Annotated in this window: 51 protein-coding genes (2 of these 51 running past the window's edge); 25 read left to right on the forward strand and 26 right to left on the reverse strand. The window is 59.7% G+C overall.

Translation table 11 applies throughout. The features are described 5' to 3' along the window. The 4 genes from QOM08_RS16040 to QOM08_RS16055 all read left to right on the forward strand — a co-directional run. Positions 1 to 528, forward strand: the 3' end of a protein-coding gene (locus QOM08_RS16040; protein ID WP_316911794.1) for a hydroxymethylglutaryl-CoA reductase, degradative. Its footprint begins 771 nt before the window's first position; the window shows 528 of its 1,299 coding nt (coding positions 772-1,299); the start codon falls outside the window, past its left edge; the stop codon is at positions 526 to 528. A gap of 69 nt (positions 529 to 597) precedes the next feature. After that, a complete protein-coding gene (locus tag QOM08_RS16045) occupies positions 598 to 1,074 on the forward strand; it encodes a hypothetical protein (protein WP_107322835.1) in 477 nt (158 codons plus the stop codon). Continuing rightward, on the forward strand, positions 1,071 to 2,459 hold the full coding sequence (locus QOM08_RS16050; protein ID WP_080962847.1) for a tripartite tricarboxylate transporter permease: 1,389 nt from the start codon (positions 1,071 to 1,073) through the stop codon (positions 2,457 to 2,459). Before QOM08_RS16045 ends, QOM08_RS16050 begins: the two co-directional genes overlap by 4 nt. Positions 2,460 to 2,510: 51 nt before the next feature. Continuing rightward, positions 2,511 to 3,011 carry a lipocalin-like domain-containing protein gene (locus QOM08_RS16055; RefSeq protein WP_107322836.1) on the forward strand — a complete coding sequence of 167 codons (501 nt, stop codon included), beginning with the start codon at positions 2,511 to 2,513 and terminating at the stop codon, positions 3,009 to 3,011. A 103-nt stretch (positions 3,012 to 3,114) separates the two neighbouring features. On the opposite strand, the gene QOM08_RS16060 is transcribed toward QOM08_RS16055, so the two are convergent. After that, positions 3,115 to 4,425: an OprD family porin gene (locus QOM08_RS16060; protein WP_316911795.1), complete on the reverse strand. Its 1,311-nt coding sequence runs from the start codon at positions 4,423 to 4,425 to the stop codon at positions 3,115 to 3,117. Between the two features lie 336 nt (positions 4,426 to 4,761). Here QOM08_RS16060 and mhpT point away from each other — a divergent pair, with 336 nt between their 5' ends. Together mhpT and QOM08_RS16070 are read left to right on the forward strand one after the other, a co-directional pair. Next, positions 4,762 to 5,979 carry a 3-(3-hydroxy-phenyl)propionate transporter MhpT gene (gene mhpT, locus QOM08_RS16065; protein WP_047225560.1) on the forward strand — a complete coding sequence of 406 codons (1,218 nt, stop codon included), beginning with the start codon at positions 4,762 to 4,764 and terminating at the stop codon, positions 5,977 to 5,979. Between the two features lie 156 nt (positions 5,980 to 6,135). Beyond that, positions 6,136 to 6,327: a hypothetical protein gene (locus QOM08_RS16070; RefSeq protein ID WP_305466099.1), complete on the forward strand. Its 192-nt coding sequence runs from the start codon at positions 6,136 to 6,138 to the stop codon at positions 6,325 to 6,327. Here the strand turns inward: QOM08_RS16070 and QOM08_RS16075 are convergent. Next, positions 6,324 to 7,280 carry a threonine dehydratase gene (locus QOM08_RS16075; RefSeq protein WP_316911796.1) on the reverse strand — a complete coding sequence of 319 codons (957 nt, stop codon included), beginning with the start codon at positions 7,278 to 7,280 and terminating at the stop codon, positions 6,324 to 6,326. The genes QOM08_RS16070 and QOM08_RS16075 overlap by 4 nt on opposite strands. A 97-nt stretch (positions 7,281 to 7,377) precedes the next feature. Between QOM08_RS16075 and QOM08_RS16080 the strand changes: the two genes are divergently transcribed. Next, complete coding sequence (locus QOM08_RS16080; RefSeq protein WP_316911797.1) at positions 7,378 to 8,181, forward strand: AraC family transcriptional regulator; 804 nt, start codon at positions 7,378 to 7,380, stop codon at positions 8,179 to 8,181. On the opposite strand, the gene QOM08_RS16085 is transcribed toward QOM08_RS16080, so the two are convergent. From QOM08_RS16085 to QOM08_RS16115, 7 genes are all read right to left on the reverse strand, one after another. Beyond that, positions 8,178 to 9,062 (reverse strand): universal stress protein, encoded by an 885-nt coding sequence (locus QOM08_RS16085; RefSeq protein WP_160892096.1) that lies wholly within the window; start codon positions 9,060 to 9,062, stop codon positions 8,178 to 8,180. The two genes, QOM08_RS16080 and QOM08_RS16085, sit on opposite strands and share 4 nt — an antisense overlap. Before the next feature lie 198 nt (positions 9,063 to 9,260). Further along, on the reverse strand, positions 9,261 to 10,163 hold the full coding sequence (locus tag QOM08_RS16090; protein ID WP_274090181.1) for a universal stress protein: 903 nt from the start codon (positions 10,161 to 10,163) through the stop codon (positions 9,261 to 9,263). Positions 10,164 to 10,261: 98 nt separating this feature from the next. Further along, positions 10,262 to 10,720 (reverse strand): hypothetical protein, encoded by a 459-nt coding sequence (locus QOM08_RS16095; protein WP_047225554.1) that lies wholly within the window; start codon positions 10,718 to 10,720, stop codon positions 10,262 to 10,264. A 232-nt stretch (positions 10,721 to 10,952) separates the two neighbouring features. Continuing rightward, positions 10,953 to 12,206: an OprD family porin gene (locus QOM08_RS16100; protein WP_173406851.1), complete on the reverse strand. Its 1,254-nt coding sequence runs from the start codon at positions 12,204 to 12,206 to the stop codon at positions 10,953 to 10,955. Between the two features lie 88 nt (positions 12,207 to 12,294). Then, positions 12,295 to 13,599, reverse strand: coding sequence for a CitMHS family transporter (locus QOM08_RS16105; protein ID WP_047225552.1), 1,305 nt, complete (start codon positions 13,597 to 13,599; stop codon positions 12,295 to 12,297). Positions 13,600 to 13,739: 140 nt separating this feature from the next. After that, positions 13,740 to 15,065 (reverse strand): dicarboxylate/amino acid:cation symporter, encoded by a 1,326-nt coding sequence (locus tag QOM08_RS16110; RefSeq protein ID WP_047225551.1) that lies wholly within the window; start codon positions 15,063 to 15,065, stop codon positions 13,740 to 13,742. Positions 15,066 to 15,106: 41 nt separating this feature from the next. Then, the gene (locus QOM08_RS16115) at positions 15,107 to 16,189 is read right to left on the reverse strand and encodes a 4-oxalomesaconate tautomerase (protein ID WP_047225550.1); all 1,083 of its coding nucleotides are present in this window, start codon (positions 16,187 to 16,189) and stop codon (positions 15,107 to 15,109) included. A gap of 168 nt (positions 16,190 to 16,357) precedes the next feature. Here QOM08_RS16115 and QOM08_RS16120 point away from each other — a divergent pair, with 168 nt between their 5' ends. After that, complete coding sequence (locus tag QOM08_RS16120) at positions 16,358 to 17,248, forward strand: LysR family transcriptional regulator (protein ID WP_047225549.1); 891 nt, start codon at positions 16,358 to 16,360, stop codon at positions 17,246 to 17,248. A gap of 45 nt (positions 17,249 to 17,293) precedes the next feature. On the opposite strand, the gene QOM08_RS16125 is transcribed toward QOM08_RS16120, so the two are convergent. Continuing rightward, positions 17,294 to 18,121: an SDR family oxidoreductase gene (locus tag QOM08_RS16125; protein WP_047225548.1), complete on the reverse strand. Its 828-nt coding sequence runs from the start codon at positions 18,119 to 18,121 to the stop codon at positions 17,294 to 17,296. Positions 18,122 to 18,232: 111 nt separating this feature from the next. Here QOM08_RS16125 and QOM08_RS16130 point away from each other — a divergent pair, with 111 nt between their 5' ends. Further along, complete coding sequence (locus QOM08_RS16130) at positions 18,233 to 19,129, forward strand: LysR family transcriptional regulator (protein ID WP_047225547.1); 897 nt, start codon at positions 18,233 to 18,235, stop codon at positions 19,127 to 19,129. 90 nt (positions 19,130 to 19,219) lie between these two features. Here the strand turns inward: QOM08_RS16130 and QOM08_RS16135 are convergent, their stop codons facing one another. Then, on the reverse strand, positions 19,220 to 19,912 hold the full coding sequence (locus QOM08_RS16135) for a type 1 glutamine amidotransferase domain-containing protein (RefSeq protein WP_047225546.1): 693 nt from the start codon (positions 19,910 to 19,912) through the stop codon (positions 19,220 to 19,222). Positions 19,913 to 20,215: 303 nt separating this feature from the next. Here QOM08_RS16135 and QOM08_RS16140 point away from each other — a divergent pair, with 303 nt between their 5' ends. Next, positions 20,216 to 20,842 (forward strand): LysE family translocator, encoded by a 627-nt coding sequence (locus QOM08_RS16140; RefSeq protein ID WP_076384161.1) that lies wholly within the window; start codon positions 20,216 to 20,218, stop codon positions 20,840 to 20,842. A 17-nt stretch (positions 20,843 to 20,859) separates the two neighbouring features. Here QOM08_RS16140 and QOM08_RS16145 read toward each other — a convergent pair whose 3' ends face one another. From QOM08_RS16145 to QOM08_RS16170, 6 genes are all read right to left on the reverse strand, one after another. Continuing rightward, positions 20,860 to 23,754: an EAL domain-containing protein gene (locus QOM08_RS16145; RefSeq protein ID WP_316911798.1), complete on the reverse strand. Its 2,895-nt coding sequence runs from the start codon at positions 23,752 to 23,754 to the stop codon at positions 20,860 to 20,862. 239 nt (positions 23,755 to 23,993) lie between these two features. Next, positions 23,994 to 25,604, reverse strand: coding sequence for a gamma-glutamyltransferase family protein (locus QOM08_RS16150; protein WP_316911799.1), 1,611 nt, complete (start codon positions 25,602 to 25,604; stop codon positions 23,994 to 23,996). A gap of 61 nt (positions 25,605 to 25,665) precedes the next feature. Next, complete coding sequence (locus tag QOM08_RS16155; RefSeq protein WP_107322847.1) at positions 25,666 to 26,445, reverse strand: amino acid ABC transporter ATP-binding protein; 780 nt, start codon at positions 26,443 to 26,445, stop codon at positions 25,666 to 25,668. Between the two features lie 2 nt (positions 26,446 to 26,447). Continuing rightward, entirely contained in the window at positions 26,448 to 27,224 is a 777-nt protein-coding gene (locus QOM08_RS16160) for an amino acid ABC transporter permease (protein WP_047225541.1), read from the reverse strand. An 11-nt stretch (positions 27,225 to 27,235) separates the two neighbouring features. Beyond that, positions 27,236 to 28,042 (reverse strand): ABC transporter substrate-binding protein, encoded by an 807-nt coding sequence (locus QOM08_RS16165; protein ID WP_047225540.1) that lies wholly within the window; start codon positions 28,040 to 28,042, stop codon positions 27,236 to 27,238. Between the two features lie 76 nt (positions 28,043 to 28,118). Next, the gene (locus QOM08_RS16170) at positions 28,119 to 28,787 is read right to left on the reverse strand and encodes a GntR family transcriptional regulator (RefSeq protein WP_047225539.1); all 669 of its coding nucleotides are present in this window, start codon (positions 28,785 to 28,787) and stop codon (positions 28,119 to 28,121) included. Between the two features lie 373 nt (positions 28,788 to 29,160). Here QOM08_RS16170 and QOM08_RS16175 point away from each other — a divergent pair, with 373 nt between their 5' ends. Further along, complete coding sequence (locus QOM08_RS16175; protein WP_160894351.1) at positions 29,161 to 29,841, forward strand: peptidoglycan-binding domain-containing protein; 681 nt, start codon at positions 29,161 to 29,163, stop codon at positions 29,839 to 29,841. Positions 29,842 to 29,897: 56 nt separating this feature from the next. Continuing rightward, positions 29,898 to 31,751 (forward strand): protein Hnh, encoded by a 1,854-nt coding sequence (locus tag QOM08_RS16180; RefSeq protein ID WP_240539568.1) that lies wholly within the window; start codon positions 29,898 to 29,900, stop codon positions 31,749 to 31,751. On the opposite strand, the gene QOM08_RS16185 is transcribed toward QOM08_RS16180, so the two are convergent. The 4 genes from QOM08_RS16185 to QOM08_RS16200 form a co-directional block, all read right to left on the reverse strand. Then, positions 31,746 to 32,390 (reverse strand): hypothetical protein, encoded by a 645-nt coding sequence (locus QOM08_RS16185; RefSeq protein WP_316911800.1) that lies wholly within the window; start codon positions 32,388 to 32,390, stop codon positions 31,746 to 31,748. The genes QOM08_RS16180 and QOM08_RS16185 overlap by 6 nt on opposite strands. 198 nt (positions 32,391 to 32,588) lie before the next feature. Then, positions 32,589 to 32,996, reverse strand: a complete 408-nt coding sequence (locus QOM08_RS16190; protein WP_047225536.1) for a VOC family protein — start codon at positions 32,994 to 32,996, stop codon at positions 32,589 to 32,591. A gap of 23 nt (positions 32,997 to 33,019) precedes the next feature. Next, on the reverse strand, positions 33,020 to 33,445 hold the full coding sequence (locus tag QOM08_RS16195; protein WP_047225535.1) for a YciI family protein: 426 nt from the start codon (positions 33,443 to 33,445) through the stop codon (positions 33,020 to 33,022). Between the two features lie 209 nt (positions 33,446 to 33,654). Further along, positions 33,655 to 34,596, reverse strand: coding sequence for a helix-turn-helix domain-containing protein (locus QOM08_RS16200; RefSeq protein ID WP_047225534.1), 942 nt, complete (start codon positions 34,594 to 34,596; stop codon positions 33,655 to 33,657). Between the two features lie 243 nt (positions 34,597 to 34,839). On the opposite strand from QOM08_RS16200, the gene QOM08_RS16205 reads away from it, so the two are divergent. Both QOM08_RS16205 and QOM08_RS16210 read left to right on the forward strand, forming a co-directional pair. Continuing rightward, complete coding sequence (locus QOM08_RS16205; RefSeq protein WP_107322853.1) at positions 34,840 to 35,604, forward strand: SDR family NAD(P)-dependent oxidoreductase; 765 nt, start codon at positions 34,840 to 34,842, stop codon at positions 35,602 to 35,604. Positions 35,605 to 35,930: 326 nt separating this feature from the next. Then, entirely contained in the window at positions 35,931 to 36,188 is a 258-nt protein-coding gene (locus QOM08_RS16210) for an Atu4866 domain-containing protein (RefSeq protein WP_316911801.1), read from the forward strand. 118 nt (positions 36,189 to 36,306) lie between these two features. On the opposite strand, the gene QOM08_RS16215 is transcribed toward QOM08_RS16210, so the two are convergent. Further along, positions 36,307 to 38,298 carry a sigma-54 interaction domain-containing protein gene (locus tag QOM08_RS16215; RefSeq protein ID WP_316911802.1) on the reverse strand — a complete coding sequence of 664 codons (1,992 nt, stop codon included), beginning with the start codon at positions 38,296 to 38,298 and terminating at the stop codon, positions 36,307 to 36,309. 194 nt (positions 38,299 to 38,492) lie between these two features. Between QOM08_RS16215 and QOM08_RS16220 the strand changes: the two genes are divergently transcribed. The 3 genes from QOM08_RS16220 to QOM08_RS16230 all read left to right on the forward strand — a co-directional run bounded on the left by QOM08_RS16220 (position 38,493) and on the right by QOM08_RS16230 (position 41,309). Further along, positions 38,493 to 39,515, forward strand: coding sequence for a Gfo/Idh/MocA family oxidoreductase (locus QOM08_RS16220; protein WP_047225856.1), 1,023 nt, complete (start codon positions 38,493 to 38,495; stop codon positions 39,513 to 39,515). Then, positions 39,512 to 40,303 (forward strand): TIM barrel protein, encoded by a 792-nt coding sequence (locus QOM08_RS16225; RefSeq protein WP_316911803.1) that lies wholly within the window; start codon positions 39,512 to 39,514, stop codon positions 40,301 to 40,303. Before QOM08_RS16220 ends, QOM08_RS16225 begins: the two co-directional genes overlap by 4 nt. A 79-nt stretch (positions 40,304 to 40,382) precedes the next feature. Beyond that, positions 40,383 to 41,309 carry a sugar ABC transporter substrate-binding protein gene (locus QOM08_RS16230; RefSeq protein WP_316911804.1) on the forward strand — a complete coding sequence of 309 codons (927 nt, stop codon included), beginning with the start codon at positions 40,383 to 40,385 and terminating at the stop codon, positions 41,307 to 41,309. A gap of 103 nt (positions 41,310 to 41,412) precedes the next feature. Here QOM08_RS16230 and QOM08_RS16235 read toward each other — a convergent pair whose 3' ends face one another. Beyond that, on the reverse strand, positions 41,413 to 42,288 hold the full coding sequence (locus QOM08_RS16235) for a LysR family transcriptional regulator (protein WP_047225528.1): 876 nt from the start codon (positions 42,286 to 42,288) through the stop codon (positions 41,413 to 41,415). Between the two features lie 99 nt (positions 42,289 to 42,387). On the opposite strand from QOM08_RS16235, the gene QOM08_RS16240 reads away from it, so the two are divergent. Next, positions 42,388 to 43,557 (forward strand): mandelate racemase/muconate lactonizing enzyme family protein, encoded by a 1,170-nt coding sequence (locus tag QOM08_RS16240; protein ID WP_047225527.1) that lies wholly within the window; start codon positions 42,388 to 42,390, stop codon positions 43,555 to 43,557. A gap of 102 nt (positions 43,558 to 43,659) precedes the next feature. Next, positions 43,660 to 44,967, forward strand: a complete 1,308-nt coding sequence (dctA, locus tag QOM08_RS16245) for a C4-dicarboxylate transporter DctA (protein WP_173406839.1) — start codon at positions 43,660 to 43,662, stop codon at positions 44,965 to 44,967. A 70-nt stretch (positions 44,968 to 45,037) separates the two neighbouring features. Here the strand turns inward: dctA and QOM08_RS16250 are convergent, their stop codons facing one another. Next, on the reverse strand, positions 45,038 to 45,607 hold the full coding sequence (locus tag QOM08_RS16250; RefSeq protein ID WP_047225855.1) for a TetR/AcrR family transcriptional regulator: 570 nt from the start codon (positions 45,605 to 45,607) through the stop codon (positions 45,038 to 45,040). A gap of 122 nt (positions 45,608 to 45,729) precedes the next feature. Here QOM08_RS16250 and QOM08_RS16255 point away from each other — a divergent pair, with 122 nt between their 5' ends. Beyond that, the gene (locus tag QOM08_RS16255; RefSeq protein WP_316911805.1) at positions 45,730 to 46,488 is read left to right on the forward strand and encodes an SDR family oxidoreductase; all 759 of its coding nucleotides are present in this window, start codon (positions 45,730 to 45,732) and stop codon (positions 46,486 to 46,488) included. Positions 46,489 to 46,598: 110 nt separating this feature from the next. Then, positions 46,599 to 47,339 carry an NADPH-dependent F420 reductase gene (locus QOM08_RS16260; RefSeq protein ID WP_260990089.1) on the forward strand — a complete coding sequence of 247 codons (741 nt, stop codon included), beginning with the start codon at positions 46,599 to 46,601 and terminating at the stop codon, positions 47,337 to 47,339. A 115-nt stretch (positions 47,340 to 47,454) separates the two neighbouring features. Here QOM08_RS16260 and QOM08_RS16265 read toward each other — a convergent pair whose 3' ends face one another. Together QOM08_RS16265 and QOM08_RS16270 are read right to left on the reverse strand one after the other, a co-directional pair. Then, positions 47,455 to 48,876: a diaminobutyrate--2-oxoglutarate transaminase gene (locus QOM08_RS16265; protein ID WP_160894319.1), complete on the reverse strand. Its 1,422-nt coding sequence runs from the start codon at positions 48,874 to 48,876 to the stop codon at positions 47,455 to 47,457. Between the two features lie 109 nt (positions 48,877 to 48,985). Next, entirely contained in the window at positions 48,986 to 51,046 is a 2,061-nt protein-coding gene (locus QOM08_RS16270) for a TonB-dependent receptor (RefSeq protein ID WP_281460093.1), read from the reverse strand. A gap of 248 nt (positions 51,047 to 51,294) precedes the next feature. On the opposite strand from QOM08_RS16270, the gene QOM08_RS16275 reads away from it, so the two are divergent. From QOM08_RS16275 to QOM08_RS16290, 4 genes are all read left to right on the forward strand, one after another. Then, positions 51,295 to 52,272, forward strand: coding sequence for a TauD/TfdA family dioxygenase (locus QOM08_RS16275; protein WP_080962841.1), 978 nt, complete (start codon positions 51,295 to 51,297; stop codon positions 52,270 to 52,272). A 7-nt stretch (positions 52,273 to 52,279) separates the two neighbouring features. Next, the gene (locus QOM08_RS16280) at positions 52,280 to 55,708 is read left to right on the forward strand and encodes a condensation domain-containing protein (RefSeq protein WP_047225522.1); all 3,429 of its coding nucleotides are present in this window, start codon (positions 52,280 to 52,282) and stop codon (positions 55,706 to 55,708) included. Between the two features lie 17 nt (positions 55,709 to 55,725). Beyond that, complete coding sequence (locus QOM08_RS16285) at positions 55,726 to 56,772, forward strand: TauD/TfdA family dioxygenase (RefSeq protein WP_076384134.1); 1,047 nt, start codon at positions 55,726 to 55,728, stop codon at positions 56,770 to 56,772. Between the two features lie 111 nt (positions 56,773 to 56,883). Beyond that, positions 56,884 to 57,671, forward strand: partial view of an amino acid adenylation domain-containing protein gene (locus QOM08_RS16290; protein ID WP_316911806.1) — the start only. Its footprint extends 2,275 nt past the window's final position; 788 of the gene's 3,063 nt are visible here — the first part of the coding sequence; its start codon is at positions 56,884 to 56,886; its stop codon lies off the right edge, out of view.

A 57,671-nucleotide genomic window follows, 5' to 3' on the forward strand; every position in this document is an offset into this window, starting at 1 on the left:
GATCCCTATCGTGCAGCCACTCACAACAAGGGCATCATGAACGGCATCGACCCTTTGATCGTCGCCACCGGCAACGACTGGCGCGCGGTGGAAGCCGGGGCACACGCCTATGCCTGTCGCAACGGGCATTACGGTTCACTGACGACTTGGGAAAAAGATTGTAAGGGCCATCTGGTGGGAACGCTGGAAATGCCCATGCCCGTCGGCCTGGTCGGCGGCGCGACCAAGACTCACCCGCTGGCGCAACTGTCGTTACGCATCCTGAGAGTGAAGAGCGCCCAGGAACTTGCCGAGATAGCGGTAGCGGTCGGCCTCGCGCAAAACCTGGGCGCATTGCGGGCGCTGTCGACCGAGGGGATACAACGCGGGCACATGGCTTTGCATGCACGCAACATTGCGCTTTCAGCGGGGGCCAGGGGCGACGAGGTCAATTGGCTGGTCGCGCAGATGGTCGAAGCCCGGGACGTGCGCTCGGACAAAGCCGCTGAGCTGCTTGAGCAAAAGCGCGCGCAGGAGTCGGGCTCGTAGTCACGAACTCAACCACATCTCTTCACGTTCATAACAATAAAACCCCTCAGGGGAGGTGGGAGAATCCTTATGAAACCCGAACTGTTCGAAGTATGGGGCGACACGGTTGATGGTCGCCACCTGCTCTACTCCATAGGCATCGGTGCAGCCGTCAGCCTCGGCGCTTTTTTTATCGCCCAGCACTTGTTTGTCGGCTGGGTGGATTCCGTGCAAATGGCCCGCGCCTACGCGATGCTGGTAGGTATTGTCGGCTGCCTGGCAGGTGGCGCCATCAGTGCGCTGCTTTTCAAACCCAAGCGCAATGTCATCGAACATCTGGCTGATCCGGCCTGGCGCGCAAAAATCCTGATTGAGTTGCAGAACGAGTACGGCCCACTGGGCAGTCTGGCTGATCTGCCGCCGGCCACGATCGCGGAACTGCGGGAAATGGACCTTTATGAGCTGTTCGCCGATTACGAGAAAAGCCTTGTCGCTCCCGAGAAGAGCCCGGCTGCAACACCCACTGTTGGCGTCGGTGCAGTCAGTGGCAATGGAGGTCAATCATGATCGTTCCACTGATGGATCAGGTCCTGATGGCACTGGGCATGGGGATCCTGGGGGCGGTGATTTTTGCCGGGATCGGGCTGATCTCAGGGAGCGATGAAACCACTACCCTCGCCCCCTTGACCTTGCTGGTCGTCCTGCTGGGCGTACCTGCCCCCGGCGTGCTGACATTCTTTCTGGCCGGCGCCGTCGCCAAACATATGACCCACGCCGTACCGACGGCGCTACTGGGTATTCCTGGCGACACCATGGCGACGCCACTGATGCGCGAGGCCAACTTTCTGCGCAATCTGGGCGTACCCCACATTGCCCTGCGCAAGATGATTTCCGGGGCGGTCATTGCTGCGTTGATCGCGGTGCCAATGGCCGTATTGTTCGCGCTGATGCTCGCGCCGTTCGGTGACATGATCAAGCAGGCTGCGCCTTGGGTGTTCCTGCTTGCGGCGGTGGCGATCGCGTGGTTCTCCAAAGGCCGTCTGGCGGCCGTGCTGACGCTGATCCCGTTCGTCATGATCATTGTTGGCCTGCAAACCATGACCGCGCAGTTCGGCGTCAAGCTCAGTGTCAGTTACTTTCTGGGCATCGCAATTGGCCCGTTGATCGCCGCGCTGTTCTCGCTGCTCGCACCCGCCGAACGGGACACCATGCGACGCCAGCAAGTGCGCACGTTTTCCCTGTCGCCCGACGTAAAAAGCTGGGGTGGATTCTTTCCTAATCCGCTCAAGGTGCTGGACAGCAAGCAGAGCATGTGGACGGCCATTACGGCGGTGATCTCCAGCGCGACCTTTGTGTTCAGCCCAGTGGCCATGACCGTGATCATGGGCGAGCTCGTCGGTTCGAGGGTCAAGCATGTCTACCATCGCCTGACCACTGTCATCACCGCTCGAAACGGCGTTACGGAGTCAACCTACCTGGCCGAAGCATTGATCCCGCTGATCGCCTTCGGCCTGCCCCTGAGCCCTGTCGCAGCAGGCCCGGCAGCGCCATTGTTCAACGCCCCGCCGCGCTTTAGCGTCGACGCGACGACAGGCCAGGTGAACAACCTGCATTCATTGCTCAGCACCTGGGAATTTTTTGGCTACGGCGTGTTGGCGGTGGTCGTGGCCATCCTGATCGCTTACCCCTTCACCATGAATTACGCCCACAGAGCCGCATCCTACGTGTCGCGCAAGATCAGTCACGAAGCGGTGATCTCGACCTTTGTTGGCCTGATCCTGGTGATCGGCATCTGGGAAGGTGGCCTGCTGGGGTTGCTGGTGATCGTCACCATCGGCCTGCTGGGCGGTTTCCTCTCACGCTTTTTGGGTTTCAACATTGGTGTGCAGTTCATGGGCTATTACACAGCCGTGCTGTCTGTTCCTGCCCTGGTTGCCCTGATGAATGCGTGATGTTTTTAACCTTCTACAACAGTGTTCAGATAACCAACAACGGTGATTCCAATGACCCTGAAAATATCGGTACTGACGGTAGGTGCGATCATGGCCCTTTCGGTTTGCACGGCAGCGTTTTCCGCCATGAAAAGCCCGCTGGTCGGGACATGGAAAATGGTCAGCGCAACCATTGAACGTCAGGGCACCCGGTCGGATGCGTACGGCCCCAATCCACATGGATGGCTGGTGTTCACTGAAGAATTGACGTTCGTCGAGGTGCTCACCGATCCGCGAGTGCCCGCGTTTCGATCCAACGCTCGGGGCGAAGGAACCGATGAGGAAAACCGGGCAGCGATGGCTGGGAGCATCGGTTTTTTCGGACGATATACCGTCGACCAGAACGGCGAGTTCACCGGCAATACCGTCGAAGGATCTACGTTCCCGAATTGGGTGGGCGCGACACGTACTCAAGATGACCTGCAACTGAAAGTCGACGGCAACCGAATGGTGGAAAACTTCCAGCGCCCCGATGGCACGAAGGTTCACATCATCTGGGAGCGGGTAAAGTAACTCTACGTCGCGAGCAGCCCTGCGGGGCCGACTCAGTTCATGAGTGGGCTGAGCACTGCTCAGCCCACGCTTGCGCACTGCTGGTATCCACTCGCCCCACGGCTTACCAGATCGGCACCGTGTAGAGCACCAGGAAGCGGGTCTGGTTTTCATCACGAAATGCCGCGCCGCTCGGGAAGTCGTTGCGATAGATCGACTTGCGCGCCATCAACCCGACATTCTTCAGCGGACCGCTCTGGATCAAATACCCCAGCTCCATCTGGAACTCCCGCTCCTTGCGGTCGTCGGCATTGAGCGCCGCCAGCGCGATATTATCACCGCGCACGTAACGCAGCCGGCTCTTCAGGCCGGCCACCCCGGCGGCGGCGAAGTCATAGTCGTAGATTGCCTGCCAGGTCCGTTCCTTGGCATTGAGAAAGTCCGAGCTCATGGTCAATTCACTCATGCCCATCAACTCAGTGCCTGACACATAAGGCGTCGCTGTGTCGCCGCTGGCGTGCATGTAACCCAGGCTCAGGTGATGCCCGCCAAGGCGATAGCCGAACAGCGCCGACAGGTTGCGGTTGTCCACCTTGCCAGCCTTGGCAGTGCCATCTTCGTCGCTGAAGAAACTGCGCAGATCAGTGGTCAGCGTGCCCTCGCCTACCTGCATGTTATGCAGCAAGGCCAGGGTGTTCTGCTGGTACAGGTCGGCCACTTCGGCGTGGTAGGCGCGCAGGCTGAGGTCTTTGTTTACCTGATAATCGCCACCGACATAAGCCATGTGCGATGAGGTGGCCGCACCGTTGAAACGCCCGTTCGGCGAAGCGATGCTCATCGGCTGGTAGTTAGTGGAGTCACGCCTGTTGATGCGATCGATATAGCCGGTATTGAGCGTCAGTCCGTCGATGTCCTTGGAACTGAGCGTGGTGCCGCGAAAAGTCTGCGGCAGCAACCGCGACGGGCTGGCAAAGGCGAACGGCAGGAAAATCGACACATCGCCGGTCTTCACCGTGGTTTGGGCAAAGCGCATTTTGGCAGTCATGGCCAGGCGCGAATATTCATCCGCCGCGCGCTTGTCGCTGCTGGATACCGGCAGTAATTCGGTGCCGCTGCGGTCCGGTGACGAGTCCAGCTTGACCCCGATCAATGCACGGGCGTCCAGGCCGAAGCCGACAGCGCCCGGGGTAAAACCCGACTCCGCATTCATGATGAAACCTTGTGCCCATTCCCGAGCCGCGGTTTTCGCCCCCTCGTCCTTGTAATCCCGATCCAGGTAGAAATTGCGCAAGGTCAATGTGCCGCGGCTATCGTCGATGAAGCCTTCCGACAGCACTGGAGTGGCAATCGCACATAGGCCCAACAGGACGAAGCCGCGTGCGCAAAGAGGTAAGTCTGAGGTCGTCGCAAGGACGCCCCGGGGTGAATTCGTCATGTCCGATGTCCACTTATTGTTGTTGTTTTTTTGAACGTGATCGCCGGCCATCCAGCCGCGATCTCGGGCCAGAGAGTGGGAAAAGCCGGAGGTGCCGTCAATCCACAATGGCCGATAATCGAACATTAATATTCGTATCTATTTCCAAGAAAACCTAAAAAACACAGGACATCCTGTTGATTTTAATAGGTTTATGTCGATGCGTTTGGACATTTTCCGTTAGCGTTCACTTTTTAGTTATCTTTGTTAATCTTAATTGCGGCTTTGCATTGCTGGATGCGAGCAAGCCTGCGTGCGCCCGTCAGCACACTCACAAAAACAATAAAGAGGTTTGCCATGGACACTCCATCACGTCGCACGACGCTGACTATTGCCCTGTGTTTTATCGTCGCTCTGATTGAAGGTTTTGACCTGCAAGCTGCCGGCACTGCCGCCGCAGGGTTGCGTCAGACCTTTGCCCTGGACCCGAAAATGATGGGTTGGGTGTTCAGTGCCGGCATCATCGGTTTGCTGCCGGGCGCCTTCTTCGGTGGCTGGATTGCCGATCGCATCGGTCGCAAGAAAATCCTCATAGCAGCGGTGCTGCTGTTTGGCGTGTTCTCACTCAGCACCGCCTACGTCAGCTCTTTCTCCGGCCTGCTGCTGGTGCGTTTCATGACTGGCCTGGGCCTGGGCGCCGCCCTGCCCAACCTGATCGCCCTGTGTGCCGAAGCCGTGGGAGAGCAACGTCGCGGTACGGCCATCAGCATCATGTATGCCGGCGTGCCATTGGGTGGGGCACTGGCGGCGGTGGTCGCCATGCTGTTTCCCGAACATTGGCAGACGACCTTCATCATCGGCGGCCTTGCCCCATTGCTGGTGGTGCCACTGATGATGGTGCTGCTGCCTGAATCCAACGCCTTTCGCCAACAACAAAACAGCGTCAACCCGACGCGCACTTCAACCGGCCAGGCCTTGTTCGGCGAAGGCCGCGCCAGCGTTACCCTGGCGTTATGGTTGAGCTACTTCTTCACCCTGACCGTGATGTACATGTTGCTCAACTGGCTGCCCTCGTTGCTGCTGGAACAAGGTTTCAGCAAACCCCAGGCAGGCCTGGTACAGATGCTCTTCAATATCGGCGGCGCCCTCGGCTCCCTGCTCGGCGGAGTGTTGCTGGATCGCTGCAACGGCATCAAGGTGGTGCTGTTTGTGTACACCGGCTTGCTGGCAGCTCTGGGCGGGGTTGGCCTGTCCGTGGGCATCATCCCCATGGCCATCGCCGGTTTTGCCGCGGGGTTGTTTGTGATGGCTGCGCAACTGGTGCTTTACGCCCTGGCCCCGCCCTCCTATCCAACGTCGGTGCGCGCCACCGGCGTCGGCGCAGCGGTAGCGATCGGTCGTTTGGGCTCGGTGGCCGGGCCATTGGCGGCCGGGCAGATTCTGGCGGCCGGAGCGGGCACCACCGGTGTCTTGCTGGCTACCTCGCCCGGCTTGGTGATTGCAGCCTTGACGATCATCAGCGTCATTGCCCGCTCGACTTCGTTGAACGTGTCGATGAATAAGGCCAAGGCCTGAGGCCATCCGAACGGCGTAGGTAAACAGGTGCTGTTGTGGGGGCTCAAGATGAAGCTGTTTCAAAGGCGTCAATTCCTGGCTTTATCGTCTGCAATAATCTCGAACTCATTCCATACCCCTGCCTCTAATGTGTAGATCAACAGAGGTAACGCGATTATGAACAGCGATAACGGCATCGAATCAGAAGCAACCTCGAGCATCCCGTCGACCGATACGTCTGGCAAACCGGTTGATAAGAATCTTGAGGACAGCGCTACGCCCCCCTCAACTCAAACCAAGGAGCAGGAAGCAGAGGAACTCAGTCGAAAAATCGCGGAGATCGAGCGCAAGGTGGCTGACGGCCACTAACCGATTACGCCCGCATACACCGATCGATCGACATTGCCACCCGACAGAATCACCCCCACTGTCTCCCCCGCCCGAGCTTCACGTTCCTGAATAAGCGCCGCCAAGGCGGCGGCCCCGGCTCCTTCGGCGAGGTTATGGGTGTCGGTGTAATAGACGCGCATGGCCTCGGCAATTTCCTGTTCGCTGACCGCTACGATCCGTGCGGCCCCGGCTGCGTAGAGGGCGAAGGCTGCGGGGATCGGTTTGCGCACGGCCAGGCCATCGGCGAAGGTATTTGCCGAAGCGGTTTCCTGTATTTCGCCCGCCTCAAAAGATAACTTTGCCGCCGCGGCTTCATGGGACACCACGCCCACCACCTGGGTCTTCAGGCCCAGTGCGTCGCGGGCGGCGATCACGCCACAAATGCCCGATCCGCAGCCAATCGGCACGTAGACGGTATCGAGATGCGGCGCGGCAGTGAACAGTTCCAGGGCGTAAGTGGCCACGCCTTTGACCAGTTCCGTGTGAAACGGTGGCACCAGGAACAGGTCATGCGCTTGCGCCAAACGGGCGGCCTCTTCACGGGCCTCATCAAAATCCCGCCCACACTCAATGACTTCGCCGCCAAAGCCGCGCATGGCAGTGTTCTTTTCCACCGAGTTGCCCTGCGGCACGACAATCAACGCCTTCAAACCCAGCGCGCTCGCCGCCAGCGCCAGGCTCTGGCCATGATTGCCGCGGGTGGCGGTGACGATGCCCTTCGCACCGGGATGTTCACGTTTGAGCCAATGCATGAAGGTGATGCCGCCGCGTATCTTGAAAGCGCCGGTGGGGGTGTGGTTCTCGTGCTTGACCCACACCGTGCAGTCCAGCCGCTGAGCCAGCAAGGGCCAGGCATACTGGGCGGTGGCGGGCATCACCTGGTACACATGGCGAGCCGCCTGTTCAATATCGTCACGAGTCAGTCGGTACATGAAGCTATCTCCCTGAGTGGTTAGCCAGTCTAGGCATCGCCGCCGTGGGTCGGCTTTCAAAAAACCGACCTGACTTTTGCGCCGCTTCTTCACTACTATGGCGCTCATGAACCATCAAAACCGCCTACAGCCATCGCCCTTGTCTGAACCGGTCCGCCGTGTCGAGACTGGGTCCTGGGCGTTCGAATTGTTGCCCAGCGCCGCTTACTCGACCCGCTATGTGGCGGCCCAGGCCTCCATCGGGTTTGCCTTCGACAGCCAGCGCGGCCTGCACGCCTTGGGTAGCGACCGGGTGCATCCTTTCGAGGCTATGCCCAACGGCCTGGCATTCGTTCCCGCCGGCTGCGACGTGTTCTCCGAGTCGCTCATGGGCGGTGAATACCTGCGCGTAACGCGGACCGACGGCATCCCCCTGAGCGGGGATCGCCCATTCAACAATCACATCGATCAACAGGCCATTGACCTCGCGCTGCGAATGCGCGGCGCGCTGTTACGTGCCTGCGTGGAAGATGACTGGGAAACCTGGGCCTTGGCGCTGGCACAACGGGCAACCGGTGATAGCGCGTTGTCGACACCGGACCAAGGCGCTATCACCCCCCGGCGCATGCGCCTGCTTGATGAGTTTATCGAGGCAAATCTTGAAGGGCCGCTGGGAGTGTCGGCGATGGCAGGTCTGCTGGGGTTGTCCGAAGGATATTTCATGCGGGCCTTCAAGCTCGCCACGGGCAAAAGCCCGCACAGCTACCTGATCGACCGGCGTCTGGCCAAGGCCCGGGCACTGATGCGTGATTCCACCGCCAGGCTGTCGGAAATCGCCCTCGCCTGCGGGTTCAATTCCCAGGCGCACATGGCAACCACGTTCAAGCAACGGCTCGGGGTGAGCCCGATGCAGTTGCGCTAGACCGCCAAAACACTGCAAGGCACCTGATACAAGATATGCTCGGTGGTGCTGCCAAGCAGTTTCTCTCCGCCTGGATCCTGGACTCTGCCCATCACGATGACGTCCATGTGATGTGTGTTGGCAAACTCACTCAGCGCCGCAACCGGGTGTCCCAGAACGAAATGCCTGCGGCCAGGCGGAACGTTGTATCGACTGGCCAGTTTCAGAAACGATTGTTCCAACGCTTTGCGCTGCCATCGGGTCAGCTCCGACAGCGTTAAGCCTGTGTCTGACGCCTGGTAGTCTTGGGATATGTCGTAGGCATACAGCAAGTGCAGTTCAGCATCACACTGTTCGGCGAGACTGCAGGCCTGGCGAATAACGCGATCATTGAGTTCATTTTGTCCAGGCTCGGCCAGCGACGCCTCTACCGCCGCCACGACCTTGCGCGGCAAGGCAGGTCGAACCCCGCCCACCAGATACACCGGTACCGGTGAGTAACGCAGCAGGTGCCAGTCCAACGGGGTGAAAAAAGCACGCTTGAGCACCGACTCATGTTGGATTTCCTTGATCAACAGGTCAGGCTGCAATTCGCTGAAGTGGTCCAGGATGTCCTTTTCCATGTCATCAGCCCACGCCAGCTCGGTGGTCACATCGACCCCTCTGGCATGTAGCTTTTTCGCCTGTTCCCCCAACCAGTCGCGGTGGTCCTGCAGGTAACGCTCGCGTGTCTTTTCACGGTCACCCTCTTCAAGCAGCGACAACAGGTTCAAGGCAGGAATCAACGCCGCTATATGCAAGCGTGCAGCGCTGGCCTTGGCAAGCGCTGCGGCATGGTCGATCACCGGAGAATGGCGCAGGGCCAGGTGGGTGATGAGTAACAGCTGTTGATACCGGCCCATGATCTGCCTCCAGACAGGTGAAACTCAACCTCTGCCACTGCCAGCTACACATTCAGCCGTGACATCTGCGCCGGATCGGGCACCAGCGTCATTTCAGACTGCGCCGTCGGAAGATGCCTGACGTTGATAAATATCAACCGGAGCAAGGCTGCCGTTCTTCACGCCGCCGGCAGACCACAGCGGCATAGAGGCAGCGGTCTAACCGTATCGTTTGGCCTGCTGCGGCGCTGCGTCGGCTGGCAACTTGATCATCAGGACGCTGCACATGGGGTCTTCGAGTATCCCTTCAGCGGTCAAGCCGATATCAGAGGCCTGCGTATGATGATCGGCCGCACCGATGACCAACAGGTTGTAAGCACTGCGCTGCAGATAAGCATGAATTGCATTCGCCGGAGCGCCGGGAATGAAGTGCCGATGCTGGCTGGCAATACCATGCTGGCTGGCCAAGGCATCGAACGCCTGTACCTGGGCCTCATAGAGGGACAGGTCACCGTGGCTGGCAGCGGCACAGTCGTAAACGCTGATCACGTGCAATGAGGCACCGCAGGCGTTTGCCAAGTGCCTGGCCGCCTCGATGAGCGAATGATTGTCGCGGTTTCCTTTGGCCTGTGACTCCATGTCAACCGCTACCAGAAACTTGCTGGGTGTCTGAATCGGGCCCGGCAACACATAAAGCACGGCAATCGGGCTGACGCTCAAGAGTTCCCAGTCCAGTGCTGACAAACCGCGCTGCGCCAGGCCTGGGCGTTCCTGGATGTCCTTGATGATCAAGTCCGCTTCAACACGCTGCGCATAGGCAACGCATTCGACTGCCGAGGAACTGGCGCATACCAGCTCTGGATGGACATCCACGCCTTTTTCCTGCAGGTGCGCACTTTCACTTTCCAGCCATTTGCGACGCGACGACATTAAGTTATCGCGCACGATGTCGGGCCTCTCGGTGACTGCATGGCCGGGCGGCTCTACACCGTGGGGCTCAGTGAACATCGCCACGTGCAGTGGCACGCCCAGGGCGCGTGCCAGATCGCCGGCATACTCCAATCCGGGAGAGTGAGCTGCCTGAGGGGGGGCAAGAAACAGTAAACGCAATGGATGAGTCATTTCACACCTCGGCATCCGATGATAAAAATGGCGTCCCTGCGCATTCCTGCTTGGGTGGACAGGTGCCGCATAGAGCGGCTTTTTAGTCCTGTTGAACTTCATTCATGGGGCAAGCCCGTGGCCAGTTCGACATTCGGCACCCACAGGGCATCAATGCAGGCCGAAGCGTCCTTCTGCGTCACAGGTTCAAGGGCCAGCGGTTCAAGCAGGCCCCTGTCGACCAATGCCAGACGCATGATTCCGTTTTTGTCGAGAAGCGAACTTGCCAGACATTCACACAAGGAGCGCGGCAGCGCCTCTGGCAGCGGGCCTATATCGGCATTCTCCAGCTCAAGCTCATAACGCTCGGTACAGGTGTCTGCCAGATCCTGCATCGCATGGGTCGCGAAATACGACACCGTGAAATATCCCGAGGTCAGCACCGCCAGAATCGACAGCAAAATGGCTGCCTGACGTTTTCTCGAGCGTGTGCCCCGAAGATGCAAAAACCCGGGCAATGCGGATTTGCTCCGGTCCTGAACCACCTGCGCCCCGCTGATGGGTCTGTTGTTTGTCATGACCGTATCTCTGCCCCATGCTTATCAAAAGAATGGCGCCGATCAACGAATGCCGTTTGATCTGGATCAACCTCGTGCTGCTGTTTGCCATTTTTCTGGCTACAGCAACACGCGGTGGGCGTTCAGGAGTAGACCGTTGCAGGCTTGGTGGCCCTTGCTGGGCCACCCTGCCCGGCCCTGGAAAATCGACGATGACCGCCCACCCCTCCGCCATCAGGCGGGCGACGAACGATCACCAAAGGGCGATATCGTAGGTAAGGTAGATCCGGTTACTGTCCCGTCCCCTCGAGAATTCAGAGCGGTAGACGTAATTGCGCAGCTTCACGCCCAACCCTTTGAAGGAGCCTTGCTGCACCACATAAGCCAGTTCAGCATCGCGCTCCCACTCTTTGATGGTGGTGTTGGACTCTCCATCGTCGCCGCTAAGGTAACGCGTGGAGAACGTCAGGCCGGGGACGCCCAGGGCCGCGAAGTTGTAGCCGTAGTTGAGCATCCATGTCTTCTCGTCTTCCTCTACGAACTTGCCTATGCCGGCGTTGCTGAAAGAATAAACGGACGCGCCGCTGATGTAGGGCAGCCCGGCGTCGCCCTTCAGTGTTTGATAGCCGCCGCCTACGGTATGGCCTGCGACAGCGTAAGTCAGCTGGCCGCTGAGCATATGGTTGTCGATTTTACCGCCATAGGCAGAACCGCTATCAACGCTGCGGAAGTAGCGCAGATCACTGGTCAGCACGCCTGGGCCGAGCGGCAGATCATGTTGGACACCCGCAAAGTTCTGCCGATAGAAGTTCTCCAGTTCGCCATGAAAGTAGCTGAGGCGAATCGTCTTGCCCAACTTGTAATCGGCACCGAGGTAACTGAAGTCCCCTGACTTATCGCCACTGTAGCCGTCTGGCACGATGGGCATACTGTCGCTCGAATCTCGCAACTTGAAACGATCAAGATAGCCGCCCGTCAGGCTAAGGTTATCAATGTCGGTGCTAGTGAACTGGCCGCCCTGGTAGGTCTGAGGCAGCAGTCGGGCATCGTTGTAAATGAGCACCGGCGTTTTAGGGAGCAACGTACCGTACTTGACGGTGGTTTTGGCAAATCGAGCCTTGGCGGTCATCCCGAAGCTCGCAAATTCATCGGCGGCACGACCGTCATCATGCACAGGCAGCAGACCGGTGCCGCTACGACCGCGGCCGGAGTCGAGCTTGACCCCCAGCAGGCCCAAAGCATCAATACCCAAACCGAGGCTGCCGGTCGTGAATCCCGACTGATAATCAAGCAAAAAGCCTTGGCCCCATTCGGTGCGCTCGCTCTTGGCGGTATTTGCCGCTCGCGCACTCATCCCATGTTCATCGCGGAAATTTTCATTGATGTAAACATTGCGCAATTGCAGCTTGAGTTTGCTGTCGTCGATAAAGCCTTGCGCATTGGCATTGGCCAGCGGCAACAAAGCCAGGAGAGTCAATAAAGCTCCACGGTTATAAACAGAGGTCATATCAAACTACTCATTGTTGTTATTTGGAATGCAGCTGACCGTCCGCCCCACTGGCATGGGGCGTCAGGTGTCAAAGAGGTTTGGAGAATCAGGAGAACAGACTGATTGCCCCAGTCAGCAAGGCCAACGCAGTCACGACCAGGGAAGTGAGCACCGCCCATTTGACGGTGGCTTTCTGGAAGTCGCCCAGATCACGGTCCACCATGCCGACCAGCAGCAGGGTCGAGGCCACCAACGGACTCATCAGGTGCACCGGCTGGCCGAGAATGGAGGCCCGTGCAATCTCGACCGGATCAATGCCATAGGCCGCTGCGGCGTTGGCCAGGATCGGCACGACACCGAAGTAGTAGGCATCGTTGGACAACACGAAGGTCAGCGGCATGCTGGTAATGGCAACCACCAGCGGGAACAGATGGCCCCAGGATGGCGGAATCCAGTCGACCAGGGTTTGCGCCAGCGCATCGACCATTTTCGTCCCGGAGAAGATCCCGGCAAAGATACCCGCGGCAAACACCAGCAGAACCACGGTCATGGCGTTGCCCGAATGAGCGAGAATTCGTTCTTTCTGAATATCCAGTTGCGGATAGTTGATCATCAACGCCAGAACAAAACCGATCAGGAACAGGATCGCCGAGTGCATGAGGCCCATGACCAGCGCAACCATCACCGCCGTCACCAGCAACAGGTTGACGTAGGCCAGTTTCGGGCGCTTGTGCGGCGTGTCTTCAATAATCGCCTTGATGTAGCAATTACCCCCACCGCTTTGCAGATGGGTGTTGCCGATGCGCTTGCGTTCGGCACGCCCCAGCAGAAACGCCGTGAACACCACCCACATCGCACCGCCGATCATGGTCGGCAGCAAAGGCACAAAATACTCACCGGCGTCCAGGCCCAGCGCTGCGATCGCACGGGTCGCCGGGCCGCCCCAGGGCGTCATGCCGCTCATGATGCTCAACGAGAGCATGGAAATGGTCGCCAGGATCATCGGGTTCATGCCGATGCGCTTGTACAGCGGCAACATCGCTGCACAGGTGATCATGTACGTGGTCGTGCCGTCACCGTCCAGCGCCACCAACAGCGACAGCAGCGCCGTGCCCACGGCGATTTTCATCGGATCACCGTTAACTCGCTTGAGGATCTTGCGGATCAGCGGGTCGAACAGACCGGCATCGATCATCAGGCCGAAAAACAGGATTGCGAACAACAGCAGCGCCGCCGACGGCGCGACCATCTTCAAGCCGTCCAGCATCATCTTGCCGGTGGTACCGCCAAACCCGCCGATCACCGCGAAGACTATTGGCACCACCGTCAGGGCGACGATCGGTGACAAACGTTTGGTCATTATCAGGAAGGTGAAGACCACCACCATGGCCAAGCCAAGTAAAGCGAGCATAAGTCAGATCTCTTGTTGTTATGAGTAGCTTGGCCGACATTCAGGCGCACGCCATCCCACTCGCCAGGCGACACTCGAATGATTGCCTGGCGCAGGTATTCAGGAAGATAACGCGGTGATGTCGGGTCAGCCGTGACCGGTTAGATGTGATTCGCGACCTTTGTGTCGTCCCAGGCGTGCTCCGTTGCCTGGATGTGCCTCGGGGAGGGTTTGCCATCCAGGGTCTGCAACAGCACATCGCGGTCGCAGGCATTCTCCGAGATGGAGATCACCACGGTCGCCACTGCGTTGCTCGCCAGGCTGGTCAGCGCCCGCGCCTCGGACATGAACCGGTCGATCCCGATCAACAGGGCCAAACCGGCCAGAGGAATATCGTGGATGACGGTCAGGGTCGAGGCCAACGCGACAAAGCCGCTGCCGGTAACACCTGCGGCGCCCTTGGAAGACAGCAACATGATCGCCAGCATGGTGATGACCTGGGTCAGCGTCAGGTCGATGTTGCAGGCCTGTGCAATGAAGATGGCCGCCAGCGACAGGTAGATCGCCGTGCCATCGAGGTTGAACGAGTAACCGGTTGGCAGCACCAGCCCCACGACGCCCTTCTTGCAACCCAGGGCCTGGAGCTTTTCCAACATCCGCGGCATCACCGGTTCAGTCGAAGAAGTGCCCAGCACCACCAGGAATTCCTCGCGCAGATAACGCAACAGCTTCCACAAACTGAAGCCGTGTGCACGGCAAATGCTGCCCAACACAACGAAGACGAAGAAGGCGCAAGCGACGTACAGGGTCATGATCAGCTTGGCCAGCGAGCCCAGCGACGTGATGCCGTACTGCCCGACAGTGAAGGCCAAGGCTCCGAAAGCGCCGATCGGAGCAAAACGCATCAGGTAGGAAAATATCTTGAACACCATGTGCGAAGCTGATTCCAGCACATCCAGCACTGGCTTGCCGCGCTCGCCCAAGGACGACAGGGCAAAGCCGCAGAGCACTGCGATAAACAGCACCGGCAGCACCTCGCCTTTATTGAAAGCGCCAATAAAGGTGTCGGGAATGATGTGCATGAAGAAGTCCACCACACTCAGCTTCGCAGCGGAGTCGGTGTATTGCGACAGGCCCTGGGTGCTCAACTGGGTCGGGTCTATGTTCATGCCTGCACCGGGCTTGAACAGGTAGACCGACACAAGGCCAATGATCAGGCTGATCACCGTCAGCGCCAGGAACAACAGCATGGTCTTGCTCAACAAGCGCCCCAGCGAGCGCTTGTCACTCATGCCGGCGATGCCGGTGACAATCGTGCAGAACACCACCGGCGCGATCATCATCTTGATCAACTTGATGAAAGCATCACCCAGCGGCTTCAAGGCAATCGCCTGTTGCGACCAGAAGTGCCCGACCAGCACGCCCAGCAGCACGGCGCAGATGATCTGGAAGTAGAGCGATTTAACAACTTTCATGGCATCACCCATTTTTAGAATTGTTCTGATGCAAACGACAATGACTGCCTGGACTATCCGGCCAGCCGGTGTGAAGCGGTGGCGTAGACGAAACCTGAGAAAAGCCGGCGGGCGGTACGCACCACCGAGGCACGAATGGTCTCACCCTTTTCGCCGGTGTAGGACAGTACGACGTCGATACCACCGCTTGGGTGCTCAATACGAACCTGCTGCAGACGCGGCTCGCTGATGCCGCCGAGCAACTGCGCCACTACGCTGCCTTCAGTCACGCAAGCGGTAGCCAGACCGATGGAGCCGGTGATCGCCAAGGCGCGATGACAGTTGTGCGGCATGAAATAGCGCACCTGGACCGTCCCGCCCGACTTGGCAGGAGACACCAGCACCGGCTTGGGGATGACCTTGTCACTGACATCACCCAGGCCCATGGCCAGGCCGGCTTTGAGTCGCAGGGACTCCAGGCGTTGCAGGAACGCCTTATCGGCGTCCAGTTCAGCGGGGCTTTCATCGCCGCGCTTGCCAAGCTGACTGGCCTCGACGATCAGCATCGGCATCGCCATGTCGATACAGGTCACCGGGATACCATCGATCAGGTCCAGCGATTGCCCCGTCGGGAAGAGCTTGCCGGTCTTGCTGCCAGCCGCATCCAGAAAGGTCAGTTGCACCGGAGCCGCCGTGCCAGGCACGCCGTCGATGGCGGTGTCCCCTTCATAGCTGACCTTGCCCTCAGGGGTTTGCACCTCTGAATTTACGAAGGTCCCGGTATTGAGGTTGCGGATCCGCACGCGGGTCAGATCGCCGGAAGGCTTGACCAGCCCCTGCTCGATGGCGAACGGGCCGACGGCGCACAGCATATTGCCGCAGTTGGGCGCGGTATCGACCCGGCGCTGGGAAACCATGACCTGGACGAACAGATAGTCGACATCCGCGTCCGGGTGCAACGATGGGCTGACGATTGCCACTTTGCTGGTTTGCGGGCTGCCGCCACCGATGCCGTCGATTTCCAGCTCATGGCCGGACCCCATCAGGTTGAGCAGCAGCTCATCACGTTCGGCGATGGCACTGGGCAGGTCCCAGGCAAGAAATACGGGCCCTTTGGAAGTACCACCGCGCATCAGCACACAAGGAATTCGCTGCATGAACACTAACTCTTGTTGATCAATCTGGATAATTGATGTTCTGGACACAAGAGTGGCAGGGTTCTAAAAGTGTTTCCAATGCAAAGATCAGAGCAATTATTGCGTTTCACGAATGAATTAATTTACGATGATTTCCCAGCGCATCGCTCTTGCCCGGTGAGAAAGAACATGGAATACGAGCTTCAAGACATACGATCTTTCGTGAAAATCGCTGAACTAGGCAGTTTCCACGAAGCCGCCGATGCGCTGCATCTCTCCCAACCGGCCCTGAGCCGGCGCATGAAAAAACTGGAGGAAGGCCTGGGGACCGCCTTGCTGGATCGCACCACCCGCAAGGTCAGCCTGACGAGCGTCGGGCGCGATTTCCTGCCCAAGGCGCGGCGCTTGCTGGATGATTTCGACGACTCGATTCTCAATATTCGCGAACTGGCGGAGCGCCAGATCGGTCGGGTGACCTTGGCCTGCATCCCCACCGCGGCCTTCTATTTCCTGCCTTCGGTGATCCGCCTCTATAACGAGCGCTACCCCAAAATCCGCATCCGCCTGCTCGACCTCAGCGCAAACGAAGGGCTCGAGGCGGTACTGCGTGGCGAAGCCGATTTCGGTATCAATATGATGAGTGGCCAGCACCCGGATATCGAGTTCGTGCCATTGGTCAACGAACCTTTCGTTTTAGCTTGTCGACGCGACCATGAACTGGCCAGACGCAGCTCGGTAAGCTGGTCTGAGCTCAGCGATTACCGACTGATCGGTGTCGGTCGTCTCAGCGGCAACCGAATGCTGCTGGACCACGCCTTGTCGGGTTTGAGCTGGCGTCCGCAGTGGTTCTACGAAGTGCAGCACTTGTCTACATCGTTGGGGTTGGTCGAGGCCGGCCTCGGGGTGTCGGCCATGCCCAGCCTGGCAATGCCAGCCGAGGATCACCCGACATTGGTCAGCGTGCCGTTGATTGATCCGGTGGTAAACCGATCGCTGGGCCTGGTCTATCGAAGGGGCGCATCGCTCTCCCCGGCCGCGGAAAAATTTGTCTCGATATTGCTTGAACAATGGGAACACTGATTTTTCGGGGTCCATGATCAGGACTGGATGAGAAACGGGCCGATCTCAGTCAACCTCCGTGCTCATTGCAAGCGCTTGATATTGCTCCAGCTCAGCCAGCCGTTGGACCAGGGCATTGCGAACACGCTCGTAAGCCCCGCTGCCTAGCAGTAGACGCCTGGGTGCGGGATCGACGTCGACAATCTCGAGCATGATCCTGGCCATTTTCTGCGGGTCTCCGGTAAGCGGGAAAGTACCCTCGGCGATTGCTTTACGCACTTCACCGGCAGGCGTTTGCTCGTACTCAGCCATCGCGGGCGGACGAACCAGCGCGGCGCCGAAATTAGTTCGTGTCGGGCCCGGCTCTACCAGGGTGAACTCGATCCCAAAAGGCGCAACCTCCAGAGCGACCGACTCAACGAATCCCTCAATGGCCCATTTGCTTGCGTGGTAAAGGCTGAAGTTCGGGTAAGCGAGCTGCCCGCCCTCCGAGGACACTTGAAGAATTCGACCGCCCCCCTGTTTGCGCAGAAACGGTAGGCAGGCACGGATGAGTTGAATAGAACCGAGCAGATTCGTTTGCAACTGCTGGTTGATCTGTTCATCGCTGGCTTCCTCCGCCGCACCAAACAACGCGTAGCCCGCACTGCTCACCACAACATCAATACGTCCTAGCTCGGTGAACGCCTGATGAACCACAGCGCGGATGGCCAATGCGTCGTTTACATCGAGCAACGCTGTCCACAGTTGCTCGCCGTAGCGTGTCTTCAAGTGACTCAAGGCCTGAGGCTTACGCAAAGTAGCCGCCACACGGTCCCCCCGTTCCAGCAATTGTTCGACCACCGCCAGACCAATGCCGGACGAACTTCCAGTCACTAACCAAGTTTTGCTCATGTGCTTGATCTCCGAATGAAGGGTGAGTTGCCATCGATGTGAGACCAAACTACGTCAGCCGGACTGCTGCTACTATGGGGCAGAATTCGGATGAGCTAATGAAATATAGCCATGAATCAATTGCCCCTTTCGCTTGCCGATTTACGCGCGCTGACCCGCATCGTTGCTCATCGCAGCTTTCGTAAAGCGGCCGATGAGTTGGGCCTGTCAGCCTCTACCCTGAGTCATATGATGAAAACGCTGGAGGCCGGTCTTGGGGTGCGTTTGCTGCACCGCACCACGCGCAGCGTTTCACCGACGGCAGCGGGAGAGCGTCTGCTAAGACGACTGGCGCCTGTGTTGCGCGAATTCGAGCTGGCGATTGAGGAAGTCAATGAATACCGGGATCTTCCCAGCGGCACTTTACGGATCAATGCCAGCGAACAGGCCGCGCGCGTTTTGATGAAAGCTGCCCTTCCGATATTCCTGGAACGCTTCCCCCAGATGTCGGTTGACCTCGTGACCGAGGGCCGTCTGATCGATATCGTGGCCGAGGGCTTCGACGCCGGTATCCGTTTAGGTGAAGCGATCCCCCAAGACATGATCGCCGTGCCGATAGGAACGGATACGCGATTTATTACCGTGGCGTCCCCCCAATACCTGAAGACTCATCCTGTCCCCCTTACGCCGGATGATCTGCCAGGACATCAATGCATCTGCATCCGGATGCCCAGTGGTAAACCTTATAGATGGGAATTCTCCAGGAACGGACAATCCTTGGTCATCGAGCCCAAAGGACAGCTAACTCTCGATAATGCCGAAATCATGGTCGATGCAGCCATATCCGGGCTCGGCATCGCTTACGTGCCAGAGCAGACGGTATCGCAACCTTTGGCAGACGCTCGTCTGGTCGAGGTCCTCGCGGATTGGTGCCCCAGGATTCCTGGGCTGTTTCTGTATTATCCGGGGCACCGCTATATCCCATCAGGCTTGCAGGCCTTCATCGAGGTCTTGCGCGAGTCTCATTGATTGTCCGCGACTGTGCATTCGAACATAACGGCATGCGCCCTTGCGAGGTGAACGCGCGTCGGTTGCGATCCGGCCCTTGTTTGAGCTGACTCAAGCCTTCTGCTCTTGCTGCAAGCGCTTGAGCAGCGCGTTGGCGGCGGCTTCGGAAGAAGCCGGGTTCTGGCCGGTGATCAGATGGCCATCCTCGACCACGTAACTCGCCCAGTCTGCCGCCTTTGAATACTCGCCACCTCTGGCTTTGAGCATGTCCTCCACCAGAAATGGCACCACCTGGGTCAATCCCACGGCCTCTTCTTCAGAGTTGGTGAACCCGGTCACTTTCTTGCCCTTGACCACTGGATGGCCATCCGGCGCGTTGACGTTCTTGAGCACCCCAGGCGCGTGACAGACGGCCGCGATGGGTTTATTCGCGGCGTAAAAGGCTTCGAGGAGGGTCTTGGAATCAGTGTCCTCGGCCAGATCCCACAGCGGCCCATGACCTCCGGGATAGAACACGGCATCGAAGTCGTAGGGATCAATTTCGCCCAGCGGCACCGTGTCGGCCAACGCTGCCTGGGCCCGGGTATCGGCGCTGAAGCGGCGAGTGGCGTCCGTCTGGGCCTGTTCCTCGTCGCTCTTGGGGTCCAGCGGCGGTTGCCCTCCCTTTGGTGAGGCGAGCGTAACCGTCACTTTGGCGTCGACAAACACGTAATAGGGCGCGGCGAACTCTTCCAGCCAAAACCCCGTTTTCTTGCCGGTGTCACCCAACTGATCGTGGGACGTCAGGACCATTAGAATGTTCATGTAAACCTATCCTCCAAGTCGGAATGAGCGGCGTATGTTCGCCCTGCATTACGTCAGAGGCCGCGTGGTAGCAGACGTTCAAGTGGGTGAAGCGAATCCTCATGAAACGGTCGTTGATCCCAGCGTTACTCCCCCCATCAGCCCCGCTGCCGAGGAGTTCGGGGCCCGTTATTGAGTTGCCGAACCGGTTCACCGCTGCTAGAAATGAAAGACCTTGGCCTTGTCTCTGCCAGCGCCACAATCCAGGACAGCCTCGCGGGCATCATCCGTTGACCCCATTCATACCTCACAGGGAGCTTCACCGTGTTTCCGATGGATATCTGGTTCACCTACACCGCAGCCTGCGTGCTGCTGGTCTTGTCACCCGGTCCTGACAATCTGCTGGCCATAGGACGGGGGCTGAGCCAGGGTCGCCTGGCCGCCATCGTGTCCGGCCTGTCGTCTGGGCTGGGCATTTTGTTTCACGTCACCACCGCCTCGTTGGGGCTGACGCTGTTGATCCAGACCTCGACGGTTGCCTTCTGGGTCGTCAAATTGGTAGGGGCGGCCTATCTGGTCTGGCTCGGGATCAAGGTGCTGCGCTCCAGAAGCCTGATAACCTTCGCGCCCGCCGCACGACAGCCACTGCGAAGCATTTTGCTTACAGGCTTTCTTTCGGCGGCGCTAAACCCCAAACCCGGGTTGTTCGTCCTGGCGTTCATCCCTCAATTCATCAACCCCGCGCTCGGCTCGGTCACCGTACAGATGCTGGTCTACGGGTTCTGGTTCGCCCTGCTGACGGCCGTGGGGTTCTCGTTGATGGGGGTCTTCGCCACGCGCCTGTCGCAATACATCTGTCAACGCCCTCGCCTTGCCAACGGACTGAACCTGGGCGCGGGATTGACCTTCATCGTCTCAGGCCTGTCCATCGCCGCCCTCAGGCAGAAATAACCGCCCGTTCCACGCACCTAGCCACCAACCAGCGAAGTCGCCAGCAATGCCTCCAGCCCCATCGGCTTGGCGAAATAATAACCTTGGGCCTGCCCTGCCCCCATCTCCCGCAGCAAGAGCAACGTCGCTTCATCTTCGACACCTTCGGCCACCACGCTAAGGTCAAGTGATTCGGCCATACGCACGATCGCCCGGACGATCGCGCGACTGCGGGGGCTGGTGGTCAGTTCGAAAATGAACGACTTGTCGATCTTCAAACCGCTGAAACGGTATTGATGCACATAGCTCAGGGATGAAAATCCTGCGCCAAAGTCATCGAGCACCACCGACATGCCGTTGTCGGCCAATTGCTGCATGGTCAATCGGGCAATGGCGGGCTCGGCCACCAGCGCACCTTCGGTCAACTCCAGGCAGATCCGCGACGGCGCGACGTTGTAACGGGCCAACAGTGCCAGCACATCATCGGCAAAATCCGGGCGCGTCATGCTGTAGCTGGAGCAATTGACATGCACCGGTGGCCAATTGGCGTGTTGCGGTAGTGCGAGGATCGCCACGATGCTGGTGAGCATGTACAGATCCAGTCGACCGATCAGACGCAACCCCTCGACATCGGGCAGAAACTCGCCCGGCGCGATGATCCGGCCACCCGGTTGATGCCAGCGGATCAGCGCTTCAAGGGCCACCAGCTCGCCGCTTTCGACGCTGACAATCGGCTGGAAATACGGCAGCAGTTCGTCGGTACGCTTGAGCGCATTGCGCAGGTGCCCTTCACGCTCAACCTGGTCCGAGACTTCACGACGCACTTCCTGGTTGAACACCGCGTAACTGTCGCGCCCGGCATTCTTGACCCGGTACATCGCCGCATCGGCATCGCGCAGCAAGTCCGCGGGTTCGTGGTGAAACTGACTGTCGGCGCTGACAATACCGATACTGCACGACGAAAACACTTCGTGGCCATTGATGAGAAACGGCAGGTCGAACACCGACAGAATCCGCTCGGCGATTTCGATCACCACCTCCAGTGTCGCCTCGGGCGCCAGCACTGAAAACTCATCGCCCCCCAGGCGGGCCAGCATGTCGGTGTCACGCAGGCAACTGCGCAAGCGGTGGGCGGCCTGCATCAACAGCAAATCGCCAAAATGGTGGCCGAAGCTGTCGTTGACCATCTTGAAACGGTCGAGGTCGATGAACATCACCGACAGTTGCCCGCCTTCGCTCTCGAACCGCGCCCAGGCCAGATTGAGGCGCTGCTGCAGGTAGGAGCGATTCGGCAGCCCGGTCAGCGCATCATGGGCGTTTTCGTGTTGCAGCTTGGCGTTGGCGTGATCCAGTTCGCGGGTGCGGTCCTGCACCCTGGCTTCGAGCTTGAGGTTGGCGGCATGGATCGCTTCGGCGGCCGTGCGGCGCGACAATGCCGTATCAATGTGCCGTGACACGAACGTCAGCAGTTCCTGGTCGCGCAAGGTGTAGCGCACCTGGGAGGTATAGCTTTGCACCGCCAGCACACCCCGTACCACATCGCCATCGAACAACGGAATGCCCAGCCAGGAATGGAAGCGGACCGACTCGTAGGCCACTTCGAGTTCACCCTGCGCAGACAACCGATCCGCGTCGAAAGGATCAATCAGGCAAGGACGACGCTGGCGGATAACGTACTCGGTCAGGCCCCGGCACCCACGGCGTGCCTCAGGCAGGGTGGTTTTGCGCTCATCGACATAATACGGAAAGGTCACTTCACCGATCGCGTCGTCGAACAGCGCGATGTAGAAGTTCTCCGCGAACAGCAGATCGCCGACAATGCCATGCAAGGTTTGGAACAGCTCCGCCATGTCGCCAGGCTGGCTCGACAGTTCTGCAATCTGGAATAGCGCACTCTGCAGGTGTTCGGCGCGCTCTCGATCTGCCACTTCCTGCCTCAGCGCGTCATTGACTGCCGACAGTTCCAGCGTGCGACGCATCACCGTCTCTTCCATGCCCTCACGGTGCAGAATCCGGTCCAGCGCCATGGCCACGTGCCGGGCCACCACCAGAAACAGCGCGCGGTCTTCGGCGCTGTAGGTACGTGCAACGTCGTAGACCTGCATGGCAAGCATGCCAAACACTTCATCGGCGGCATTTTTCAGCGGAGCGCCCATCCAGAATTCGGGACGATCACCCACGCAATAGAAACGACCCTCGGCCTGAGCGGCGCAAATGCCCGCGGCATCGATCAGCAACGGCTGGCCCGAGGTCAGCACCTGGCCGGTCAACGACAGACGTGAAGGGTCAAGGTATTCGTAGTGTTGGGACTCCACGGCATCGACGTCGATGATGTCGACGTAGTACGGGTAGTCGATTTTTCCGCTGTGGGGGTCATACAGCGCGAGATAAAAGTTCTCGGCATCGATCAGGCTGGCGAGCAGCCGGTGAACCCCCACCAGGAACACGGAGCGGTCGCGGGTGGAGCTGGCCAGGTAGGTAATTTCATACAGCACACGCTGAGTAATCTGGGCCCGGGCCAAGGTATTGGTCTGTACCTGGATGCCCAGGCATCGGGCAAACTCGGCGAGGGCCGGCTCCTCGGTATCGGTGACTGGCGCCAGTAGCCAACCCAGCACACTTTCGCCCCGACCGGTCGGCCAGCGGCACAACCGTCTGGTCCGGCAGAAGGTCTCGAACTCTGCGTTCGCAACGCTGGCCGGCCACTGTTGCCCTGGGTCGCCCTGCCCCAGCAGATGCAGTTGTTCACCGGCGCGATAAACCACCCACTGGGTGGTGTGGGTCCAGGTGCGCGCTGATTCCAGCAATTGTTCGATCGCGTCTTCGTTGCCAACGTATGCCATGCCGGCCGCATCCGGGTTTTCTTGCAGGTGAATTGCCACACCGTAATGGTTCGATGGCTGCGGCGGATCGCTCAATGGGCGAAAACTCATCAGCGCTCCCTGCGCCACAGTGGCGAGATTGAATGACTGATTGCCGGGCAATATGCCAGTGAGCCTTCGGTGTATAGCGTCCAGAGGGTTTTTTCAATCGTTTTTATTCACTTGAGTGCTATCACGACGCAATGAGTGTTTCATCGGTCATGGAGTGTTGCCTGCGGCGGCGCTCGTCCTCCCGGGTTCTCAACCATACGCCCCCGGGAGTCCCTGCAAGCACGGCCGGTTCATCGTGCCTACCACACAGCAATATGAGAATCCGCCCTGGGCTCGGTGCCGCCGCACAGGACACCGCTGACCGGGTCGCGGAGAATGATCTGGCCTCGTCCGTAATCAGTCCGGTCACTGGCGATCTGCACTTCATGACCGCGCCGCGCCAAGGCATTGGCCAAGTCGCCGGAGGCACCCTGCTCGATGCCAACTTTCATCTCACCAAGCCACTGCCAGCGCGGAGCGTCCAGCGCCGCTTGCGGGTTCAGGCCGAAGTCCACCAGGTTCATCACCATCTGCACATGGCCTTGGGGCTGCATGTAACCGCCCATCACGCCGAAAGGGCCAAGGGCCTGGCCATTCTGGGTGAGGAAACCAGGGATGATGGTGTGAAAAGTCTTCTTGCCCGGGACCAGGCAATTGGCGTGGCTCTGATCCAGGCTGAATTCCTGTCCGCGATTCTGCAAGGCAATCCCGCTGTCGGGCAGCACCACGCCGGAGCCGAATCCGTGATAGTTGCTCTGGATGAACGAGACCATGTTGCCTTCCCCGTCAGCAGTCGCCAGGTACACCGTGCCGCTGGCGTGGGGATCGCCGGGTTTGGGTGCCTGGGCCTGTTCGCTGATCTGGGCGCGACGGCAGGCGCTGTACTCCTCGCTCAACAGGTCAGTCACCGCCACACGCATGTGCAGAGGGTCGGTGATGTAGTGCAGGCCGTCGCTGTAGGCCAACTTCATGGCCTCCAGTTGGCGATGCCAGGTCTGCTGGCTGTCGCGGTGATCGAAGCTGAAGCCCTCCAGTATTTTCAGCGCCATCAAGGCCACCAGCCCCTGTCCGCTCGGCGGGATTTCCCAGACATCGACGCCTCGATAGTTGACGTGGATCGGTGCCACCCATTGGGCGCGATAATCCTGCAGGTCCGTGGCGCGAAGGTAGCCGCCGCTGGCCCGGGAGTGGGCATCCAGGCGTTCGGCCAAGGCGCCGCGATACAGGCTCTCGCAGCGGGTGGCAGCCAATTCTTCAAGGGTTCGGGCCTGGGCCGGGTTGCGGAAAATCTCCCCGGCCCGTGGCGCGCGACCGTCAATCAGAAAAGTCTGGAACCAGGCATCCAGGACCTGATCACGATGAGGCGTGAATTCGTTCAAAGCGATCTGCCATTGATGGGCAACCACCGGCGACAGCGCAAAACCATCCCGCGCCAGGCTGATCGCCGGCTGCAGCAACACGGCAAAGGGCAGCTTGCCAAAGCGTTGCGACAACTCGGCCCAGGCCGATGGGCAACCCGGGACGGTTACCGGCGTCCAGCCATAGAGCGGCATCCGTTCATGGCCGGCCGCCTTGACCGCCTCGATACTCAGGGCCGCCGGTGCATGGCCGTTGCCGTTGAGGCCATGTAACTGGCCCTTGCACCAGACCAAGGCAAAAGCATCGCCACCGATGCCACAACCCGTGGGCTCGACCACCGTCAGCGCCGCCGCCGTGGCGATGGCCGCATCAATGGCGTTGCCGCCCTTTTGCATGATCTCGATGCCCGCTTGGGCAGCCAGAGGCTGGGACGCGGCGACCATGCCCCGGCGGGCAAAAACGCTCTGGCGTTGCGACGGATAAGGGTACTCGTGAGCAGAAAATTTCAGCATGGCAAAGACTCTTCAACACAAGGATTCATTGGCGGGACTCAGGGCGAACACCCCGGAACGGTCATAACACGCGACTGAGGAAAGCCCGGGTTCGCGGGTGCGTGGGATGGCTGAAGATCTGCTCCGGCGGGCCTTGCTCGATGAGTTCACCTTGGTCCAGCACCACCACACGGTCTGCCACTTCGCGGGCAAAGCCCATTTCATGGGTGACCACGACCATGGTCATGCCCTCCTCTGCCAGCGCTTTCATGACTTGCAGCACCTCGCCAACGGTTTCCGGGTCGAGGGCGCTGGTGGGTTCATCGAACAGCATGGCCTGGGGTTTCATCGCCAGCGCCCGGGCAATCGCCACCCGTTGCTGCTGGCCGCCGGAGAGCATCGACGGGTAGTGGTTGGCCTTGTCCGCCAGACCGACCCGTTCCAGCAGGTTGCGCGCCTCTTCCAGCGCTGCGGTGCGCGGTATCCCGAGCACCTGGATCGGCGCCTCGATGATGTTCTCCAGGGCCGTCATGTGGGGGAACAGGTTGAAGCGCTGAAACACCATGCCGATGTCCCGGCGCTGGCGGGCGATGTTGCGCTCCGACTCACGCACCAGGCTGCCGTCAGCCCGCTCGCGATAGCCCATGGCCCGGCCATTGACGCGGATGCGCCCACCCTGGATGTCTTCCAGCAGATTGATGCAGCGGATAAAGGTGGTCTTGCCCGAGCCGGAGGCACCGATCAGCACCACCACTTCGCCGCGCCGTACTTGCAGGGATATGCCCTTGAGGATCTGCAGCTCGCCAAAGGACTTGTGCACATCCAGCGCCTCGATGATCAGCTCTTCACTTTTGTGCGCCATGGCTAACGTGCCCTCAACAGGTTCAGGGTGCTGCGACCGAACATCCGCGTCGACGCCGGCGGTGGTGACGAGGGTCGGTCCGATTGGCCGAAACGGGCTTCCAGCCAGCGCTGGAAAAAGCCCCAGAGAGTGGTCAACAAGAGGAAATAGATCGCCACCACCAGGTACAACTCGAACACCCGGAACGTCGCCGACGTGACCATCTGGGTACTGAGCAACAGCTCCTGTACGCCGATCACACTGACCAACGTGGTGTTCTTGAGCATCACGTTGAACTCGTTGCCCAGTGGCGGGACGATGACCCGGAAAGCCTGGGGCAAGACAATGCGGCGCATCAGCTTGGCGAACGTCATGCCCAGGGAACGCCCGGCTTCGTACTGGCCCTTGTCCACCGCGCCGATGCCGGCCCGGATGATCTCGGCCATATAGGCACCTTCGTTGAGCCCCAGGGCAATGATCGCCGCCTGGATATTGCCGGGAATCACCAGGCCGAACAGATCGATGTCTTCGAAGCGGAAAATCCCCCCTGCCGCCAGTGCTGTATAGAGAAAGACAATCTGCACCAGCAACGGCGTGCCCCGCATCAGCCACACATAAAAACGCACCGGTAGATGCAGCAACGGATTGCTCGACAACCGTAGCAACGCCGCGGCCAGTCCCAGGAAGCAGCCCAGCAGCATCGCCAACACACTGATCACGCAGGTCAGCCAGAGCCCGGTGAGGTAAACATCACTGGGCTGCAACAGGTACTGCCAAAACACATCCCAATTGAAGTTCATCAACGCTCACCTCAATCAAGAGTGTCACTGGCGACATGCCATTTGCTGAGCAGTTGGCTGTAGCTGCCATCACTGCGCATGTCGTTGATCACCTGCTGCACTGCGGCGCTCAGTTGCGTGTCGTCCTTGCGAATACCCAGTCCGGTAAGAATCCGGCTGAAGGCAGGCACCCCTTCCTCAAACAAATCGGGGGCCATGGTGGCGTAATAACCGGCGGTTTCCACCGTGGTGCCGTAGGCATCGACCTGGCTGATGCGCAAGGCCTGGAATGCATCGGTATCGGTGTTGTAGACCACCAGTTTCATTCCAGGCTTGCCAGCCTTGGCCAGCGCTTCATTCTCGGCGTCGAGCAGGGTCTTGATGGTGGAGCCATTGAGCACCGCGACTTTATGCCCGGACAGGTCCGACAGCGTCTTGATTGCCTTCGGATTACCCTTGGGCACGACCACCGCCTGGCTGGAGTACATGTAGTTGACGATATCGATCACCTCACGGCGCTCGGGCTTGTCAAACAACTGGTCGACGATCATGTCGCACTGCTTGGCGAGCAAAGCCGGGAGCAGCCCGGAAAAGGGAATCACCCGCCACTCGACTTTCTTGTCGCCCAGCCGCTTGGCGATTTCCAGGCCCAGGTCAACGGTCAAGCCCCTGGGTTTCTGCGCTTCATCGAAGGACACCAGGGGCGGCGAATCCATGCCTGAGCAATAGACGAGTTTTTCGACCTTGAGCAAGCGCTCCGGAACAACGGGCGCGGCAACCGCCCACTGCGCACAGAATCCCAAGGATAGGGCGGCAACCAACAGGCGAGGCTTATGCATGACCAGACACTCCAGTTCAGTTAGTAACGGGCAGTACTCAAAGTCAAAACAACGGCAGGCGCGGGGCCCGCTCTGGTTATTTTTTCGATTGCAGAAATTGGATCAACTCAGGAACGGTGCCTTCGATGTGCGCGCGCACCACTGCCTCGGCCTTATCGGCGTCGCCAGTACGAATCGCCTCAAGAATCACCGCGTGTTCCTGGCGCGCACTCAGCGGTTTTTCCACGTGCTCAAGCCATAGGCGCATGGGCGCCTCGATCAAGGAATAGAGGGCACTGATCTGCTTCAGCAACCGGGGACGACCGCTGAGGCTGCACAGGTATTCATGAAAGGCGCGATGCCGGCTGACCCACTCGGCGCTTTCCTCGCGGTAATCGTCCATCTCGTCCAGCAGACGCTCCAAGGCTGCCAATTGGCGCTCGCCTATCCTGGCTACCGCGACACGGATCGCCAGGCCTTCGAGGACGCTGCGCATCTCGAAGACTTCGTGCAGCTCATCGATATCCAGGCCACTGACAACGGCCCCGCGATTGGGTCTAAGGGTCACCAGGCCCTGGGCGTCCAATCGACGGAACGCCTCGCGCACCGGCATCCGGCTCATACCGATCTCGCTGGCGATGTCTTCAGCGATCAGCCGGTCACCCTTGCGCAATCGTCCCCCGCAAATGGCGTCCAGCAGGAAGTTGTAAGCCTCCTCCTCGGCCGTCATCGACGGGCGCCCAACGTAACTCGGAGCGAATTGCATGGCAGCACCTTTTGAATTTTTGTATCCAATTATCCATAAATTCAAAAAGCAGAATGCGTGCCAACTGAATGGATCGATGTGCAAGTGATTGATTTGAAGGAAAGGGTCTTGCTATGGGGCGTGCATGGGCCCGGCGTCAATTGGGTAGACGTGCTACCAAATGGCTCAAGCGACGCCCATTAGTGTGCACAGTGGTAGCCAGGTAACACTCAATCAGCCAGCCCTGGGAGTGTCCGAAGGTGACTCACCAAACAGCGCTCGGTAATGACCTTCCAAAACGGCCATAACCTACTAAGGTTTTAATCGCCTGCTGAATCGGCGCGATTGCGCCCCCAGATGACCACAGTGCGACTTCCAGGGAAGGAGAAACCGTATGAATGCCAGATCGGACCCGGGCGGTGACGGCATCGTCCTTACACTGGGGGCCACCGAAAGCGTCGACAGTGTGGCCTACGCCTACGGGCATGCGCGCGAGACACTCTGGGATCACCCGCGCAATGCCGATCTGCGCCGTCAACACCCGGACGGGACGGCGCTCGCGGCGGGTGATTCGTTGTTCGTCCCGCCGCGTGTGAAAGCGACCTTCGAACAGAACGCCACCGGGCAAAGACACACCTTCCGCGTACTGAACACCCCTGCCATGCTCAGGTTTCGCCCTTATGCCCTCGCCGGACAGGGCCTGGCCCGGCACTTTCAGGTATTGCGCGGTGACACGCTGCTGGGCAGTGGCGAAGCCGAAGCCAACGGCGATATCGTCTGGCCTCTGGAGCCCACCGCCGACGACATCACCGTGCGCGTAACCTTTGACGGCTTCTCCCGCGATTATCATCTAAGGCTGCGCGCGCTCGACCCGATCAGTACCCTCAAAGGCGTGCAGCAGCGCCTGCGTGGCCTTGGCTACTTCAACGGCGACTGCGATGGTCAGATGGATGACGCGACCCGTGTGGCCATCGGTGCGTTCAAGATGCAGGCCGGATTGCCCGACGACAATGACTTACTCAGCGATGCCGTACGCACCGCGCTCCACGGCTACCACGGCGAGGCCCCCGTATGATCAGGGTTCGCAAAACGCCTACGGCCCCTCCCGCGCTACAGCGCTCGCACGATGCCATGAAAAACAACGTCCTGCAGGCTGTCCAGGCTGGCGCTTCGGTGGTCCTCTGCACCAAAGGCACCAACACCGCCAAAACAAAAAGTGTTCCCAAAGGCTCGGTGAAGGTCGTCATCGATGACGACCAATACAAACCGCCCCACGCCAAAGCGCTGCTCAAGGTCGACCAATATGGCAAGTGCGCCTTTTGCGAGGCACGCTTCATGGACACCGCAGGCGGGGATGTTGAACATTTCCGGCCGAAAAAACGCCACGACGGTTTCGTTCCAGTGAACGACAAGGCAATGGATAACCTCGGTTATTTTCAGTACGTGTACGACTGGAGCAACCACTTGTGGTCATGCAAGGAGTGCAACGAGACCTACAAGAAGAACTACTTTGACGTGATACCGGACAATCTGGCGCAACCGCCGCCGAGACTGGAAGACTTCAACACCGAGGATGAGTTCTGGGACGCCATTGGCGAATGGGGCCGGTTCAGGCCACCGCGCCACGACGCGTGGGACGACCCGCACAACGCCGAGAAACCGGTGTTGATCAATCCTGTCACCGAGAATCCCCGCGAGCACATCAACTTCAATTGCGCGACAGGACTGGCCATCCCCGCCCCTCTGAATGACCTCAACCAACAAATGCAGCCCACCAGCGACAGGGGTGGCAAGAATATCCTTGTGCTCGGTCTGAACCGCAAGGAGCTTGTGTTCGCCCGCATGCGGCATCTGACAATGTTGCGAGGGGTTTTTCTGGAGATGACCCACAGCCTCGACCTGACAATCGAATTCCTGAAATGGCAACGTGGAGAAGAGTGGTTCAAGACCTTGCAGGAACCGACATTGCGCCACCTGGTGAAATACCCCGACGCTTATCAGGTATCGGACAATCCAACGCGCTGCGCTATCGAGTTTTTGTTCTATTCGACAACGCCCCAGGCACCGTTCTCTGGATTGGCAATGGACGCCTTTGCCTGCTGGAGCCTGGAACTGGCCCGGCACGTGATGCAGTTGCGCGAGCACATCACTCAACTGCAGGCCGCACAAAGCGGGATAGCCCCGGCCACCCGCAGCGTCCACGAACTCCCCCGGCTCAGTCTGCATGCGACCATCCTCGCTACCTACAAGGCGGACATGAAGGCGCTGCAAGCATTGCGCGACACCCTTGAGGTGTATGCTCCGCTATGGAATGCCGGCTTTGAGCAAACGCACATCGAATACGTCTGCCGGGATCGCCTGGAAAAAGTCATGGCTGAACACGCCCAATTTTTCCTGTGGCAAAAGAACTATACCCGTTACGACCCGGCTTTCGTCGCCGGCTATCTGACCCACGAACGCAACTTCCTGGATGTCTACAACGCCCTGGAAACCTATGAGTGCGACAAGAGTACATGGAGCAATGCGATAGACGCGATGAGGCGAAACCTCAATAGATACGGGCCGGATCTCGCAGAAGACCTCACGCCCCATTGCAATCAGGTCGTCGCCCGACTCAAGGTGGTGACGCAAGCGTTCGACCAGGATCGAAACCTGACTCAGACAGCGCCCTGGTGCAACGAAGTGGTCAAGATAGGACAGGATGCTGAACAGCTTACCGCTGAGCTCGACCGCCGTTGCCAAGCCTGTGGGAACGAAGATGCCAGCAACAGCACCACTGAAATGCGCACCACGCTGACGAAAATCGCCAACGCCGTCGCCAAGCTGAAAGCGGGCGACATTCCCCGAGAAGTGACGCCACTTGAATTGCCAGCCCCGCCGAAGCCCTGGATCACGCCAAAGGCCACCGGGCTGCGCAAGCGCGCCGGCATGCCCCAAGACCTGGACGCCGCGTGGAAGCACATTCGTTTGCGATCCAATTCATGAGCCGCGGCATCGCTCGACGGCACGCTGATCGAGTTTGGGAAACGTCACCTGACAGTTGCCGGGATCAACCCCTTCCGCTCTCGCCCGGCCGAGTTCGTCAAGCACACCGCTGCGCTGGGTCCCATTGGGCAGCACAATGACGTAGGGCTCCCCGCTGACGGGCTGCCCCTGCATATCCAGTAACTCGATCTCCACAAAGGTCAGCGCAACCGGCTCAAGTGGATTGACGGACTCGGACGAGGCTTTTACCTGCGCACGCTTGTGAGCCGCGGCGGACACCGGTGCAACAACCGCTTCCACAGCGCCCGAGGCCGGTAGGCGAACGGGCATCGGTCGTTGATGTGGATATAGGTAAGCACACAACTCGCCACTCGACAGCTTGCCCGCGACCTGATGACGAACCTCGTCATCGTCCAGCAGATGGACCAGAACCCCCTGGGCGGACAATAGCCCGCGCAGACGGGGTACTTCACCGGCCCCGGCAAAATGTCGGCGAACAAAGTGCTCTGCCTGCCATGGTTCACGCGCATCGATCCTGGTCGCCGGGCTTCCCTCTCGCAGCACGGACTGGCCATCAGCAAGGTTGGATCGAGTACCCAGCTCGATGCGATCGGCCCCGTCAAAAAAACAAATCCGCATAGGCTGCCAGTCCCGGGCAGGAGGATGAAAAGGCAGTGTAGATGATCCAGGCATCCCAACTCAGGGTGTGTTGCGAAACCCGGCGACCATTCGGAATGCCGCGCCAACCGGACAGGAGTTCCGGTCCAGGATGGCGCGCACCTTTGTACTGATCTTTTTCCGATAGATGTCCAGTAAACCGCTGCGAGATACAGCCGCTTATTTTCCCCCCTCGCAATTGACCATCCAGGCAATCCCGAAACGGTCTTCGAACATCGCAAAACGTTCCGCCCAAAAGGTCTTCGCCAGGGGCATCTGCACGGTGCCACCTGCACTCAAGCCATTGAACAGCCGTTCGGCCTCTTCCACGCTGTCGACGTTGAGGGAAACCGACACGCCTTGCGGCTGGCGATACGGCTGGCCTGGCGGGCAGTCGGAAGCCATCAGGCTGAAATTGCCCACGGTCAGGCAGGTGTGCATGATCAGGTCGGCGTCCTTGGGCATGCCGACGTCCTCCGGCGCCTCGGCAAAGGACATGGAAAACAGCTCGCCACCAAGGACGTCCTTGTACAACGCAAAGGCTTCCTTGCAGCGGCCGTTGAAGGTCAGGTAAGGGATGATTTTCATGCTCGCAACTCCTGTAGTCGGCTTCACGATTGATTGGACAACTGCGCCCGCAGACGCTCTTCCTGCTCGCGCAACTCGGGGGTAAAGCTCTCGCCAAAATCCTCGGCTTCGAAGATCTGGCGGATCTCGATTTCACTGTCACTGATCATCGGGTTCGGGCAGCGTTTGACCCAGTCGATGGCTTCCTGCAGCGACTGGACCTGGAAGATCCAGAAGCCGGCAATCAATTCCCTGGTTTGCGCAAAAGGCCCCTCGACGACGGTCCGGTTTTTGCCGGAAAACTGCACGCGCACACCCTTGGCACTGGGATGCAGCCCTTCTCCGGCGAGCATCACCCCGGCCTTGAGCAATTCTTCATTGTAGGCGCCCATGTCGGCGAGCAATTCTTCGCTGGGCATCTGTCCGGCTTCCGATTCCGGGCTGGCTTTGACGATCACCATAAATCGCATGCGCTTGTCTCCTGAGAGTGGATGGATTAAGCCGCCCTTGTGGTGGCTCTACGGACTAATCGGATGGCAAGGGTCGAAATCGACAGCCTGACGCAATTATTTTTTTGGCAGGCCGTTGCGGCTTCAGCCATGGATCACTCGGACCAACGGCGCAGCCTTTCACACCATCCGAATGAACACTGCAAACCGCAGAAACGCTTAAACAGCCGTCATGCCCGACGATAGACGCTGGGCGTGACCCCCACTTCGCGGCGAAACACCTGGGAAAAATGGCTGGGGCTCGAATAGCCGACCTCCAACCCGACATCGATGATGCTTCGGTCCGTCTCCAGCAGCAGATGCCGGGCGCGGCTCATGCGCAAGCGAATGAAGTACTGCGAGGGTGAAAGCCCGGTGGCGCGCTTGAACATGCGGCTGAAGTGGTACTCGCTCAGTTGCGCAACCCGCGCAAGGTTCGCGAGGCTGAAATCGGCGGCAAGCCCCTCGGTCATTGCCTCGATAACGCGGCGCAGTTTGTAGGCCTGCAACGCGTTGTTGCGCCGGGCACTGCGGTTTGGGTCAAGGTAGCGCCGCACCAAATGCACGGCCAGCGCCTGAGCCAGGCTGTGGGCAAACAAGGGGCTGGGCTGGCGCTCGTCGATGAGTTCCTGGCGCAGTTGCTCCAACAGGAAACTGATTCGTTCATCCCGGTCACCGGAAACATCGAGGAAGCTGACCGGGTCGGCGTGTTCGCCCAGTACCTCGCGCGCGGCTTGATCAATCAATGGCAGGCCGAGATACAGGTGCATCACCTCAAAAGCGTCGCAGCCTTGGGTCTGCCAGCGCATCTCGTAGGGTTCGCCAGTGTTGGTGAGAAAGAAGTCGCCGGTCTTGACGTCGGACGCGACCCATTCCCCACCCAGAACGCGCTCCTCGACCCGAGCCGCGCCCGCCAGCACCCACACCAGCAGAGGCTCGACCACCGCGGGCACCAGGATGGGCTCGACGATGCTGTGATGGCTGAACCGCAACATCACCACGTCCTGCATCTGCGGGCGCGGCGGTAACGTCTGCGGCGTTCCCGGCAAATAGTGCAGCATCGATTCGCCCGTAATGCGTTGAGCATCGCTGGCGAGGTTTTGCGGATCGGGTTGGTGCACAGGATGCTCCATCGACAAAGCCCTCTGACGAGGACTGGTGCCAACAGGATAACGCGGCGGCGGCCATGAGCAAGGTTGCGCGACAGACCGTGTGCGCCGCAGCCTCGCATGCTGGAGCAAAACCCCAACAGTCCAGGCAAGCCTGCGAAAGCCCGAACATGCACATTGAGAGACAGTGAAGCCGTCGATAACGACAGCGCCTCACGGGCGCGGAGCCGGCGAATGTCTCCTCGGCTCGCAACGCAGGAGAGCATCATGACTGATATCACCTACAGCATCCCCCACGAAGTCGCAGGCAAAGTCGCGCTGGTCACCGGCGCGGCCAGTGGCATCGGCAAAGCCATCGCACTGTTGCTGCACGCTCGTGGCGCCAAGGTCGTTGCTGAAGACCTGAACCCCGCCGTCGAAGAGCTCGCCCGTCCCGGGCTGGTGCCGCTGGTGGCGGACATCAGCGAAGACGGAGCCGCCGAGCGCGCGGTCGGCCTGGCCGTCGAGCAGTTCGGCCGGCTGGATATCCTGGTCAACAACGCCGGGATCATCATCAACAAGCTTGTCATCGACATGACCCGTGAAGACTGGGAGCGCATTCAGGCAGTCAACGCCACCGCGGCCTTCATGCATTGCCGCGAGGCGGTGAAAGCGATGATTCCCAACAGATCCGGGGCAATCGTCAACATCGCCTCTTACGCATCCTACTTCGCCTTTGCGACGATCGCAGCCTACACCGCGTCCAAGGGCGCGCTGGCCCAGTTGACCCGCACGCTGGCGCTCGAAGTGATCGAGCATGGCATCCGCGTCAATGCCATCGGCGTCGGCGATGTGGTGACCAACATCCTCAATGACGTGGTCGACGACGGCCCCGGCTTTCTGGCCAAGCACGGCGAAGCGGCACCCATCGGCCGCGCTGCGCAGCCGGAGGAAATTGCCGAAATCGTCGCCTTCCTCGCCTCGGACCGCGCGAGTTTCATGGTCGGCTCGGTGGTTATGGCCGATGGTGGCATGACCGTCACCGCGGGCTAATACGGCGTTGTCGCTGCACGCCCCGGGCAAGGATGCCCTCGGCTGGCGCCTGTTGACTTTGGTCTGGATCGATAAGCCGGTTCGGTGTCGGTTACGCCATACAGGATCAGGCAAACCCGCGACATTTTTGACATAACGGCCAAGCGGATCCACTCCCTAATCTGGACTCACGAAACGGATGACACCGGACGGCCCGGACAGGGCCATCCGAACTCGCTGTTCAAATGTGGGGGCAGAACATGAAAAGCATCAGCCGATTGTTGATCGGTACCGCTTTGAGCGCCGTTGTCGTCTCGGCTGATCTAACCGCAGAAGGAGAATGGAACATGCAACGTATTCAACCTACTACCACCAGTCACCCCTACACCGGCATGTGGATCACCGCTGATGGGAAAATTCGCCATGAGCTGTTGCCAAATGGGCGCTACGACGAGGCTCGCGGAAATCGCGAAAGCGCTTATCAGGGGCGTTACGAGGTGGAAGGCGATTACATCCGCTACTGGGACGACACGGGCTTCACTGCCGATGGAACGTTTCGGGACGGCGTCCTCTACCACGCCGGGATGGTGCTCTATCGCAAGTGACAGAGACGCCCGGCTCCTTTTGACCGGGCGTTTCTCGTCTCGCCAGCATGAAGGATGCATAAAACCACCCTCGAGCGGAGACTGGTCGTCCGTTTCATCGCCAGCGTTGCGCCACCGGCTAAGAACGGAACGCATCAACCTTGAGCCCATACCGACTCATCTTGTTGTACAACCCACCACGCGACACATTCAGCCGTTGAGCCGCCAGGCGGATGTTTCCGCGCGTGTCTGTGAGGGCGGCAATGATTGCATTCATTTCATGGGTGCCAAGGTCCGGCGCCGTCCGAGGTTCAGGGACGCTCGCCCACGTCGATAGTCGCCCTCGCTGCCTGATCTCCAGCGCAAGATCGCTCGGCTGGATCAGTTCGCTCATCGCCAGGTTGGTCGCCCGTTCAATGACGTTTTCCAGCTCGCGAACATTGCCCGGCCAATCGTAGGCGCCAAGCATATCCAGTGCCACGGGAGAAAGGTCCTGCGTCGATTTGCGGAGCGACCGGGCACAACGCGCGAGAAAATGCCGCGCCAGCAACGGCACGTCTTCGCGGCGCATTCGCAGTGGCGGCACGGTCAGGTTCAGGACGTTGAGCCGGTAGTAAAGGTCCTCACGAAAGGCGCCCTCGGCCACCGCCTGGCTCAGGTTGCGGTGAGTGGCGGCAATGATGCGAACGTTGACCCGCAGCGATTTTTTTGCCCCCACCCGTGTCACCTCGCCTTCCTGCAGGACGCGCAGCAAGCTGACCTGCGCATCAAAGGACATGTCACCGATTTCGTCGAGGAAAATCGTCCCGCCATCGGCCAATTCGAACTTGCCTGCCGAGCCACCGCGAGCCGATCCGGTGAAAGCGCCTTCGACATGACCGAACAGTTCGCTCTGCACCAGGTCACGGGGAATGGCGCCGCAATTGACCGCCACGAAAGGACCGCCACAACGGTCGCTGGCATTATGGATCGCCTGGGCGAACAGCTCCTTGCCTGTGCCGCTCTCGCCGAGGATCAGCGTGGTCGAATCACTGCGACTGGCAATCCGTGCCAGGTGCACTGCATCCTGAATCGCCCGTGAATGGCCCAGGATGGTTTCGAAGGTGTAGCTGGCCTGGGTGCCCATGATCCGCCGGGTGATTTCCCGAATGCGTCGGTTTTCGCGCAACGAAACAATCCGCCCGCCTTGTTCCAGCGGGCAGACCGACACCAGGCATGCCAGATGGCTGTGGTCGTGCAGTTCAAAGGTGCAGTCCAGGTCCCGTACGCCCTCCCCGCTGGCAAGCAGGACGGCATCGGTCAGCTCACTTTGTCCCAGGCTCTTGAACGGACTGCCAAGCAGGTCATGGCCCACTCGGAACAACTGACGAGCGTAATGGTTGAGCGCCTTGATGCAGCCCTGCTCATCCAATACCACCAAGCCCTCGTTGAGCACTTCAAGCACGGTTTGTTGCTCTTCCAGCAAGGTTTGCAGCGCCATCTGCCTCGAGACCGCCTCGGCCGCGGCCTGGACGGTGCCCAGCGTATGGAAGTGAAACCAGCCTGGCTCCGCCGTCAAGGTCAACATACCCAAGGTTCGGCCCTGGGCATCCCGGATAGGCGCGGCGGCGCAATGCATGCGGCGCTGGCGCAGGCCAAGCCCAAAGTTCTCCTCGGCTAGCACATAGACCAAACGGTCTTCGACGATCGCCAGCCCGGTGCAATTGGTGCCCTGTACCGACTCCAGCAGGCGACTGCCTATGGGGGTGAGGTCCAGGCCACAGAAGTACAAAGTCGTGCCTTGGGTATCGGTCAGATTGATATGGCCCTTGGGGTTGTAGGCGAGCAAACCGCGCATGACCTGCGCCGCTGCGGCGATTAGCACCCGGTTGGCTGCCAGTGTCGCGGCGAGGTCGTCGGGCGCGACAAAACGGTACTCACCGTCTTCCGGGTCAAGGCCGGCATGGACGCTGCGCAACCAGGACTCCCAAATCACCCGCCTGATTCCGGCAGGGCGAGCGATTACCCCCTGCAAGCACGCTCGCCATGCCTCATCCAGCGCAGTGCTGGGCCCTTCGTTCAATGACGCCGGGCCAAGCGCGGTGAGGTAATCGCGGTCTTCGGCGCTCAAGGCTGCAGGTTGCTGATTCATTATTCGGCCATATGTTCATATTTTCGACATGTCAGTATAGACATGTAATCAAAATGAACATCAATGCCAACGATAATGAATAAAATCTGTTTAATATCAATGAGTTGATTATTGGCACAGCGCTTGCTCCCTGCTTATCCAGACGAGGACATTCTTAGCGCCGAGTCGTAAAAACAATAAAGGGAGTCATGTTCATGAGTACATCCAGGATCATCCGCCTTGGCCTTATCGGCGCCGGCCGCATGGGCAGTTTCCACGGCCTCACCGCCGCCCGTCACATCCCCGGCGCGTGCCTCGCTGCCATCGCCGACCCTACTCCCGGCCAGGCCGCGCGCCTGGCGGCAGAACTGGACGTGCAGAAGGTCTATGCCGATCCACAGCAACTGCTCGATGACCCGGATATCGACGCCGTGCTGATTGCCGCCCCAGCGCGCAGCCATGCCGAACTGGTGATCAGTGCGGCCCGGGCCGGCAAAAGTGTGTTCTGTGAAAAACCGATGGCGATCACCCTGGACGAAGCCGATCGCGCCATCGCTGCCGCTGCCGATGCACGGGTGACACTCCAGGTCGGCTTCAACCGGCGCTTTGCCAGAAGTTTCCGCACCGCTCATCTGGACGTGGTTGCCGGCCGGATCGGTACGCCACAACTGCTGCGCTCGCTGACCCGCGACCCGGCGCTGAACAACCCCGCCGCGTCACCGCAATGGGTGATCTTCCTCGAAACTTTGATCCATGACTTCGATACCCTGCGCTACCTGAATCCGGGGGCCGAGGCGGTTGAAGTTTTTGTGATGGCCGATGCCCTGATCGCACCGGCCTACAAAGACAAAGGATTTCTCGACACCGCGGTGGTCACGATCCGTTTCGACAACGGGGCCATCGCCACGGCCGAAGCGAATTTCCAGGCGGTCTATGGCTACGATGTCCGGGGCGAAGTGTTCGGCAGCGCTGGCATGCTGACCATGGGCAACGTCAACGACTCCGACCTGCTGCGCTACCTGGCCAATGGGGTTCAGGCCGACACCCAGCGCATGGACACCGACTTGCTGCGTGATGCCTATGTGGCTGAGCTCAACCACTTTGTCAGTTGCGTACGCAGTGGCGAAAAACCTCTGGCCAGCGGTGAAGACGCCCGGGCGGCACTGGCCATTGCTCGCGCTTGTATCGAGTCCTTCCAACTGGGTAAACCGGTGCGCGTACAAGGAGCTCATTCATGAGTTTCATACCGTTCAAACTGGCGATCAGCGCCGAGATGGTCTTTCTCGACCTGCCCTTTATCGAGCGGGTCAAACGCATCCATGCGCTGGGCTTCAGCGTCGAGATATGGAACTGGACGACCAAAGACCTCCAGGCTCTCGTCGCGACTGGCGCGGATTTCACCTCCATGACCGGCTACATCTCGGGCAACCTGACTGATCCCGAGGGTATCCAGCAATTGCTCGACAGCGCCCAGGAATCTCTAGCCGTCGCAGCCCAATTGGGTTGCCCGAGCCTGAACCTGCACGGCACCGGCCTGGGTGATCAAGGATTGCCAGTCAAACCCGTTGCCCAGACCACCGGCCGCATGTGGTTGAGCGCCTGCAAGACACTGGAAAAAATAGCCCGCCTGGGCGAAGACGCGGGCCGGGTATTCCTGCTGGAAAACCTCAACACTGAAGTCGACCACCCAGGCACGCCTTTCGCCCGCGCTGACGATACCCTGGCACTGATCGAGGCCGTGGGCAGCCCGCACCTGAAGATGAACCTGGACCTCTATCACGCACAGATCGGTGAAGGAAACCTGATCGAACTGATCCAGCGCGCCGGCAGCGCCATCGGCGAAATCCAGGTCGCCGACGTCCCGGGCCGCATGGAACCCGGCACCGGTGAAATCCACTATCCCGCCATTGCCAGGGCCTTGTTCGGCATGGGATACAGCGGTGTCGTCGGCCTCGAAGGCTGGGCCAGCGGTGACAGCGAAGTCGCGCTTGAGCGTTTCAGACAGGCCTTCACGCTTGATGGATGAGGCCGGCACTGGATTCATTTAAAACCCGCGGAAAATTTCTTGGTGACGTTCAACTCATAACAACAAAAGGAAAACCATCATGCGTCGTTGCACACTGCTTTTCGCCACCCTGCTATTGCTCTTGAGCCAATGGGCCATCGCCGACTATCGCATCGGCGTCAGCATCGCCAGGGTCGACGACAACTTCATGACCTACGTGCGTAACGGCCTGGACGAGGCCGCGAAAAAGGAAAACGTGCAGATTCAATTCGAGGACGCCCAAGGCGATGTGGTGCGCCAACTCAACCAGGTCCAGGGTTTTATCAATCAGAAAGTGGATGCGGTCATTGTCCTGCCGGTGGACACCTCCGCCACGGCCAACATCACCCGCGCCGCGGTCGAAGCGAAGACACCATTGGTCTACGTCAACCGTCACCCCGACGAGCGTACCTTGCCCAAAGGCGTCGTCACCGTGGCGTCCAATGACATTGAGGCCGGACAGTTGCAAATGCGCTATCTGGCCGAAAAGCTCGGCGGCAAGGGCAACCTTGCGATCATCATGGGCGACCTGGCGCAAAACGCTACCCACGACCGCACCGAAGGCGTCAAACAGGTGCTCAAGGATTATCCCGGGATCAAGGTTGTCGAGCAGCAAAGTGCCGAGTGGCAGCGCAGCAAAGGGATGGACCTGACCAGTAATTGGTTGCTGGCGGGTAGCCGTTTCGATGCCATCGTCGCCAACAATGACGAGATGGCCATCGGTGCGGCCATGGCACTGCAACAGGCCGGCAAAGCCAAGGGCGAGATCGCGATTGTCGGCATCGACGGCTTGCCTGACGGCCTGGCGGCAATCAAGCGCGGGATGCTGGTCGCCTCGGTATTCCAGGACCCCAAGGCCCAAGCGACCAGCGCGGTGCAAGCAGCACTCAAGATGATCAAGGGAGAGCCGGTGGAAACGGACGTCTGGGTACCCTTTCAGTTGATCAAGCCTGAGCAATTGGCGGTGTTTGAACAACATTACAAGTAGCGAAAAGCTCAACACTTCGCCGCGATCCCGGCAAGGGATCAGCGGCGATTCACAACCCCAAACCCTATTGAGCAACACTGCGCGTCATATAAAACCCGCCGAGTCACTGCCCCACCCTGGCCCAGAATTCTTCGGCAGATGGACTGAGTGGCGCTACTGGACGGGTCAGATGAATTTCCAGCGGTATATCCCAGCTTTCGTCGAGCGCTCTGACCAGGCGCCCATCCAGTATTTCTTGCTCGGTGAGGCTCCTGGGCAACCAGGCCACGCCTTTGCTTTCCAGGGCCATGGACATTAGCACCGCTGCAAGGTGGCTGCTAAAAAGTGGTTTGAGGTGAAGGTAATCTTCTTTGCCACGCAGTCTGTGCGCGACGATACGCCCCAAACCGGATTCATGGGTGTAAGCGAGGTACGGCAATGCCGCAGGCGAGGTGCCGAAGTTAGCGCAGGCACTCGCAAGAGGAACGAGAACATCTTCACCCACCTTCTTGCCGATGAACTGATCAGGGGCCAGTAGCGGTGGAACATCGGGATGGCGGTGGCAGAGCAGAAACTGAACCTGGCCATGTATCAGCATCTGCTCACAGGCAGCCATGCTGTCTGAGTGCAGTTGCACAGCCTCAATGGGGGCACCGTTCTCTGAGCTTCGCAGCCACTTGGGAAAAAATGTAAACGACAGGGAGTGAGTTGCCGCGAATTGAAGCGACTTGGCGGCCATTCCAGCAACCTCTTGAGCCTCGTTGCGCATTCTGTACAAGCGCCTGGCAGCCTCTTGGGCACTTGGCAAAATTTGCCTGCCGGCTTCAGTAAGCGTCGCTCCTTGAGGCGTTCGAACGAACAACTGCACCCCCATCCAACTCTCTAACGAGCGCACTCTGCGGCTGAATGCCGGCTGGGTAACGTGCCGCGCTTCAGCCGCCCGAACAAAGCTGCCGTACTCCGCAAGCGCTGAAAAATCTTCAAGCCAGACGAGTTCCAAGGGCCATGCCTCCTGTGCATAGGGTGCGGCATTAATAGCATTGGGCGGGTGCCATCGCAAAGCCTAACGTGGGCCTACAAACAACAAGAGGACCCCGTCATGCGCATCGTAGACATTCGTGAAAAAACTGTTTCCATTGCCTCCCCAATCGCTAACGCCTACATCGATTTTTCGAAAATGACCTGCTCGGTTGTCGCGGTCATCACTGATGTAATTCGTGATGGGAAGCCTGTCATTGGCTACGGTTTCAACTCCAATGGTCGCTATGGCCAGGGCGCACTGATGCGTGATCGTTTCCTGGCGCGTATCACGCAAGCGGATCCAGACACGCTCGTCGACCATGAAAACAACAACCTGGATCCGTTCGCCATCTGGAAAACCTTGATGACCAACGAAAAGCCAGGCGGCCATGGCGAGCGCTCTGTCGCCGTTGGCACCATCGACATGGCGGTATGGGATGCCGTCGCCAAGATTGAAGGCAAACCGCTGTATCGCCTGCTGGCCGACCGTTACCGTAACGGCGTGGCCGATGACAAGGTCTGGGTCTATGCAGCGGGCGGCTACTACTACCCTGGCAAAGACCAGACCAAGCTCAAGGCAGAAATGCAGAGCTATCTGGATCGTGGCTACGACGTCGTCAAGATGAAGATTGGTGCGGTACCGCTGGACGAAGATATCCGTCGCATCGAAGCGGTACTTGAAGTGGTTGGCGACGGCCGTCGGTTGGCGGTCGACGCCAATGGTCGTTTCGATCTTCAGACCGGTATTGCGTACGCTGAAGCCATCAAGAAGTACAACCTCTTCTGGTACGAAGAGGTTGGCGATCCGCTGGACTACGCACTCCAGGCCGAGCTTGCCAATCACTATGAACTGCCCATGGCTACCGGTGAAAACCTGTTCTCTCACCAGGATGCCCGTAACCTGCTGCGCCACGGTGGCATGCGCCCCGATCGCGACTACCTCCAGTTCGACTGCGCTCTGTCCTACGGGCTCGTGGAGTACATGCGCACCCTGAAGGTGATGGAAGAAATGGGTTGGTCTTCCCGCCGCGTAGTGCCCCATGGCGGTCACCAGATGTCCCTGAACATCGCAGCGGGTCTGCACCTGGGCGGCAACGAATCTTACCCGGATGTGTTCCAGCCGTTCGGCGGCTTCGCTGACGGCATCCGCGTGGAAAACGGCTATGTCGGTCTGCCGGATATTCCAGGTGTTGGCTTCGAGGCCAAGTCCGCTTTGTACGCAGTGATGCGTGAGTTGGGCGAAGGCTGATCAACCTCGATCTGCGGTCTCTTTGAAAGAGGCCGCAGCCCCCGGCGTCACCCACTGACGCCGAGCCACATGCCCATCACAACAATAAAATGAGGTGCTTCCGTGGAAATCTCCAAGTCCCGCTGGTATGGCCAGCTGTATGTGCAAGTGCTGATCGGCATCGTGATCGGTGCAGCAATCGGTTACTTCGTGCCTGATATCGGAGCCAAGCTGCAACCCTTTGCCGATGGCTTCATCAAACTGATCAAAATGCTGTTGGCGCCCATTATTTTCGGTACGGTCGTTGTGGGTATCGCAAAGATGGGCGATATCAAAGAAGTCGGCCGGATTGGCGTGAAAGCGCTGATCTACTTCGAGATTCTTTCAACCATCGCCCTGGTCGTCGGCCTCATTGTGGTCAACATCGTGAAGCCTGGCGTCGGTATGAACATCAACGCCAGCGCGCTTGATGGAGGTGCCATTAGCAAATACAGCCAAGCTGCCAGTGAGCAAGGCGGCACCATTGATTTCTTTCTCAATATCATCCCGCAAACCTTCATCGGCGCATTCTCCAATGGCGTCATGCTTCAGGTCATCCTGCTTTCGGTATTGATGGGTGTCGCCCTGGTTCAAATGGGTGAAACCAGCAAGCCACTGATCAACACCCTTGACCTGTTCCTGCAAGGCCTGTTCAAGATCGTTGCAATGGTCATGCGCTTGGCGCCGATTGGCGCGGGTGCCGGCATGGCTTTCACGATCGGCAAATACGGGATTGGCACCTTGCTGTCACTCGGCCAGTTGCTGGTCGCGCTCTACATCACGACCTTGTTTTTCATCGTGGTCGTGCTGGGTACGGTTGCTCGATGGTCGGGCATGCCGCTTCTGCAATTTCTTCGTTATTTCAAAGATGAAATCCTCATCACCCTTGGCACCTGCTCAACCGAAGCCGTGCTGCCACGAATGATGGTGAAACTTGAAAAGCTTGGCTGCAAAAAATCGGTAGTGGGCATGGTGTTGCCTACGGGGTATACCTTCAATGCGGACGGCACCTGTATCTATCTCACCATGGCCGCCATCTTCATCGCACAGGCGACCAATACGCCACTGACCTTTGTGGATCAGATGATTCTGCTAGGCGTGTTCCTGCTGACTTCAAAAGGCTCGGCTGGGGTGGCGGGTGCGGGGTTTGTGACACTGGCTGCAACGCTCACAACCATTCACTCCATTCCTCTGGTCGGCCTCGTTTTGCTCCTGGGCATTGACCGGTTCCTCAACGAAGCGCGAGCCGTGACCAACCTGATCGGTAACGGTATCGGCACCATCGCCATTGCCAAGTGGGACAACTCGTTCGATGTCGAGGCCTGCGAGCGTGAGATCGCCGCCATGAAACACCAAAAGGCGACAAGAAAGGCATTGCTGGCGCAAAAATAATCCGTAAGGCGCTCCGGTCATTCCGTTTAAACCACGGCATGACCGGTAGTGGTTTGCGTTTGGACGAAAGCTACACGTTATTCTTCAGGCTTTCAGGGCTACCTGCGCATAGACCATCCATCACCAAGTCCATCAATCTGGCGAGACGTGGGCGCCATTCGCTCTGGGAATCTATTTGCCATATTCCAGCAGTGGCTAGAAAAAAGTCGTCGTGGGTAACCCCGCTACGAATCGTTCCGGCCTTTTCATTAGCCCTCAAAAGCAACTCGGCGGCTGCCTGGACCGGCGCGTATCCCGACTTCCCAGGAAATTCGTAAGTAGAGGCTGCTTGCCGTATCGCGGTCGCAAGTCCCGCCTTGGTCATTGCATATTCCACGAGGCAGTCCATCCACTCTCGGAGGGCCTCCTTAGGGGGTTTTGTGGCGAGCAGCTGTTCGGCCAACGAGGCCACTTGCTGCATTTCGAATTGGTAGACCTCGAATACCAGCGCCTCTCTGTTGGCGAAATGGCGATAGAACGTGCCCTGTCCCACTCCAGCCTTCTTCGCAATCGCACTCAGCGGGACCGCAGGATCGAGCGTCAGCTCTGCCACAGCGACCTTCAGAATTCGTTCTCGATTTTTCTTGGCGTCAGAACGCATCGCCACTTCGTCATTCCTGGGCAAAGTTATTCCCTTCGCTGCATTGCAAAACGGACAGGTGTCCGGTAATTTTCAACACAAGTGGACAGCTGTCCGCTTTTATTCTCTTACTGGAGTTTACTATGAACAGCACGGGCAACACGATTCTGGTTACCGGCAGCACCTCAGGCATAGGCCTTGGTCTGGCGTTAAGGCTTCACCAGGCGGGAAACAACGTAATCATCGCGGGACGGCGCAAGGCTCTGCTCGACAAGATCGTGTCGGAACATCCAGGCATTGAATCGGTAGTGCTGGACGTCTGCGATCCGCAATCCATCCAGCGCACCAGCGAAGCGCTTGCGATCAGTCACCCCAATCTGAACGTGCTCATAAACAACGCGGGCATCATGCACTGGGAGGATCTGGCTGATGCCCAATACCTGAGCACAGCCGAAGATATCGTGACCACGAACTTGCTTGGCACGATTCGCATGGTGTACGCCTTGACTCCCCAACTGATCAAGCAGCCCAGTGCAACGATCATCAATGTCAGCTCGGCGTTGGCATTCGTCCCGCTGCCTGCGACACCGACCTACAGCGCAACCAAAGCGGCAGTTCATTCATTCACTCAAAGTCTTCGAGTGCAGCTGGAGAACTCATCAGTCGAGGTCATCGAGCTTGCGCCACCGGGAGTGCGCACCACTTTGCTTGGACAGGAAAATGACGAACACGCCATGCCCTTGGACGAGTTCCTGAATGAAATCTTCGCACTGCTCGAGATCGCTCCCACCCCACAAGAACTGGTCGTCGAGCGCGCCAAGCCACTACGGTTTGCTGAAGCGAACGGTTCACATGCTGAGGTACTCGAAATGCTTGCGGGATACAAACCACCGACAGAATGATCTCAACCGTGCGGATGACACCTGAAGTATTGCTGGATCTTCGCCACGCACTTAATTCGTTCGCATACCCAGGCAACGGTAATTGAATATTGTTTGTATGCGAGGAGGTTATTGACATGAAAATCGGAATTATCGGCGCGGGCAACATTGGGGCTACTCTTGCCCGTAAGCTCGCTGCATGCGGCCATGAAGTGAAACTGGCCAACTCGAAGAACCCTCAAAGTATTCAGGACCTCGCCAACGAAATCGGTGTACGGGCGGTGACCAAGGAAGACGCTGTGTCGGATGTGGATGCGGTTATCCTCTCGATCCCCTTCGCGAAGTACCCCGATCTGCGCCAAACGTTAAGTCATGTTCCCGAGAAGGTCGTCGTCATTGACACGTCCAATTACTATCCGGGACGAGACGGGGCGATCAAGGAGGTAGACGACGGCAAGCCCGAGAGCATCTGGGTAAGCGAGCAGATTGGTCGCCCAGTCGTCAAGGCATGGAACGCCGTTCTCGCAGCGACTCTTGCCGACAAAGGCCAACCAGCCGGGTCTTCAACACGCATCGCCTTACCCGTGGCTGGGGATGACCCCTATGCCGAGGCGATCGCGCAGGATCTTGTCGAGGATACCGGGTTCACCGCGCTTGCCGCTGGCAGCCTTGAGAGTTCATGGCATCAGCAACCAGGCACGCCTGCATACTGCACCGAACTAACCCTGCCGGAGCTAAAATCGGCCTTGTGTGCGGCTGATAAAATCAGGGCGCCTCAAAACCGGGACGCACTTCTGGCCAGATTCATGGCTCCCGGTGGTCAGTTTACACATGAGCAAATTGTTGCCACGAATCGTGCAATGACAGCCTGACTATCGAACTGCTAAATCGCGCGGCCACCGCCAGATTAGGCGGTAGCCGTCGCTCAATCTCAACGCCGGCAAAGCACAATCCGTTACGGCGGGCGCGCATCGGCGGATCAAATGATTATTGCGCGGAGCCTTCGCTGAGCGTGCTTGCTGCCTGAAACAGGATCTGCCCCACAAAATCGATCTCCTGCTCAGTGATGATCAGCGGCGGCAAGAAGCGCACCGTCGCCCCATGGCGCCCGCCAAGCTCGACGATCAAGCCGTGCTTCAGGCAAGCTTGCTGGAAGGCCTTGGCCCGGGCTGTGTCCACCGGCGGATGGCCCTGTACATCAAGGGTGCCCTGCGGGTCGACGATTTCCATCCCGAGCATCAGGCCGCGACCCCGTACATCGCCGATCCAGGCGAACTCGTTTTGCAGCGCCTGCAGTTGTTTTTGCAGATAAGCGCCGACCTTTTCAGCGTGCTGGACCAGGCCTTCATCGCGGATGAAACGCAAGGTCGCGGTACCGGCCGCCATCGCCAACTGATTGCCGCGGAATGTGCCGGCGTGGGCACCCGGCTGCCAGACGTCCAGCGACTCGTGGTAGACCATGACCGACAGCGGCAACCCGCCACCGATGGCTTTGGAGAGGGTGATGACATCCGGCGTGATCCCCGATTGCTCGAAGCCAAACATCCGGCCACTGCGGGCAATGCCGCACTGGATCTCGTCGACGATCAGCGGGATGCCGTGGGCCTGGGTCAATCGGCGCAGTTCCTGCAGCCAGCGGTCCGGCGCGGCAATGACCCCGCCCTCCCCTTGAATCGGCTCCAGGATCAGCGCCGCCGGTGCGGTCACCCCGCTTTCCGGGTCGTTGAGCAAGTGCTCCAGGTAACGCACGTTCAACGTGACTGCCTGATCGCCGGCCACCCCGAACGGGCAACGATAATCGTGCGGGAACGGCAGGCGCTGTACACCTGGCATCAATGCGCCGAGGGCATTTTTCGGTGACAGGTTGCCGCTGATGGCCAGCGTACCCAGGGTCATCCCGTGATAGGCCCCTTCGAACGCCAGGACCGAATGCCGCCCCGTGGCGGTGCGGGTCAGCTTGAGCGCGGCCTCGACCGCATCGGCCCCACTCGGGCCGCAGAACTGGATGCGTGCATGGCGAGCGAACTCGCTGGGCAGGCAAGCGAAAATCTCTTGGACGAATGCGTCCTTCACGGGGGTCATGAGGTCCAGGGTGTGCATCGGCACACCGGCTGCCATGACCTGAGTGATGGCTTCGATAATCACCGGATGGTTGTGGCCCAGCGCCAGGGTGCCAGCACCGGCCAGGCAATCGACAAACACTTGCCCCCGGCTGTCCTGCACATAAATGCCATGGGCCCTCTCAAGCACCAGCGGAATGCGTCGCGGGTAACTGCGGGCGTTGGATTCCTGCTGTTGCTGACGTTCCAGCAGTGGGGTCGGATCGAGGCAGTAAGGACTCGACAGACCGGTGTGCAACAGGCGCAGCTGTTGCGCGCCACCCGCTGTGACATTCGAAAAAGCACTCATGATTTCCTCCATGGAGGCTGGGTTTGGAAGGGAACGAACAGCCTGGAAACAAACATCCGATACGTTGCAGGACAGGCGCGAGGAGATTGCCTCCCCGCGCCTATGGGTTTTACATGTCGTAGCGCAAAATCATCCCCACCGTGCGCGGCGCGCCGACGTCGATGATGTCGTCGCTGCGGTTGTTGGTGACGTATTCCTTGTCGAAGGCGTTCTTCACGTAGGCAGACACCGCGACGTTCTTGGTGACTTTGTACTCGGTGTTGAAGTTCACCAATACATAGTTGTCGCTGCGGCGCTCCCCGTTGACCTTGCCGTTGGCATCGAACTGATATTCCGAAGGCGCGGTGCTCTGGTAGACAACGTCAGTACCGAATATCAGACGATCGTCGAAGCGATAGACACCGCCCACCGACATCTTGTATTTCGGCGAGGAAAGGAACGATTCACCGCTCATGTCCTGACCGCTGCCTGTGACGAAGTCCTTGTATTTGCTATCGGTAACGGAGCCACCGACATTCAAGGTCAGCTGTTCGGTGATGTCCTTCTCTACAAAGACTTCCAGGCCCTTGATGTCGCTGCGACCGGCGTTGAAGACATCAATGACGGAGCTTCCGCTCTGCCGCACGCTGACCTGCTGGTCCTTCCAATCCGTGTAATACAGGTTGGCACGGGTACGCAGGGTTTTGTCGAAGAACGAACCGCGGTAGGACAGCTCGTAGTTGGTGGTGTATTCCGGATCGTAGGCTTGGTGACCGCTACCGGAACGCAGGTTGACGCCACCGCCGCGGTAGCCTTTTTGCACCATGAAACCTAGGTATTGATTCGCGGCCAGCTCATAGTCGATGCCGAGTTTCGGCAGCACGGCGTCAAATGACTTTTTGACTTTGGCGGGTTCGGAGAAATCGTCCTGCTCGACGTCGGTGTCGTTGGTCTCGTGGTCGTAACGCAGGCCGGTGATCAAGGTCCAGCGCGGTGCGAATGTCCAGTTGACTTCACCAAACACGGCCTTGTTCTCGATCGTGGTATCGCCCTTGACCGTACCGAACAGCACATCATCGAAAAACAGCCGGTCGTGGAAGTTGTTGCTGTTGTGGCCGTAGTACGCACCCACAAAGCTCTTCACCGTGTCCGAGGTGTAATTCAAGCGCAGCTCCTGACTGAACAGGTTACCGTCTTGCTTGCGCAGAACGACCTCGTTGTCCACGGCATTCTGGTCGAAGTCCAGACGGTTGCTGTAGTCGGTACTGGTATTGGCGGTCATGCTCGTCAGCGACCAGTCGTCGTTCAGACGATAATCCACCTTGGCGCTGAGGGTGTCCTGCTTGAGGTTGTCGAAAGCCTTGGTGTTGGACGCGATATCGTAATAGCTCGGCTTGCCGTTGACGCGCATGGTCGAACGGTCGCCCTGGCGGTGCTCGCTGTGGGCGTAGGTCAGCAGGACATCGGTGTCGTCGTTGGGCAGGATCAGCAATTTGCCGCGGGTGTTGCTGGTGCGACGCGGGTTGGCGTCGTCATTGAGCGTGGTGTTGCGGATGTAGCCGTCACCTTCACCATAGTCCACGGCGATACGCCCGGCGATCTTGTCGTCGACGATGGAACCACCACCGGCCACCGCCGCCCCGCGCTCGCCGTAATTGCCCACATTGGTTTGTGCCGAGAAGCTCGGTTCGAAAGTTGGGTTCTTGGTCCGGATAACCACCGCGCCGGCCAGGGAGTTACGGCCCTGGGTGGTGGATTGCGGGCCAAGGAATACTTCGACCTGCTCGGCATCCCAGAGCGGGACCGGGCTGAGGGTCAGCGCACGGTTCGGCTGTACGGCACCGTCGACATAAACGGATACGGCACCATTGAGGGTCGCTGGGCCCTGATCGTCAAAACCGGACACCGGCACACCACGGATACCCCAGTTTTCATTGCCGGCCTGGCTATAGACACCGGGCGTGCGGGCGAATACATCCACCAGGTCCTTGTCGCCGTGCTCTCGCAGATTCTTGTCGGTGAGGACCACGACGCTGGACTGGGTCTGCTCAAGCGTGCGGTCGATTTTTTCACCCGTCACGGTGATCGGAGCAATCTCCATCGTGCCGGCTTCTTCGGCCGCCCATGCAGCGTTGCTCAGGCCTATGGCCGACCCTACAGCCAACGCAATTGTGTTCTTTTTGAAATTCACGCCCCGCTCCCCTGCGACAGATATTTTTAGGTTTTTTGAGCTGGCCGAAGGCTGTGTGGCGCCAGCGGAGCGGAGTCTAATCCAAAAAAAAAATTAAATAAATAGTATTGATAATCCATCTCATTTGTACCTAGTATGACGTCTTGTATTGATTTGAATACATTACAGACGAGTCCTACACAACCGACCGCTGCCCTGCTTTCAAGGTCTTGTGACTGGTCGAAGAAGACAAAAGAGGATGTACAAGGATGACCTCAATCGAACACCTGAACGGGCGTTCCGAGCTTTTTTCCATGGCGCCCACGGATGCAAGCGCCCAGTCGCTACCCCTGCTGGTGCAGGGGGCATCGGGACAGTCGATCCACGATCTGGACGCCTCGATTCGCGACCGCCTGGCTCATGCCCTGACCACGGTTGGCGGCGTGTTGTTTCGCGGTTTCACCGTCGCCACGCCCATCGATTTCAAGCGCTTCGCCGCCAGCTTCGGTACACCGCTGGCCAGTTACGAATTCGGCTCCACGCCACGCAGCAAGGTCTTCGCCGGGGTCTATAGCTCCACGGAATACCCGGCCCATCAATTCATACCCTTGCACAACGAGCAGGCCTACACCCGCCCTTGGCCTTCGCGCATCTGGTTTCACTGCATCAAGGCCAGTGAAACCGGCGGCGAGACCCCGATTGCCGACAGCCGCCTGATCTACCAGCGCATGCCCGCCGAGATCCGCGAGCTGTTCGCCAGCCGCGAGTTGCTCTACGTACGCAACTACAGCGGCGCCCTGGACCTGCCTTGGGAAAAAGTCTTCAACACCCAGGACCGTGCCCAGGTCGAACGCTACTGCCGGGACAATGACATCGAGTGGGAATGGAAAGCCGATGGCGACCTGCGCACCCGCCAGCGTTGCGCCGCCGTGCAGCAGCATCCCGATACCGGTGAATGGGTCTGGTTCAACCAGGCGCACCTGTTCCATGTCTCGGCCATCGAACCGAGCGTACGCGCCAGCCTGCTGGCAGCGGTGGGTGAAGAGAACCTGCCGCGCCATGTCTATTTCGGCGACGGCTCGGCCATTGCCGACGACATGCTCGACACCGTGCGCGAGGTTTACCGCGAGACTGCCATCAGCTTCCCCTGGCAACCGGGCGATATCCTGATGCTCGACAACCGACTGGTGGCACACGGTCGCAATCCTTTCACCGGTGACCGCAAAGTCATCGTGGCCATGGCGTGAATTGCACATGTTTTCATTCAAACATTGGATCGAGGTGCTGGAAGCCAACGCCCAGCACTTCCCTCAGCGTGCTGCCCTGCATTTCTTGCCGGACGGTGTAAACATCGGCGAAACCCTGACCTTTGCCCAACTGCACGAGCAGTCCCAGTCCCTGGCGGCCGCGCTGCAAGCGCGTTATGCGCCGGGTGATCGCGTGCTGTTGATGCTGCCCAGCAGCCTCGACTACGCCCGCGCCTTCTGTGCCTGCCTATATGCGGGCCTGATTGCCGTGCCGTTGTTTCCGCCACCGTCGCGCAAACCGCGCCACCTCGACCGCGTCCGCAACGTGGTAGTGGATGCCGAGCCGGCGCTGATTCTGGCACCGGCGGATCATTGCGAAAGCCTGCAGGAACTGGTGGAGGGCCGCGTCGAGGTGCTGACCGTCCAGCACCTGGGCACACCACCGACCAGCCAGTGGCAACGCCCGGCTATCGACGGTTCGACCGTAGCCTTCCTGCAATACACCTCGGGCTCGACCGGCTCGCCAAAAGGCGTCGAGGTGCGTCAGCGCAACCTGATCGCCAACGTCGAACTGATGCGCCAGGCGTACGATTTCGACGAGCACGGCGCCATGGTCAACTGGCTGCCGCTGTATCACGACATGGGCCTGATCGGCGGTATGCTGGCTCCGCTCTACAGCGGCATGCCGTGCTACCTGATGGCTTCCCAGACCTTCGTCAATGCGCCGTCGACCTGGCTGCAGGCATTGAGTCGCTACCGGGCCACCGCCAGCTTCGCCCCCAACTTCGCCTATGCCCTGTGCAACCGCGTGGTCAGCGACAACCTGATCGCACAGCTGGACCTGAGCAACTGGAAACACGCCATCAACGGCGCAGAGCCGATCCATCCCGGCACCCTGGAAGCTTTCGCCCAGCGTTTTGCCGCCTGCGGCCTGAACCCGTTGGCCATCAGCCCCGGTTATGGCCAGGCCGAAGCAACGCTGTGCGTCAGCGCCACGCCGGCCGATGCGCTGCCGGTGGTGCTGCGCCTGGACAAAGCCGTGCTGGAGAGCGGTCGCGTGGCCCTGGCCGCTGCCGATGCCGCCGCGGTGGAGTTCGTCGCCTGCGGTTATCCGCAAGCCTTGCACAGCATCGCCATCGTCGACCCGCACACCTTCGAGCGCTGCGCCGCCAATCGCATCGGCGAAGTCTGGCTCAAGGGTCCGAGCAACGCCGAATCCTACTGGAAGAATCCCGAGGCCACTCGTGAAGCCTTTGAGGCACGGATAGTCGGCTCATCGGAACATTACCTGCGCTCCGGCGACCTGGGCTTCATGCACGAAGGCCAGGTGGTGATCTGCGGGCGGCTCAAGGACCTGTTGATTCTCAATGGGCGCAACCTTTACCCCCACGACATCGAATTCGCCATTACCGACGCCGAGCCGGGCATCCGTACCGGACGCATCGCCGCCTTCGCGCAAATGGACCCGGCACTGGGCCGCGAGAAACTAGTGATCGTCGCCGAGCCGCAGCGCAAGTTCGTCGACCCGGCGCATCATCCGGCGCTGTTCGCGTCGATGCAAAACGCTGTGCGCGAAGCCGCCGACTGCGGCATCGACCAGATTGTGCTGGTGCAAGCCGGCACCATCCCGATGACCACCAGCGGCAAGATCGCCCGCCAAGGTGCGCGCAAACAACTGGCCGCCGGCACGTTGAGCATCATCGCCCAGAGCGGTGGAACGCTGGCCTCGAACGACGAGCCCCTTGACCTTGCCCAGCTCAAAAGCCTGGCGACCGAAACGTCGCAACAGGCCCAAGCCGCCTGCCGCCAATGGCTGGAACAGACGCTGCACGCGGTCAATCCGTATTTTTCCGCCGACTTCGACCTCAGCCTGATCGGCCAGGGCCTGGATTCCATCGGCGTGGCCGACTTTGCCGCGCGCCTGCACAGGGACCTGGGTTGGAACCTCGATACCCAAAGCCTGTTCGGGGAAACCACCCTGGGGCAATGGGCGCTGGACCTGCACGCTTTCCTCAATGATCCAACGCCAACGGCCGATGCTCCCACCGAGCAGACCAACCCCAGTCAGGGGCATCAGTCGTTCGCCCAGCGTCGCTTGTGGTTCCTGCGCCAACTGAACCCGGATGACACCCGCCACAACCTGGTACTGCACCTGCGCCTGCAAGGTCCGCTGGACATCGAGACGTTGGCCCTGCGACTGAACACGCTGGTCGAGCGTCACGGCGTGTTGCGCACGGTGTACCGCGACAGTGTCGATGGCCCGCAACAACAGGTGTTGCCGGCCACGGCTGTGGCGCTGGTCCATCATGATGTGCGTGAGCAGAACCAAGCGCAGCAACAGCAGACGTTGGACGAACGCCTGGCCCAAGAACACGCCACCCCGGTCGATCTGCAAGCCGGCCCAGTGCTGCGAGCGCAGTTGCTCAGCCGCCATGACCAACAGCATGACCTACTGTTGACGCTGCACCACATCGCCTTCGACGGACGCTCGGCGCAAATATTGTTGGCAGAACTGGCGGGTTCGGCGGACGCCGCGCTGCCGGGGCAATACCTGGCTTTCGCCCAATGGGAAGCCCTGCACTGGAGCGAACAGCGAATCGCCACCGAGCAAGGCTTCTGGCGCGAACACCTGGCCGGCATGCCGCAAACGTTGGAACTGGGTGGCAGCGGCCAGGCCCCGGGCGAATACAGCCTGGACTTCAACGTGCCGCAGACCGGCTGTGAGCGCTTGGCAGCGCTGGCCCGTGAACAAGGCATGACGTTGTTCATGTTGTTGCTGGCCAGCTACCAACTGGTCCTCAAGCAACTGGGCGGCCAGCCGCAGTTCCTGTTGGGCACCGACGTCAGCGGCCGACCGCTGGCAGAGCACAACGACGTCATCGGTTTCTTCGTCAACCAGTTGACCCTGCGCTGTGACTTGCGCGGCGAAGCGACCCTGGCCGGTTTCCTTGAGCAGGTTCGCGATGAGTCGCGCCTGGCCTATGCCCATCAAGGCCTGCCTTTTGATCTGGTGGTCTCGGCACTCGCGCCGCAGCGCCGCCCCGGTCACTCGCCGCTGTTCCAGGTCAAGCTCAACTATCAACCGTCACGGGTGACCCCGACCGCCATCGCTGGCGCGCAGTTGTCCGCGCTGGAGGTGGCCCAGGCACCGGGGGATTTCCACCTGGTGCTCGACCTGGTGCACGGCGACGAAGGCCTCGCCGCGACCCTCAAGTATCGCGGCGAATACTTCGACCGGGACCGTGCCTTGCGCCTGCAACACCTGTGGACGCGCCTGCTGGAGCAGATGCACAGCCTGCTGGACGAGCCGTTGCCGGCAGTGGCCGAGCGCATCGACAGCTGGGATCAGGCCTTTACCCGGGAGCGACAGCAGTCCCAGGCGCTGGCCGGTCGCAGCCAGATGATGCAAGCCAAACGTCGCTCCTTGTCCCTTTAACCGAGTCGGATGCCGTTATGTCTATCGTGCCCCCATCGCCACGTGCCCTTGGCGCCGTGCGTCGCAAAGCCATGAACGTCTCGGAACAACAGTTGGTCACCGAGCGCCTGCTCAGTCCAGACCACGCGCTGCCCCTGGTGATCGAACCGGCGGTCAGCGGCGTTGACCTGATCGCCTGGGCCGCCCGGGAACGCGAGTCGCTGGAAAAGAAACTGCTGCAGTACGGCGCCCTGCTGTTTCGCGGCTTCAACGTCGCGTCTGTCGAGCAGTTCGACCAGGTGATCGCCGCCCTCTCCCCCGGAGCGCTGGAATACATGTTCCGCGCGTCCCCCCGGACACGGGTCGGCGGCAACATCTACACCTCGACCGACTACCCGGCCGACCAGATGATTTTCCCCCACAACGAGCACTCCTACTCGCCGCGCTTCCCGCTGCGGTTGTTCTTCTACTGCCAACTGCCGTCCGAGACCGGCGGTGAAACACCGATCGGCTCGACCCGCGCCGTAAAGGCCAGGATCAGCCCGCAGATCGAAGCGCGGTTCCGGGAAAAAGGCGTGCTGTACGTTCGCAACTACGGCGACGGTTTCGGCCTGCCGTGGCAGAGCGTGTTCCAGTCCGAAGACCGCCGCGAAGTGGAAGCCTACTGCGCCAGCGTCGGCATCGAAGTGGAATGGAAAGACAACAATCGCCTGCGCACCCGCCAACGCGGGCCGGCCGTGGTGCGCCACCCGCGCACCGGCGAAGAGGTCTGGTTCAACCACGCCACGTTCTTCCACATCAGCACCCTGCCCGAGCGAATCCGCGATTCGCTGCAAAGCAACTTCAACGACCTCGACCTGCCCACCAACACCTTTTACGGCGATGGCGAACCGATCGAGCCGCAGGTCCTGGAATCGCTACGCGCGGCCTACCTCGACTCGCTGGTGCGCTTCAGCTGGCAGCAGGGGGACGTGTTGTTCATCGACAACATGCTCGCTGTGCACGGTCGCGAACCCTTTACCGGCAAGCGCGCCATCATGACCGGCATGGCTGAAGCCCTGCTGTCGAGCGACGTTGCCGTCTGACATTCAACGGGTCCACCCGCCGTTCGCAGGCGGCTTGCCTGACACGAGTCCAGCAAGCCCCGACGTCTGTGCGGTGATCCAGGCTCAAGCCCTTTTCCAGTCGAGATGAACATGAGCGGACTTCAAGGTTTTCGTATTTCCCCGCAACAGGCATCGGTTTACCCCCACACCCACGGCGCAGCGCAGCACCCGTTCAGCTGTCATTTGCAATGGTCGCTGTCACAACCGCTGGACGTCGATGCACTGAACAACCGCCTGCAGGCACTGGTGGCCGGCAGCGAGATCCTGCGCACACGCCTGATGCCCGTGCCAGGCCTGCGCCACCCGGTGCAGGTGATTGACGAAGCCGGCTCACTGGCGGTGAACCTCCAGGACCTGCGCCAGCACAGCCGCGCCGACCAGGACGCCGCACTGGCTCAGCTCGCCACCCAGCCCCGTGACTGGACAACCCCGCTGTGGGTGACCCTGGTGCGCCTGTCCGATGAGCAAGGCGTGCTGGACCTCGCGGCGGCCAGCAGCCACTTCGACCTCGCCAGCCTGAAATGGCTGGCCGCTGCATTGCTGCAAGACACTGCCACGGACCTGTCCGAAACCCTGCAGTACGCCGATTACGCCGAATGGCGCTGGAGCCTGGTGGAAGACGCACCGGATCATCCGGGCGTGAGCTTCTGGAAACCTGCGGGCGACACCGAACAGGCCACCTTGCAGCTGCCGCTGGAATCGCCCCTCGATGGTGGATTTGCGCCGACCCGACTGGAGCTGACGCTGCCGGCCGACCTCGCCCGTCACCCGGCCCTGACCCCGGAACTGCTGCTGGCGGCATGGGCAGCGGTCCTGGGACGACTGGCCGGCCAGCAACAGGTGCCACTCACTCTGATCCATGAAAGTCGCGGCGCGGA

It is taken from the genome of Pseudomonas sp. P105 (assembly GCF_032614175.1).
Lineage (GTDB): Bacteria > Pseudomonadota > Gammaproteobacteria > Pseudomonadales > Pseudomonadaceae > Aquipseudomonas > Aquipseudomonas rhizophila.

Bases quoted from the DNA above. Each gene is read 5' to 3' on its own strand.
- QOM08_RS16045 (WP_107322835.1), top strand. From the start codon at position 598: ATGAAACCCGAACTGTTCGAAGTATGGGGCGACACGGTTGATGGTCGC.
- QOM08_RS16050 (WP_080962847.1), top strand. From the start codon at position 1,071: ATGATCGTTCCACTGATGGATCAGGTCCTGATGGCACTGGGCATGGGG.
- QOM08_RS16055 (WP_107322836.1), top strand. From the start codon at position 2,511: ATGACCCTGAAAATATCGGTACTGACGGTAGGTGCGATCATGGCCCTT.
- QOM08_RS16060 (WP_316911795.1), bottom strand. From the start codon at position 4,425: ATGACGAATTCACCCCGGGGCGTCCTTGCGACGACCTCAGACTTACCT.
- mhpT (WP_047225560.1), top strand. From the start codon at position 4,762: ATGGACACTCCATCACGTCGCACGACGCTGACTATTGCCCTGTGTTTT.
- QOM08_RS16070 (WP_305466099.1), top strand. From the start codon at position 6,136: ATGAACAGCGATAACGGCATCGAATCAGAAGCAACCTCGAGCATCCCG.
- QOM08_RS16075 (WP_316911796.1), bottom strand. From the start codon at position 7,280: ATGTACCGACTGACTCGTGACGATATTGAACAGGCGGCTCGCCATGTG.
- QOM08_RS16080 (WP_316911797.1), top strand. From the start codon at position 7,378: ATGGCGCTCATGAACCATCAAAACCGCCTACAGCCATCGCCCTTGTCT.
- QOM08_RS16085 (WP_160892096.1), bottom strand. From the start codon at position 9,062: ATGGGCCGGTATCAACAGCTGTTACTCATCACCCACCTGGCCCTGCGC.
- QOM08_RS16090 (WP_274090181.1), bottom strand. From the start codon at position 10,163: ATGACTCATCCATTGCGTTTACTGTTTCTTGCCCCCCCTCAGGCAGCT.
- QOM08_RS16095 (WP_047225554.1), bottom strand. From the start codon at position 10,720: ATGACAAACAACAGACCCATCAGCGGGGCGCAGGTGGTTCAGGACCGG.
- QOM08_RS16100 (WP_173406851.1), bottom strand. From the start codon at position 12,206: ATGACCTCTGTTTATAACCGTGGAGCTTTATTGACTCTCCTGGCTTTG.
- QOM08_RS16105 (WP_047225552.1), bottom strand. From the start codon at position 13,599: ATGCTCGCTTTACTTGGCTTGGCCATGGTGGTGGTCTTCACCTTCCTG.
- QOM08_RS16110 (WP_047225551.1), bottom strand. From the start codon at position 15,065: ATGGGTGATGCCATGAAAGTTGTTAAATCGCTCTACTTCCAGATCATC.
- QOM08_RS16115 (WP_047225550.1), bottom strand. From the start codon at position 16,189: ATGCAGCGAATTCCTTGTGTGCTGATGCGCGGTGGTACTTCCAAAGGG.
- QOM08_RS16120 (WP_047225549.1), top strand. From the start codon at position 16,358: ATGGAATACGAGCTTCAAGACATACGATCTTTCGTGAAAATCGCTGAA.
- QOM08_RS16125 (WP_047225548.1), bottom strand. From the start codon at position 18,121: ATGAGCAAAACTTGGTTAGTGACTGGAAGTTCGTCCGGCATTGGTCTG.
- QOM08_RS16130 (WP_047225547.1), top strand. From the start codon at position 18,233: ATGAATCAATTGCCCCTTTCGCTTGCCGATTTACGCGCGCTGACCCGC.
- QOM08_RS16135 (WP_047225546.1), bottom strand. From the start codon at position 19,912: ATGAACATTCTAATGGTCCTGACGTCCCACGATCAGTTGGGTGACACC.
- QOM08_RS16145 (WP_316911798.1), bottom strand. From the start codon at position 23,754: ATGAGTTTTCGCCCATTGAGCGATCCGCCGCAGCCATCGAACCATTAC.
- QOM08_RS16150 (WP_316911799.1), bottom strand. From the start codon at position 25,604: ATGCTGAAATTTTCTGCTCACGAGTACCCTTATCCGTCGCAACGCCAG.
- QOM08_RS16155 (WP_107322847.1), bottom strand. From the start codon at position 26,445: ATGGCGCACAAAAGTGAAGAGCTGATCATCGAGGCGCTGGATGTGCAC.
- QOM08_RS16160 (WP_047225541.1), bottom strand. From the start codon at position 27,224: ATGAACTTCAATTGGGATGTGTTTTGGCAGTACCTGTTGCAGCCCAGT.
- QOM08_RS16165 (WP_047225540.1), bottom strand. From the start codon at position 28,042: ATGCATAAGCCTCGCCTGTTGGTTGCCGCCCTATCCTTGGGATTCTGT.
- QOM08_RS16170 (WP_047225539.1), bottom strand. From the start codon at position 28,787: ATGCAATTCGCTCCGAGTTACGTTGGGCGCCCGTCGATGACGGCCGAG.
- QOM08_RS16175 (WP_160894351.1), top strand. From the start codon at position 29,161: ATGAATGCCAGATCGGACCCGGGCGGTGACGGCATCGTCCTTACACTG.
- QOM08_RS16180 (WP_240539568.1), top strand. From the start codon at position 29,898: ATGAAAAACAACGTCCTGCAGGCTGTCCAGGCTGGCGCTTCGGTGGTC.
- QOM08_RS16185 (WP_316911800.1), bottom strand. From the start codon at position 32,390: ATGCGGATTTGTTTTTTTGACGGGGCCGATCGCATCGAGCTGGGTACT.
- QOM08_RS16190 (WP_047225536.1), bottom strand. From the start codon at position 32,996: ATGAAAATCATCCCTTACCTGACCTTCAACGGCCGCTGCAAGGAAGCC.
- QOM08_RS16195 (WP_047225535.1), bottom strand. From the start codon at position 33,445: ATGCGATTTATGGTGATCGTCAAAGCCAGCCCGGAATCGGAAGCCGGA.
- QOM08_RS16200 (WP_047225534.1), bottom strand. From the start codon at position 34,596: ATGGAGCATCCTGTGCACCAACCCGATCCGCAAAACCTCGCCAGCGAT.
- QOM08_RS16205 (WP_107322853.1), top strand. From the start codon at position 34,840: ATGACTGATATCACCTACAGCATCCCCCACGAAGTCGCAGGCAAAGTC.
- QOM08_RS16210 (WP_316911801.1), top strand. From the start codon at position 35,931: ATGCAACGTATTCAACCTACTACCACCAGTCACCCCTACACCGGCATG.
- QOM08_RS16215 (WP_316911802.1), bottom strand. From the start codon at position 38,298: ATGAATCAGCAACCTGCAGCCTTGAGCGCCGAAGACCGCGATTACCTC.
- QOM08_RS16220 (WP_047225856.1), top strand. From the start codon at position 38,493: ATGAGTACATCCAGGATCATCCGCCTTGGCCTTATCGGCGCCGGCCGC.
- QOM08_RS16225 (WP_316911803.1), top strand. From the start codon at position 39,512: ATGAGTTTCATACCGTTCAAACTGGCGATCAGCGCCGAGATGGTCTTT.
- QOM08_RS16230 (WP_316911804.1), top strand. From the start codon at position 40,383: ATGCGTCGTTGCACACTGCTTTTCGCCACCCTGCTATTGCTCTTGAGC.
- QOM08_RS16240 (WP_047225527.1), top strand. From the start codon at position 42,388: ATGCGCATCGTAGACATTCGTGAAAAAACTGTTTCCATTGCCTCCCCA.
- QOM08_RS16250 (WP_047225855.1), bottom strand. From the start codon at position 45,607: ATGCGTTCTGACGCCAAGAAAAATCGAGAACGAATTCTGAAGGTCGCT.
- QOM08_RS16255 (WP_316911805.1), top strand. From the start codon at position 45,730: ATGAACAGCACGGGCAACACGATTCTGGTTACCGGCAGCACCTCAGGC.
- QOM08_RS16265 (WP_160894319.1), bottom strand. From the start codon at position 48,876: ATGAGTGCTTTTTCGAATGTCACAGCGGGTGGCGCGCAACAGCTGCGC.
- QOM08_RS16275 (WP_080962841.1), top strand. From the start codon at position 51,295: ATGACCTCAATCGAACACCTGAACGGGCGTTCCGAGCTTTTTTCCATG.
- QOM08_RS16280 (WP_047225522.1), top strand. From the start codon at position 52,280: ATGTTTTCATTCAAACATTGGATCGAGGTGCTGGAAGCCAACGCCCAG.
- QOM08_RS16285 (WP_076384134.1), top strand. From the start codon at position 55,726: ATGTCTATCGTGCCCCCATCGCCACGTGCCCTTGGCGCCGTGCGTCGC.